The following is a 57671-nucleotide window of genomic DNA, read 5'->3' as shown; positions in this document are numbered from 1 at the left end:
CAGATTCGGCTGATTGCCTGCCAGTATTTCCTTGAGCAGTTCTTTCTTATGGACAAAGCCTAGCGGCTCATCCACGCGTCCTTCCCGGATCAATGGCAAGCGCGAGTAGGAAGAGTGCATCAGCGTCGTACGGATTTGTTCCGCTGCATCGGCCAAGTCGAGGTGGTCGATTTGCGCACGAGGCGTCATCACACTGCGTATCGGTCGCTCGGCCAGTTGCAGCACGCCACTGATCATCACCCGTTCGCGCCGATGGAAAACCTGCTCCGGATCGTCGCCTTCCAACATGTCGGCGATTTCCTCACCGACTTCATCGGCATCCAGCTTTTGACCGCCCAGCAGGCGCAACACCGCATGGGCAGTACGCTCACGCATCGGACGTAGACCTTGCAGGCTTTTCTTGCGACGGGAGCGCGCCAACTGGTTGAACAGTTCGATCAGGATCGAAAAACCAATCGCGGCGTACAAGTAGCCTTTCGGGATGTGGAAGCCCAGGCCTTCAGCCGTGAGACTGAAGCCGATCATCATCAAGAAGCCCAGGCACAGCATGATGACGGTAGGGTGGCCGTTGACGAATTTCGTCAGCGGCTTGCTCGCGATCATCATCAAGCCGATCGAGAACATTACCGCGATCATCATGACCGACAGATGCTCCACCATCCCCACGGCCGTGATCACCGCATCCAGGGAAAAGACCGCGTCCAGCACCACAATCTGCGCAACGATCGGCCAGAACATCGCATAGGCGGCATTGCCGGCACGTTGCGCCACGTGGCCCTCGAGTCGTTCATGCAACTCCATGGTCGCCTTGAACAACAGGAACACACCACCGAACAGCATGATCAAATCCCGGCCCGAGAACGTCTTGTCGAAGACCTCGAACAACGGGTTGGTCAACGTCACCATCCAGGAGATGCTGGCGAGGAGGCCAAGGCGCATCAGCAACGCCAGTGACAGGCCGATGATACGGGCACGGTCGCGCTGCTCGGGCGGAAGTTTGTCAGCCAGGATGGCGATGAATACGAGGTTATCGATGCCGAGCACCAGCTCCAGCACGATCAAGGTCAGCAGGCCGAGCCATGCCGTGGGGTCAACGATCCATTCCATGGATTATTCGCGCCCTCGGACGATCAATGCGAGGGAAGGGGGCTGCAACGCTTGTATGCAGGGCGCTGGGGCGCAGGAGAGAAAACGGTGCTTTGAAAGGCGACTGGGGGGTTCCTGAAGGGTGTTCATACAGACCTGGAAATAGTTGGGGAGGAAATCCTACAACGCTTTCCAACATTTCATACGAGACGATTTATTACAGGATCTGACAGGGCGACGATTGATGGAAACGCTGCTAATCGTATCTGTACATCAAAACGCCCTAACCATTGGTCGCTACTGTCAAAGATGACAGTAGCGACGCAGAAGCCGCCTCTTCTTAATCAAGTTTCATCAAGCTTCATCAGAAAAGGAGAAACAGGCATGGCTACTCAAAGTAAGGCATCGGCTGGTGAGTTGGACCCGAGCTTTGGCAATGGAGGGAAAGTGATAGGCCCCATTCAAGGGGAAACAGCATTACTCGATAATGGAAAAATACTTACGGCAGGAAGGCGGGATGATCGTTCTGAACTCCTGCTAGTCCAACACCTTGATGATGGCACCGTAGACGAATCTTTTGGCGAGCAAGGAAGAAAAAACATCACGTTGAAGGGCTCGGTCAGAAAAGTCTCTGCCTTGAAGTCCCAACCCGGTGGCGGTGCATTGATATTCGGCACTGTTGCAGCGGGAACTGTGAACATTCTCTATGTCGTTAGAATATTGCCTGGGGGCGAATTGGACCTCGATTTTGGCCAAGGAGGAGGTGCCTATGTGAATTCTCCGGTTCCGGGTAAGTCCTACTCTTCCAGTGCGCTGGCTATCCAGTCCGACGAAAAAATCATCCTCGTCGCACAAGCCGAGACACCAGGTGGCCAACCTACTGCAGAGCTCGTTCGCCTTGACAGCATGGGTAACCTGGATCTGAGTTTTGGTGACGCCGGCATGGTGTCTGTAATGGGGTATCAATTTACGTCAGTCGTTGCACTCCCCGACAGCCGGATGCTACTCGGCGGAAGATGGGGTGGTGCCTTGATTGTAGCTTTTCTGAGTGATGGACGACGCGACCTCGACTTTGGCAAGAACGGCACGGTCACAATCGAAATCGGTTCGACTGGCCTGTCGGAAATTACCGCAATAGAAAGACAGGCGGATGGGAAAATCATGGCCATTGGCTGGGCCAGTATCGAATCACAGTTGCGGATAGTTGCAACAAGAATTAATCCCGACGGAACCATGGACGGTACTTTTAACGGAGGAGAACCTGCTGCCATCGAGTTCCCCGGTTACCAGACTCAAGGCAGTGGCATGGCCATACAACCCGACCATAAAATTCTGGCAATAGCGCCTGCGTCGGGAGCTTCCAGCGTCGCTTTCGGATTGACGCGATTGCTTCCCAACGGAGCATTTGATAGTGAGTTCGGCACACAAGGTAGGGTCATAACGGACATGCGAGGAATGGATATGGCTAAGAGAGTTGCCATACAACCCGACGGAAAGATTGTGGTATCCGGTTGGGTTTGGGGAAATGAACAAGGGATAGTGCGTTATATTGCATAGGCATAAAGATTCAATTGCGGAGATTAGCTGATACTCAATTCCTCAGTACGGGGATCTGCCCGAGAAAGGCCTCGCAGGTTGTGTTCTACAGGACGTCGCTACCGAAATCATGGCGGCGGGTTCTACGAGAACGGCTACGGGGCTTTCTCCCGAAATGCTTACCTTGAAGCAGCCTTGGCCCACAGCTTGAATACAACCTGGATCTCAGTACTGCCGAAGCACCAGTGAGTACACATAATGTATATTATGTTAAACAATATGTTTACGTGTCGCCAAACCTCAGTTCCTCATTGATGGCTTAAAGCTATCTGCCGATAATCACCCCCTTCTCAAAAGCACATAAGGATTTGCTGTGAAGAAGCTCTACCTGGCTCTACCGTTCTGCGCGCTGCTGCTACAAGGCTGTGGTGTGACCATGACCCGCTATGAACCCAATTTCCAGAACGTTCAGCAGCTCAAGAAAAATGAGCCCATGCAACACCTGCGCGAAACACAGGTGAATGCTGATTCAGGCCAAGGGTCTTTGATGGTTCGCCTGAACCCGATTTCTTCGCCCGTGGGCAGCGTTCCACTGCACATCCAGGCAGCGATCAACGATGAGCTCCGTCAGGCTGGTTTGCTGGATCCTCGTGCTGACCGGCAACTGCAGATTCAATTGGTCAAGAGCCAGCTCACCGCTGGCATGAGCAACGGCCATGGCGAGCTGGCTGCGCGCTTCACGCTGCGTAAAGGTGACCAGGTTTTATACGAAACCACCAAAGACGTGCAGCGTGATTGGGACAGCAGTTTCTTCGGTCCGATCGCCATTCCGGCTGCGGCGAACAATTACAACCCTATGGTGCAAGACTTGCTCAAGAGCTTGTACAGCGATCCACAGTTCACTCAAGCGTTGAAGTGATCAAAAAAAGAGCCGCGGTTGCGGCTCTTTTTCTTTCGGCTGTCAGCCCCGCGGAATGTGGGTATCGACAGCGGAGTATTTCATGCGGTTGTTGTCGACCCAGTTTTTCAACAGTGCGTTGACCTGCCGGTTGAAGGTGTCGGTGATGGCGGCTTTGGGCGTATTACCTGCCAGGGGCAGGAACCAGATACCCAGCCACGTGTTGACCGCATCGTGGTTGCTGGTCTTGCCCACCGGCTGACCCTGCTCATCCAGGGTTTCCAGGCTCACCGTGTACTGGTCGGTTGCCAGCGCAGGAATGATCGTGAACGTGAAGCCGCTGATGAATGCCAGGACCATTTGCCCACCGCCTGGCGCATGGTTGTAGACCTTCAATCGAAGACTGCAGTCGCCTGGTTGCTTCTGGAACTCGTCGAAGACTACGCGCCCAAAGAGCCCTGATTCATCGAAGGTCCGCTTCAGATCAGGCTTGAGCATGTCCCGAGCCTGCGGCACCTCGGTGGCTTTGGCATTGCCGGGTTCGCCCTGATAGAAATCGAAGTCGACATAGACGTTCGGCTTGTTCGAGTAGCTGGCCATCGATGGCAGATTCACGGGGGCTACTTCATCTTTGGGGAAACTGGCGCATCCACTGAGGCTCAATGCCAAGGCGAGGCCCATGGCTTTTGCAAATTGCATATCGACTTCCTTGCGTAATTTTTACGAATGCCGCTCACAGAGAGTGGGCACGAATTCTAGCGGGACACGGTTAAAAGCAAAAGGCCATCACTGTGGATGGCCATGATCCCCTCGCATTGAATAAGCAGCGCCCCCCTCCTCTCTGACCGACTTATGAATCAGCCATAGCCTCCTCTGCCATTTGCTTAACAGTCGTGACTGACTCACCACCTTTAGCAGGCTTGGCAGGCGCAACCTTCAAATCCTTGGCAAACGTCCCATCCACCTCGCCCTTGAAGAAATTCCTGCCGTAGATCAGCAAGCACAACACGACGCCAATCCCGAAGGCCCAACTCGCGCCTTTGATGGCCAGTACCGCGCCAATCACCCCCGCGATACCCAAGTCGCGCTGGCTACGCGCCTCAAGGATGCCCAAACGCACACTGACATAACCCTGGATCAGCAAGGTCAACGACAGCGCAACACCGAGAATCGGCTGCACCAGGGTCACGACCGGCAACAACAGCAGACCGCTGTTGGTCCCCCAACGGAACGACCCGACACCGCCGATGATCGACTTCATCGCCTTCGGCCCACCTTTGAAACGTTCGATCACCACCACCAGCATCGCCGCCCATTTCGGGCCGCACATGGCGACATCCGGGCCAAAGATGCTCATGAACGCATTACGCGCACCGAAAATCAGGTGAGCACGGTCGGCGTTGTAGTCGACGACTTCATCCGTGCGGACGGTTTCTGCCTCATCGAGGAGCGATTTTGCGCTGAGCACATCGCCGAAGACGATGATGTACGCCGCCAGCATGGTCGGCAGCGCGGAGATGAACATGGACAGTGGCGGCATGCCCAGGCCGAACACGGTGTAGTTGTTCCACAGGCCGGCAAAATCCGGTTTGCTGATACCCCACTGGATCGTTGGCCACGACGCTTCACCAAACAATGGTGCAATCACCACGGCCAGCAGAACGATCGGCAAGATGCCGAGCTTGGCGAAGTTCCACCAGAAGCGGTTGCGCTGCTTGAGCTCGTTGAAGTGCTGGGAGAAGATCAAATAGAAGGCAATGCCGACCGCAATGGAAATGGTCCAGGGCAGTACATTGAATTTACCGCCAACCTGGAACACCGCGATCACCGCACTCAAGCCGGCCCCGACGATAATCCCGGATTTGATCGCCGAGGGCACATATTCCACCACCTTCTTCGCCATTCCGGTCGCCCCCAGGGCTATTGAAAAAATCCCTAGCATCAACTGGAAGGCAATCAAGGCGTGGACACGCTCCGGGCCCATTGGGAATTGAGCGCAGTAAGCCATCAACAGAGGCACCGCCGGGGTAATCCAGCCAGGTACGGTAGGGTCACCGAGTAAATGGTGCGCCAGGTACAGCAAGCCATTGAGCATCACGACGGCAAGTGCGACCTCGAATGGCATGCCGAGCAGTTCGGTCATCAGGGGAATGGCGGCCAGATCCACGGCGCACATCAGCAAGCCCTGGAGGTAATCCGGGAGCTCGATCTTGTAGTGAATAAACGGCAACCGGACCTTGAAAGGACCCAGCGGGATGTACGGGCTTTCGCTCCGCTGCGCAGGAGTGTCAGACATTGAGTTCACCTGTTTTATTGGTTTTGTACGGGCGCACGCTCCGGTACTAGCGGAGTCGTGAGTGACGCAGATCAATAGGCAGCGCGATAGATCTTCTCGATATCGGCGGCGGTCAGCTTGCGCGGGTTGTTACGCATCAAGCGGTCGATCTTGCTGGCCTCCTCGGCCATTGCCGGAATGGCCTCCTCAGGCACGTTGAAACTGCGCAGGCCGGATGGAATATCCACAGCGGCGCATAGATCGGCCATGGCTTTGACGGCCTGATCCGCCGCGTCCTTGTTGCTCAGGTGTTCGACACGCACGCCCATGGCTTCGGCGATATCACGAAAGCGTTCGACGCAGGCCGTCTTGTTCCACTCCATCACGTACGGCAGCAGCAAGGCGTTGCTGACGCCATGGGCAATGTTGAAACGCCCGCCCAATGGGTAAGCCAACGCGTGCACCGCCCCTACTCCGGCGTTACCAAATGCCATGCCGGCCATCAAGCTGCCGGTGGCCATGTCTTCCCGCGCTTGCAGGTTGGATGGATTGGCGTAAGCCTTCGGCAGCGCCTTGGCGATCAGCTTGATAGCGCCTAACGCGATGGCGTCAGTGATGAGCGAAGCGTTGAGCGAAAGATAGGCCTCGACCGCATGTACCAGCGCATCGACGCCACTGGCTGCCGTCACACTGCATGGACAGGTCAATGTCATGGTCGGGCAAACCAAAGCCACATCGGGTAGCAGGTAGTCGCTGACAATGCCTTTCTTCAACTGCGCTTGCTTGTCGGAAAAAATCGCTACGTTGGTGACTTCCGAGCCCGTGCCAGCGGTCGTTGGAATCGCAATCAACGCAGGGCCCTTACGCTTTACCAGATCGACACCGAACAGCTCCGTCAGCGGACCGCCATGCTCGGCATAGGCCGCGACACCCTTGGCAATGTCGATGGCACTGCCGCCACCCACGGCAATCAAGCCGTCATGGCTGCCGTTGCGATAGGCGCGGGTGCAGTCCTCTACGATGGCGATTTCCGGCTCCGGTTTGACCGCATCGAAAACGCCGAAATGGCGGCCACCCAGTTGCGCCAGCGCCAGATCAACGGTGCCGGACTTCAGCAGGATGGCGTCGGTGACGATCAGCGGATTCTGGACATCGAGGCGAGTCAGCTCAGCCGAAAGCTGCTCGATAGCGCCTTGTCCTGTGATCAATTTGTTCGCGATTTTAAAAGCAGAGATATTCATCGGGCTCGTCCAGTTGATGTTGTTTTATTGGAAGACGTGCCATACGAGTTAGCGAAAGACGTGCCAATGCTCGCAAAGCCCCGGTGGCGTGGGCCTTTGCGCGATTCGCACGATAATGGAAGGTTTTTTGCCGGTCAGTCCCGATTAGTTTTCTGATCGATTTGATCGGGGTTGATCAGAATCCTAATCAGAATGTTCCCAGCGCTTCATTTTCTGTACCACGGTCGCCTGACTCACGCCTAACGCCTTGGCTGCAAGGCGCGTGGTCTTGTGCACACGCAGCGCCGCACGAATCGCGCTGCGCTCGGCATTTTCCAATACCTTGCGCAATGGCAAGCCGGTGTCATTGCTATTGCGCGGATTGAGATCGAGGATCTCCTCGGGCATGTCGAGCGCCTCGATAGTCCCGGTCTGATTGGTCACCACCAGCCGTTCGACGATGTTGATCAACTCGCGGATATTGCCGGGCCAGGCGTACTCGCACATCAGGTCGAGGGCTTCGAGACTCCATTGAACCTGGCGTTCATAGCGGGCATTGAAGCTATCGAGGTAGTAGTGCAAAAGCGGCGGGATTTCCTCTCTACGCTCGCGCAATGCCGGAATGTGGATCGGCACCACATTGAGCCGGTAATACAGATCGGCGCGAAAACGACCTTCGGCCACCAGTAGCTTGAGGTTATGGTGGCTGGCGCTAATGATGCGTACATCGACCTCCTTCAGCTCCAGGCCACCGACAGGAATGAAGCGGTTTTCTTCGATGACCTTGAGTAACTTGACCTGCACCGGCAGTGGCAGATCGCCAATTTCATCGAGAAACAATGTTCCGTGATGCGCCAGCTCCAGCAGGCCGCGCTTGCCTTTAGCGCCTGCGCCAGTGAACGCTCCGGGCGCATAGCCAAACAGCTCGGCTTCGATCAGGTTCTCGGGCAGCGCACCGCAGTTGAGTGCGAGAAATGGTTCGCTGGCACGGGGACTGGCGTTATGGATGAATTGCGCCACGAGGGTCTTTCCGACGCCGGTTTCGCCCTGAAGCAAAACCTTCACTGAGCTGTTGGCCACCTGCCGGGCCAGCGAAAAGACGCGTCCGGAAACTTCCTGATCGGCCATGAGCGGAGAATTCAGGAGGTTGTCTCGTTGGCCGGCATGCAATTTGGCAGTGCTGCTGCGCAGTTGCTTGAGTTGTTGCAACTCATCGCGCTCGTGTTTCATGCGCAGCAGTTCAGTCATGTCACGCACGGTACTGACAACATACGAAACCCGGTTCTCAGCGTCGAGAATCGCCGTGGCGCTGACCAGTAATTTCTTGCCCTGACTCAGGCTTTGCATTACCGACACCGGCCGCCCTTCGCGCAATACCCGCAACGTGGCCGACTGCGAGATGACGCCCTCCTCCACCAGTTCCTGCATGGGACGGCCTATGAGATCTGCACCACTGAGTCCAGTCAGGCGTTCATAGGCTTGATTGACTTTCAGCGTCCTGCCGTCGCCATCGGTGATGTAGACGCCATCATGCAAAGCGTTGAGCAGCTCTTCGAAACTGGCGTCGTTGACGTTCACAGGGGACGGTCCTTCGAGGGTTCGGAGCGGTTGAGTTTAAACGTTGTGCCGGGGGATGGAGAGTGACTGTGCGCATCTCCTCACGGGCCTTCTCGATGAAGTAGGTGCCGATAATGTTCCCTACGCCCCCGGGAGCCGGTGTGAAGCATGATCCACACGTGGTCGGTCTCTTTGTACTGCCCGGACTGGCCAACCGGAGGGAAGACATCGAGCCTAACATCGACTTTGAACTGCGGCGCCATGCCCGAGATCAGGGCTACACGGTTCGCTTCAATGTCGAAGCGCGGCGCCGATATGTGTCCTTTGCTACCGGCGGGGACGCGCGTTGGCCAGGTAACTTCCGACAACTCTCTGCGTCGATCACTCGGATGGCATGCGGCACACAATCACTCTCCTGCTAAATAGTCGGTACCCGGCGCAACGAAGCTCGCTGGACAGGCATCTGCTGCCACGCCAGCTGAGCCTGGACAATGGTGACCGCATCCAGCACTTTCTGTGTCCAGCGCTCATCCTCAGGATGCACCACGACCACGCGAAACCCGTGATCATCCCCCTCTATCTGCACGCCCTCGGAATCATCGACGTGCAGGTCGATATCGAACGCTGGTGGATACTTCGAAGGCGAATTGGACAAGCCGTGCACTGTCAGGGCGCGGTTGTGCAGTACGCTGTTGACCACACCGTCAACGCGGATGCCATATAGCAGCAGCCAACGCCGGATATAGGACGGCGTGCGACCAGACGAGGTATAGACCCAGATGCTGCAATCCTGGCGGCGCAGCTCTCGGATCAGGGACCGTGTGCCCCTGCGCAACGGTTCACCCAACCAACGATGGACACTGGCCGGCAGTCTGCTGTGCTCGACTTCGCAGTGATGGAGCTGGCAGGCGAGCGTGTCATCGATATCAAACGAAATGCGTATGCGCTGACGCCTGGATATCTGCGTTGGGATAGCGCAGCGCAGAGCCCGCCCTACCCGGCTGCCGATGGTTTTGCATTTGGAGAGCGCTGGATACCTGCTCATCAATGGCCGCCTTGAGAGAGGGGCAAAGGCTTGCCTTTGAGAAAGAATTTTATCGGGTCAGGCGCTTGTTCTTCCAGAAAGGCTGCGTATTTTTTCTTGATCTTGGGCAATTCGTACAACGCCTTGACGCCATGTTTGGCAGAGTTGCGTATGACCGATGACGGGTTGAAGTAGCCCTCGGCGTTTTCCAGCGTCAACACGAAAGGCGGCAAACCCGCGCGCATGAGCAGGTAGCTGACGATGAGCGACCCGCTGCGGTTGTTTCCTTCGATGAACAACTGTGGCTTGCTGAGAATGCGCACATAGACCCCAGCTGCACGCTTCCAGACGGATTCGCTGCGATACGCGCAATACCAGTTGTACAAGTCCTTGATGCCTCCCTCAACGTTGTTGAAGAAATGCGCCTCGGTCGCGGCCAGGTGCTGGGCGTATTCCAAGCGGCGCGCCGGGTCTCGGCCACAAAGCACCGTGGCGTTGATCTCGAGCATCAGGTTCAGTTGCTGGAGGTCAAACAGATCAACGCCGCGGGCAACATAGTCGTCAATCAACGCGTAGCCTTCAAGCACATTTTGCAGCACTTCGTCAGTCAAGGGATCGCGCGGCTCCGTGAAGTGCCGGCTGAGCTCGGTGAAGCGGTTTTGCACTTCACGCAGTGCACGTTCAATCGCAGGCAAATCAAGGCGATGCGTAGCAGGCATTGGTGCTCCTTGGAAACGCTTGGTAAATGTCTACCGGATGCCCGCCAAATCCATTTGGCTTCTGCAGGTATGCGGCCTTGACCGGAGGTGTGTTAGCTGAACTTGCCGCTGATGTAATCGCCGGTCATCTGCTCACGTGGGTTGTCGAAGATCTGCGTCGTTGGGCCCATCTCAACCAGATAGCCGGTGCGCGTGCCCTGGGAAATATCCACCGAGAAGAACGCCGTTGTGTCAGCGACACGGATGGCTTGCTGCATGTTGTGGGTAACCAGCGCGATGGTGTAGTCCTTCTTCAACTCGACCATCAATTCCTCGACCCGCCGGGTAGCAATCGGGTCGAGTGCCGAACACGGCTCATCCAGCAGCAGGACTTCCGGCTCGGTGGCGATGGCGCGGGCGATGCACAGTCGTTGTTGCTGGCCGCCGGAGAGCGACAGGCCGCTGACCTTGAGCTTGTCCTTGACCTCATCCCACAGGGCGGCGCCTTGCAGCGCGTGCTTGACCCGATCGCCTATATCGCCTTTGTAGCGGTTGAGGCGCAGGCCAAACGCGACGTTGTCGAAGATGCTCATCGAGAACGGGTTCGGCTGTTGAAACACCATGCCGATGTAGCGGCGCACGACCACCGGATCAACGCCCTTGCCATAGACATCTTGTCCAAGGAAATGCACGTGGCCTTCGAAACGGAAACCTTTCACCAGGTCGTTCATTCGGTTGAGGCTGCGCAGCACGGTGCTTTTGCCGCAGCCGGAAGGCCCGATGAAACCGGTGATCTTGTTTTTCTCGATCGGCACATGGCTGTCACGTACCGCCATGAAGTTGCCGTAGAAAATCTTGTCCAGTTTGCAGTCCATGACTACAGGCGCCTGGGTGACAAACGGAGCGGCTATTTGCGCAGTGGATACGTTCAAGATCAGATGCTCCCGTTCTTAATACTTGGGCTTGCCGAAGATACGGCTGATGATATTCACGACCAGCACGATCATCACCAGCACCAGTGAGGCCGCCCATGCGAGCTCGAGCTGGTTGTCGAAAGGCATGCCGGAGAAGTTGTAGATCAGCACTGCAAGCGATGCCGTCGGGTTCATGACCTCGAGGCTGCCTTGGTGGTAGATCCAGTAGTTACTGAACAGCGCGGTAAACAACAGCGGCGCGGTTTCGCCCGCGGCACGTGCCACGGCCAGCATGACGCCGGTCAGGATCGCCGGCATGCCGGTGGGAAGGACGATTTTCCAGATCACCTGCGAGCGGGTGCAGCCCATGCCATAGGCGGCATCCTTCATGATCTTGGGCACCATCCGCATCGACTCTTCCGCTGTCAGCACGACGATAGGCAGCATCAGGACTGCCAGCGCGACGCCACCGGCCGGTGCCGAATAAGTGCCGGTGGTCATCACCACTAGGGCGTAAGCAAACACCCCGGCCAGAATCGAAGGCAGCCCCGTGAGCATCTTGGCCGCAAAACGCGCAGCGTTCGCCAGCTTACTGTCCGGCCCCAGTTCCGCCAGGAAGATCGCCGCCATGATGCCAACCGGCACCGCGATTGCCGCCGCGATACCCACCATCACAAAGGTACCTGCCATTGCGTTGCCGAAGCCCCCGCCCATCTCGAAGCCAGTCGGCGGCAGTTCGGTGAAGACTTCCAGGTTCAGGCGAGCGCCGCCGCGGGTGATCAGCATGTAGAGCACGGAAACCAACGGCACGCTGGCCAGCAGCGCCCCGCCCCAGACCAGGGTGGTCAAGATCAGGCTGCGCAGGGCGCGGCCCTCGAACTTGCGCTGCAGGCTGGGCATCGCGCCTGCTGGAGACGTCAAGTCTGTTGCAGCAGTCAGATCAGTCATCACTTGTTACCCCGCTGGGCGTACATCATGATCAAGGAGCCGAAGACGTTCACGATCAACGTGATCAACATCAGCACCAGTGCGGCATACATCAACACTTCGATCTCGTTCGGCCCGGCTTCGGGGAAGTTCAACGCCAGCAAGGCCGCCAGGGTGTTGGCCGGTGCGAACAGCGAAAGGGAAATGTTATTCGCGTTGCCTACCAGCATGGCCAGGGCCATCGTCTCACCCAACGCACGCCCCAAGCCAAGGACCAAGGAGCCGAAAATACCCGTGGCGGCCGACGGCACCATCACCTTGAGGATCGCTTCCCAGTGGGTGGTCCCCATGCCGTAGGCGGCCTGCTTGGTTTTCATCGGTACGCCCGTGAGCGCATCCTGCGAAACAGCGGCAATGGTCGGAAGAATCATGATGGCAAGCACCAGCGCCGCAGGAAGCAGCCCCGGCCCGCTCAAGGATGTGCCGAAAAATGGCACCCAGCCGAGTTCGCTGTTCAACCAGGTGGTCAGCGGCCGAATCGCCGGGATCACCACGTAGATCCCCCACAGGCCGTAGACGACGCTGGGGATGGCCGCGAGTAATTCGACAATGGTTCGAAAAATGGCGGCGAGCTTGGGAGGCAGGAAGTCCTGGGTCAGGAAAATCGCCATGCTGACGCCGAAAAAGCCCGCAATCAACAACGCAATCAGAGCGCTGTAGAGCGTGCCCCAGATAGCCGGCAGGATGCCGTATTTACCCTGGTTAACGTCCCAGACAGTGCCGAGAAGCACATCAAAGCCGTGCTTTTCCATGCCAGGAAGTGCCTTGCGCCCCACCTCGAACACGAGGGCAAATACCAACGCCAGAACCAGAACCACCCCAATACGCGCAAGCGCACGAAAGGTGCGATCAACCAGGAAGTCCTTCGCGGACGGTGGTTGGCAGGCAGAATCTGGATTAACCGGTACGACAAAGGGTTTGTTCATTGGCTAAGTCCGGAACAGGGGGGAAAGTCTCCCGGCATGCTGACAGCGCACACCGAGAGAGGCCTCAGGCGTTACTGAATGTTGGCGGACGCTTTGCGAACCTGCTCGACAACCGACTGCGGCAACGGGATATACCCCATCGAATCGGCAATTTTCTGCCCTTCGACCAGGCTGTATTCGACCATTTCACGCATGGCTTTGGCCTTGGCCGGATTGCCGTTGTCCTTGCGGAAGATCATCCAGGTGTAGGACGTGATCGGGTAGGACTTGGCGCCGTCCGGATCAGGCAACCAGGACACCAGGTTTTCCGGCATTTTCACTGCAGCCAGGGCCTCGGCACCACTTTCGGCGTTCGGCACTACGTATTGGCCGGCCTTGTTCTGCAACTGGGCAAAGTCAACCTTGGCCAGCTTGGCGAAGCCGTATTCGATGTAGCCAATCGCGCCCGGCGTCTGGCGCACGGTAGCGGTCACACCATCGTTCTTCGGCGACTTGATGAACTTGTCACTGGCCGGCCAATTGACAGTGTTGCCCTCCCCCAGCGCCTGCTTGAAGTCTGGGTTGATCGTCGCCAGGTGCTTGGTGAATACCGCGGTCGTACCGCTGGAATCGGCCCGCACGACAACCGTGATCGGCGTATCGGAGAGTTTCAGGTCCGGGTTGGCGGCAACGATTTGCGGATCGTTCCAGCGGGTAATCTTGCCCAGGAAAATGTTCGAGTACACGTCGCGCGGCAGCTTCAAGCCCTTGGGATTGCCCGGCAGGTTATAGGCCAGCACGATTTCCCCAGCGGTCATCGGCAGCAACTGCACGCCTTCGGCCACCTTGGCGATGTCTTCGTCTTTCATTGCCGAGTCGCTGGCGGCGAAATCAACGGTCTTATTCAGAAAGTCCTGTACACCCGCGCCGCTGCCCTTGGACTGGTAATCCACCGTGACACCCTCGGATTTCTTGCTGAAATCCTTGAACCAGGTCAGGTAGATCGGCGCCGGGAAGCTCGCGCCGGACCCCGTCAAACGGACGCTTTCTGCAGCGAAGGTCGCCGAAGTGGCACAAAGAGAAAGCGTAACGGCGAGCGCAGCAGACTTCATCAAACTTTTCATTGAAAGAAATTCCTTGTGATGACGGGCCGGAGAACTCTGCAACAGTCGTGTTACGTTTTTATGAATATCGAATTGCAAAAGCGAAAACCCCCCTTTTGCACCGCCTGCACCAACCTGCGCAGCAGCAATGGATCGCTGGCAACACCTCAAATCGAGCAGCCACCGCCCACCTAGAAAATCTCACTGATAGTGCCTATCGATAAAACAACATTGATCGCCTACCAACTGGATGGTAGCGTTGTTCGTAGTTTTACACCCACCCCAGATACAGTGAGAACCTCATGCAAGATTGGAAGCAAACCCGCAAAGACATCAACGCGCGCCTGGTAGAGCTCAATGGCTTGTCTCCGGAAACTATGAAAGGCATGGCTTCTTTGGGGGCGGCCGGTGCCAAGACCCACTATCTGGACGCGAAGACGCGTGAGCTGATCTCCCTGGCGGTGGCTGTCACCACCCGCTGCGATGGCTGCATCGCCTTTCACGCCGCCGAAGCCAAGAAAGTCGGGGTGACCAATGAGGAGGTGGCTGAAGCCCTTGGCGTGGCCATCAACATGAATGCCGGCGCCGCACTGGTGTACAGCGCTCACGTATTGGATGCGTTCGACAAAGCGTAATTCGATAATCCTTTTTCTAATTCGAGATCAATCATGAACAAGTTGTTTACGCCTTATGATCTGTCCGGCGTCGAGTTGAAAAACCGTGTGGTCATGGCGCCCATGACGCGCACGCGCACCCTGAACAATGTTCCAAACGAGTTCACGGTCGAGTACTACGCACAACGTGCCTCCGCGGGCCTGCTGATTACCGAAGGCCTGCCGATTTCCGACGAGGCGCGTGGCTACCTCTACACCCCTGGCATCTACGCTGACGAACACCTGCCTGGCTGGCGTCAGGTCACCGATGCGGTGCATGCCAAAGGCGGTCGGATTTTTGCGCAGTTGTGGCACGTCGGCCGCATGTCGCATGTGTCGGTGCATGGCTTGGTGCCGGTTTCTTCGGGCACTCAGCCGGCGGTCGACACCACGGTGTATGCCTGGGCCAAGCCCAACGAGGCCGGCCCCGTGCGACCCAGCGTCCCCCGCGCGCTCGGCACGGATGAAATCAAACGTGTCATTGCTGACTTCGTGACGTCTGCGCGCATGGCTATGGATGCCGGGTTCGACGGCATCGAAATCATGGCAGCCAACGGCTTTCTGTTCGACCAGTTCCTCAGTAGCGCCTTGAACACCCGCACCGATCAGTACGGCGGCTCTATCGTCAATCGCCAGCGCTTCCTGCTGGAAACAATTGACGCGATCGCCGATGAAATCGGTGGTGCGCGGATTGGCGTACGGTTCTCGCCGTTTGGTCGCTTGTATGACTTCGGCGTATACGAGGGCGAAGCAGAAACCTGGATGAGCATGGCGGCCGCGCTCAACGAGCGTGAACTGGCCTACGTTCACCTGAATTACCAACCGACCATCGTCGCCGCTCAAACGCCGCTAGGCTTTGGTGCAGCCTTTCGTGAAGCCTATAAAGGCACCCTGATGGCCGCCGGCGGTTTTACTCAGGCGCTCGCCGAGTCGGAACTGGCCAAGGGCGAACTTGACCTGATTGCGTTCGGCACGGCCTATATCGCCAACCCGGATCTGGTCGAACGCATGCAGAACGGCTGGCCACTGGCAGAGAGCGATCGCGCGACTTACTACGGCGTAGGTAATCGCATCGCCAAGGGCTACACCGACTATCCAAGGTTCCGTACGACTAACGCCTGATCTCTTCCAGCGACTCGAGAATCGCTTTCTTCATTGCGCCCATCGAGCGGGAACCGGGCATTACCCGCAACAGTCGCCCCTCATGAAATACCGCCAAGGAAGGCACCGCGCGAATGCCGTACATTTGCGCAATCGTGGGGGACATTGCGACATCGATCTTTCCAAAGGCAGCTAGCGCGTGAAGTTTTTCTTCAAGCGCATGGAACGCTGGCTTCATCTCCTGACATGGCTTGCACCAAGAAGCGGAAAACAACACCACACTACTGCCCTTGGCCACAAAACGGGCAAACTGCGGAGCGCTCAATTCAACAATACGGTTCATGTGAATCTCACACTTAGAGCCGATGAAAAAATCGCTCATTGCGAACTCCGGATATCTGGATTTGATGGGCGTGGCCTCGGCATGACCTATGTTCATTGATGCCCGCAGGGATTAGAAATGGGCGATCAGTCTTCACGCACTTCGAGGGTCGGCACCATGCGGATGGCCTTGGAGAAGTTGGCGTAATTGACCGACGTTTGGAGCACGGCGTTATGCAACTCCTCAACACGCTCACGCGGCGCATCAGTGTGCAGACGGATCGCCACGCTCACTTCGTCGTAGCCTGGGTTGACGCTCTCGTCGATGCCCAGGAAGCCACGCAGGTCGAGGGTGCCGTTGGTTTCGATTTCCAGGCTGTGAATCTTGATCCCCATCATCGCGGCATTCGCGGCATAACCGACAGACATGCAAGCGTTAAGCGCAGCCATCAGCAGCTCTTGAGGGTTTGGCGCGGAATTCTGGCCCAGCAATTCATTTGGCTCATCAGCGGCAATTTCAAAATCACGCGAATAGGTTTCACCAGCCAAGCTGTAGCGATTGACTTTAGCCACTGTGCGGGCCTGGCCTTTCCACTCGGTCTTGACGTTAAAACTGGCGTGACGCTGGGTAGCATTCTCGGCGACGCCCTGGGCGAACTGCTGGAGCGCGGCGACGTCGATACCGTTCAGGTTGTTGCTCATTTGCGAATTCCTCTTTGGGTGGATCAGGGTTGTGATCGAAAGAGAAATCACTCTACCAAGTAGTAGGTAGCTGTTCAATTATTATTGAGATCACTCATCGGCGCGTCTCCCGCCGCAAAAAAAAACGCCTCGGTAATTCGAGGCGTTTTATAGAAATGGGTGGTGCGGTGCGATTGCCTAATGATGCGGGGGTGCCGCACGAAGTCCTTCCAGGAGAATATCGAACCCGGACGATTGTGCATAAGCGTCGCTCAGTGCCCAAGAAACGAAGCTGTTGCCTTCCAGTGCATTGAGGATAAGCCGGGCGACGTGCACCGCGTTGAGTTCTGCCTTGAGCTCCCCGACGGATTGACCTGATGCAATATTGGCCTGCAGCCACTCGAGGTGGATCTCGAAAAAGTCTCGGGTCAACGCCTGCAGACTGTCGGGCAACGCGAGGAGCTCCGCGGCCAGGGCTCCGCACAACGGCAACATGCCTTCGGTACTGCTCTGGGCGAACATGAGCGCAAACGCTTCGAGACGGTCGATCACACCGGCATTGTCTGCGTTGATCTGCTCCAGTTGATTCTTGAAACGGAACAGATAGCTTTCGACAATCGCGATCGCCATCCCTTCCTTGGTAGGGAAGTGGTGATGAATACTCGCCTTCTTGATGCCAATTTCAGTCGCGAGGTCGGCGTAGCTGAACGCTGCATAGCCTTTGGTCCGCAACAGGATTTCAGCGCTGGTCAGGAGGTCGGAACGTGTACTCATGAAGCAGTATCCAGATTTTATCAATCGGCGATCATAAATGAGTCATGCCGCAGAAGACAGTCCACCGCCTGACTAAGCAACCCCCGCCGTTGCGCGCACGTCGCTGGGAGTGCGGCCGAAGTGCGCCTTGAAAGCCCTGGCAAAATGCGCCTGGCTGCTGAAGCCCTGCTGATAGGCAACTTCGGCAATGTCCAGGCCTCTGCCCTCCCCGCTGCTCAGCACCTGAAACGCGCGCTGCAAGCGCTTCTCCAGAATGAACCGATGGGGCTGGGTGTCTTCCATGGCGAACAGCCGAGCCAAGTGTCGCGTAGAAACGCCGGTTTGTGCCGCTACTCGCTCACAGCTCAGTGTAGGGTCGGCCAGTTGCTCGAGGATGCATTGCTTGGCGGCCAGTAAGTAAGAAGTGCTGAGCGCATTGATTCGGCGATTACCCACCTGGCCAGTAATGATATTGCCCAACAGTTCAAGGACCTCGTCTTGATAGTTGTCTGCCCCCTGGCTGAGGGGCTGCTCGAAAAATACGCCGGTGCGCTCACTCAACGTGCGTAAGAGCAAACGCTGCGTGCCGGTGTGTGCGCTGATCTTCAGTGCGCTATCAAAGCGGCGCAAGCAGTGGGCTGCAAAAACGTCCTGGGGTATATCGAAGATAAATTTATGCATCGAACTGGAGAAGCCAAACAGGTAGGGTTTGTCGGTGCGATACACCATCAGCTCACCAGGCTCCAGCAAATGACAGGTGCCGTTTTGAAAGAAAAACGACTCACTGCCCAAGACCAGCGACACGAATACCGACTCTTTGGGGACCGTGCGAATCATTGAGCCATCGCGCTCGATGACATGCTGGTTGCCGACAATATGGGCGACTCGAAGTCGTTCCAGGCTCAGGTTGTCCTCCCGTGCATTGAACCCGGTTTCGCTGAAGGATGAGCACTTCAGCCCTACCAGTGTCGATGCGTTGTACTGCTCCCAGAATGCCAAGCGCTGATCAGGTGGATAGTCATCGGTACTTGCACGCCGGGTGTCGAGCAACGGGGGGGATTTGACCATTTTATTGTTCTCGTTTTATGGACTGCTCAACCCCGCGCAAGGCGGACCATGGGGGCATGCAGAGCCTCATTAACAACCGCCCCAGGCGCGCTGTCAATCAATGGCCGGAACAAAAGTACGGCGACTGTGCGAGGAAAAGATATCCGTCCGATGCGGACAACAATGACGTCTGTTTCGATCAAACCGCCCCGCGTTCCCCGCCTTAGAGTGGCCTCCGTACTCCAACAATCAGAGGCCCGACATGCCCGAATTAGCCCGCAACGAATTTTGGAAAGACCTGCAGCCCATCGCGAACTGCTTCAAGCCCGACGCCAAGCCCGAGGTTTATCTGCCCAATGCCGCCAGTGATGATTTGCGGCTTTATGTCCCTTTCACTGAGACCGTTTCTTCACGCCCCCTGTGGATCTCTCCCAGCGAAAACCGTTGGTGCGACATCTTGATGTCCAGTCGTGCCGGCCTGGTCAATCGCCACTACCACCCACACGAAGTGTTCGCTTACACGCTTTCGGGCAAGTGGGGGTATCTGGAACACGAATGGACCGCCACCGCTGGCGACTTCGTTTATGAGACGCCGGGTGAGGGGCACACCTTGGTGGCCTACGAGCATGAAGAACCGATGCGTGTGTTCTTTATCGTCAAGGGACCGCTGATCTGGCTCGACGATCAAGGCGAGTCCACCGGTTATTTCGATGTGCACTCCTACATCGCCCTGTGCCGCGAACATTACGAAAAGGTCGGCCTGGGGGCTGACGCTGTGGACCGCCTGTTCCGTTAACCCGTGCTACGGAGAACCACCATGGCTCACAACAATAATAAAGCCAGTTATGAAAATACCCTGCTCTGCGTGCTGTTCCTGACGTTCGGTTTTGTGTTCTTCGACCGTCTGGCCCTGTCATTTCTTTTTCCGTTCATGGCCGATGAACTCCAACTGAGCAACAGCCACCTCGGCATGTTGTCTTCGGTGCTGGCATTGGCCTGGGCGATTTCCGGCACGCTGGTGGGTGCCTGGTCAGACCGTCGGGGTGTGCGCAAACCGCTGCTGATTGTGGCGGTCATCCTGTTTTCCCTGTGCTCAGCCCTTTCCGGGCTGGTTTCAGGTTTCCTCAGTCTGTTGCTGTTTCGCGGCATCATGGGATTGGCCGAAGGGCCCATCCTGCCGTTGTCCCAATCGATGATGGTCGAAGCATCGTCGCCACATCGACGGGGCCTGAACATGGGCTTGCTACAAGGGTCGGCGGCAGGTCTGTTGGGGGCGGTGATTGGCCCTCCGGTCCTGATCGCTTTGGCCGAGGCCTATGGTTGGCGGCATGCCTTCATTGTGTCGCTGCTGCCTGGCCTGCTCATCGCCTGGCTGATCTGGCGTTACGTGCGTCAGGATGAACCACGCCCAGCGCCAGTGAGCAGCGCCAAATCCACGGGGCATCGTCTGGCGTTGCTTAAAAGCCGCAACATCGTGCTGTGTACGTTGATCAGTTGCGTATTTCTGACCTGGTTCGTCATCTTGATCTCTTTCACGCCGACGTTTCTCGTCAGTGTCCGCGGCTATAGCGCGCCGAGCATGGGCACGATCATGAGTTGCCTGGGCGCTGCCTGGGTCATGTGGGGATTTGTCGTGCCGAGCATTTCCGACCGAATCGGTCGACGCCCGACCCTGGTGCTGTTTTCGCTGATCGCCGCGTGTTGCCCGATAGCGCTGTTGTTCGCTCCTTCCCCCATGGTGTTGGGTGTTCTGATGGTGCTCACCTTCACCGGGCTTGGCTGCTTCACACTCTTCATGTCCACCATTCCGGCCGAAACAGTCCCGCGGGAAGTGATGGCCACCGCACTGGGCATGATCATGGGCGTTGGCGAGTTGGTGGGCGGTTTCGTGGCGCCTACCGTCGCCGGATTTGCCGCCGATCAATTCGGTCTGTCGATTGTCATGTGGATCTCCTGCGGCGGTGCCTTGCTCGCGTCGGGCTTGTCCCTGCTGCTCAAGGAAACGGCGCCCGCCGTACTCGAGCGCCGATCACGCGTGCGCTCAGCGGCCCCGGGACATTCGCTGTGAACACTCAACAACGGAAGCTGCGGTGATCGAGGCTCATCACCGACACCACACCGCTGCGTCTGCTCATCACAACAACAATAAAAATGAGTTCCTGATCATGAACCCGATCATTCGTTTGTCCGCGTTTTTGTTCCTGGCGTTTACCTATTCCCATGTTTGGGCACAAGACCGTGAAGGTCCGTTGGCTGAGTTGGGCGAACAATTGGCCGGCTACGGCATCGAGCCCCATCTGCAATTCACCAGTCTGGCCATGAAAAACCTTGATACCGGGCCTCGTCCCTACAGCTTCGGTAACAGCGGTGATCTTTACATCGGGGCGGACATCAATCTGGCCACACTCGGCGGTCTCGACGGTGCAGCCCTGCACTTCGAACAAACCGTCTTCATCCTCGACAAAGGCACCGGCCAACCCACCGCGGGTAACTGGCAAGGCGCCGCCGGCAGTTATTTTGCCGGGGCCCCTTTGCACAACGATATCGCCAGCAACCAGTTGAGTGTCCTGACGTTCGAACAGAAAGCACTCGACGACCAACTCGATATGCACATCGGACGTACGAATGGCCGGCGGTATTTCTACATCTATAACTGTGAAAACACCGTCACCTGCAACGATCCGATCCTGGACGCGTCAAGCGGCATGCTGCCGCCGCCCTTTGGCGCCTGGGGCGGTTACTTGAAGTACCAAGTGAACCCTGGCCTCTATGTGCATGCCGGGGCGTTCGAATCCAACCCGGTGGATTACCTGAAAGAGCGTAAAGGCCTGGACTTCAGCACCAACGATGCGAGCGGCACGAGTTTCCTGATGGGGATTGGCAGCAAGCCCGGCGACGACACCACCCAGTACGAACTCAACGCCTACTTCAACTCGTCCAAGCAGGTCGATCCGTTGACCGGCACCAGCGAGCACGGCACCGCCGGAGGCTTCTTCAAGTTTCGCCAAACGTTGTGGCGCGGTGGGCAACAGGGAATGCAGATATTCGGCTCGCTGTCGACGACTGCAGACGATAAACAACCCTTCAACCACTTCGCTGAAGCCGGGCTCACCTACCTGGCGCCTTTTGATCGAGCCCAGGACAAGCTCAACTTCAAGACCAGCTACCTGCAAGTCAGCTCCCACCAGTTGCAGTTCCAACAACGCCTGCGCGTCGCAGCCGGTGGGGACCCCGAACTGGGCGAACGCAACGTCTACGCACTGGAAGCCAACGGCCATTTCGCCTTGACCCGCCATTTCGCCATCGAGCCCAGCATTCAGTACGTGATTAATCCGGACAACTACTACAACCCGGGCGCGACGCAATTGAGCAACAACGGTTTTGTGGTTGGCCTGCAACTGATGCTGGATGTCGGCTCCGCGCTGGGCCTATGAGCGCATCACGACAGCAACGTTTTTTACTGACTTTAAGAGGCAATGACGACTATGTTCATGAGCAATCTGTTTGAAGGCAAGGTCGCGCTCGTCAGTGGCGGGACCTCGGGGATCGGTCAGGCAACCGCCGAGTATCTGGCCCGGCACGGTGCCAGAGTCGTAGCGATTGGCCTGGGCGCCGATACCACCGTCGTCGCCGACGGGGTCCAGCTTGATCTACGAGAGGTTAACGTCACCGACGATGAATCGCTCAAAAGCGTTATCCAAAGCCTCGACCGCCTCGACATTCTGGTACCTGCCGCTGGGGGAACGCTGGGCGAAAAGGAAATGGAGTGGGAGGCCTTCAACCAAGTGTTGTCGGTTCAGCTCAACGCCGTCTACCGGCTCATCAGCCTCGCGTACCCGCTAATGGCGAAGCAAGGCGGATCGATCATTAACATTGCGTCGATGTTTTCCTATTTCGGCGGCGGCAAGCTCGTGGCCTATTCAGCGGCGAAGGGGGCAATCGTGCAGATTACCAAGTCTCTGGCCGAGGCCTACGCCCCCGATAATATTCGTGTGAATGCCGTGGCGCCGGGGTGGATCACCACCCCGCTGTTGGCGAAAATCGATGATCAACCGAGGATTGACCGCCTGTTGTCCCGCACGCCCATGAAACGTTTTGGCAGTGCTGAAGAGGTCGCCAAGGTGATTGCCTTTCTGGCCTCTGATGCCGCTTCCTTTGTTAACGGTGCAGTGCTGCCGGTCGATGGTGGTTATCTGACCACTGCCATCTGAAATCAAGGCCGATGAGTCATCTTTAAAGCTCTCAATGGCCCGCGGCCACGACGTTTGAGGGTTTGCCGCCATGGACGGCTGTCGCCAAGACGTCTCAGTGACGCAACAACCTGCGCAACGGGACCCCATCCTTGAGCACGGGGGATTTGATGACGATGTAGCTGAAGTACTTGGAAATGCCGATGTTCTTGTCCAGCAACCCTTCGATCACTTCCTGATAATGCTGGATGCTGCAGGTCATGAAACGCACCAGGTAATCGTAACCGCCGCTGATCAAATGGCACTCCAGTACCTCATCGACCAGGCGAATATTGGATTCGAACTTGGCGAAATCTTCCCGCTTGTGGTCGCTGAGCGTGATTTCAGTGAAGACCGTGACCGAGTCAGTGATCTTGGCCAGGTTGAGGTGAGCCCTGTAGCCGGAAATATAACCCGCCGACTCAAGCCGCTTGACTCGCTGCAGGCATGGGCTGGATGACAGCCCCACGGCATCGGCGAGACTGACGTTGGTCATTCGACCGTCCTTTTGAAGTTCAACAAGGATACTGATATCAATTCGGTCTAGTTTTATTAAACCTTCCATCGGGTACCCCTCGGTTGTCTTCAGGTTGACAGTGGTTTTAGCAAATTCAACGGCGCAAAGATAGCTGATGCTGAGCGACGAGGTCGGCCATGCTGGTGATGTAGAAATCGGCGAAAAATTCTTGATTATCAGGCTCATGGCCACGGCGAATCAGGCACAGGCCCGCCGACTTTGGCGGTTGCGCGGGCGGTCTGGACACTTGCATGATGTTTTCAGGCTTGAGCTTGTTCGCCAGCAGCCATGCCTCATCCTCCAATGGATTGTTGGCCCGGGAGTGCAGGTCCTCGGGAGGGATTCCCAAGCGCTCGCAGAGCGGGTCACGATCCTCGGCATCGCGGTCGCAATACACCAGCAACCGGTAGAATTTACGCAGGTACAACATCGCTCCGGGTGCGTCCTCGAACAGCGACCAGTTACCTGCCGAACGGGCAAAGCTCATGCCCTCCTCCCAACTGACCTTGAGTCCCAGGCGCTCTGCCAGTTGACGATGGGCAAAGCACAATAAACCACTGAAGCCCAGTTCGGAAAAACGCGGATAAAGCCCGCGCACCGCCGCGTCGAATTCCACCAACACCGCGTCCCTGCCTGGCATGCCGGGATGGTTGTCGAGCAAAGGTTGCAGGGCCGTCCAGACACCGGAATCCCGATCCACCAGGACTTCGTCGCAATCGATCAGCAGCGCACGATAATCAGTCAGGTGCATGTGTCGCCTCCCATGATGCATTCATCAATCCATATGCGTTAAATGCCCTCGGTCGGCCCATCGTTACAGGTGCCGACCGAGACCTGAGATTAATCCAGCACGCGTAGTAAAGCTGCTTCAAGAATGGCCAGTGCTTCGTCGATCTGGCTTTCTTCGGTGACCAGGGGGGCCAGGAAACGCAGGACATTTCGGTACACCCCGCATTTGATCACCAACAGCCCGCCTACCCTGGCCTGGTCGATCAGTTGCTGGGTAAGTTCGGCGTCGGGGCTGCGGGTCTCATCGTCCTTGATCAGTTCGATGGCCAGCATGAAGCCGGTACCGCGCACGTCACCGATACGCGGGTGACGTGCCTGCAAGCGCAGCAGGCCCTGACGCAGCCGCTCGCCCAATGCCTTGCCACGCTCGAGCAACTGCTCCTGTTCGTAAGCATCGATCACCGCCAACGCCGCCGCACACGCCAAGGCGTTACCGCCGTAGGTGCCGCCGAGACCACCAGGCAAGGGCGCGTCCATGATGTGGGCACGCCCCACTACGCCGGAGATCGGCAAACCACCTGCCAGGCTCTTGGCGACAGTGACCAGGTCCGGCTGAATGCCGGCGTGCTGGAAACCGAACCATTTGCCGGTACGGCCGAAACCGGTCTGGATTTCATCGAGGATGAGCACGATGCCGTGTCGCTCGGTCAGGGCCCGCAGCGCCTGGAGAAATTCCGGCGGCGCGGAAAGAAAGCCACCGTCGCCCTGCACCGGCTCGATGATGATCGCCGCGACGCGATCCGGAGCGACTTGGGTCGCCAGCAACTCATCGAGGGCCTGCAACGCCATCTCGCTGCTGAAACCGCGATAGGCATTCGGGTAGGGGGTATGGAAGACCTCCGGCGCGAGGGGACCGAAATTCTGCTTGTAGGGCTGGCTCATGCCCGTCAGCGTCGTACCCAGCAAGGTACGCCCATGGAAACCGCCACGGAAGGAAATGATGGCGGGACGATTGGTGTGGGCGCGGGCGATCTTTACCGCGTTCTCCACTGCCTCCGCGCCGGACGTAAACAGCGCGGCCTTGTAGGCTTGCTCGCCACCCACCAGTTCGCACAGGCGCTTGACCAGGTCGAGATAGGGTTTGTAGGCCACGACCTGGAAACAAGCATGGCTGACCTTTTGCAGTTGGGCCTGCACTGCCGCGACCACCTTCGGATGATTGTGGCCGATGTTCAAGACGCCAATGCCGCCGACGAAGTCCAGATAGCGCGCCCCGTCCACGTCCCACATTTCAGCCCCCTGGGCCCGGTCGATGACCAGTGGGTGTGCGGTGACCAAACCCCGTGGCACGAATTGATCGCGTTGACGGAGCAAACTTGGGGTTTCTTCGACTTTACTGTTCATGGCATCTCCCACAGTGAACCAGGCAACCGGGAAACGGCTGCGATGTGTTCCACAGGTTAAGCGTTCGACGCAATTGTCTAAGCCGAACTTGGCCTCTGGGAAATTCGGATCGACTGTTTTCACCCCGGCAAACAGCAGAATCCTTCAGCCGCCTCCAGCCCCATGGAATCTGCCGGCAAACGCCCCATACAACGCAGTGTCATGGGATTACACAGGCTCTTTCAATACATCCTGCTTTGCCACTCGGGCATGCTGGATGTTCCCTATCCAGTACGAGAAGTGACCCATGGCCCTGCTCTATAAAGCCGACCCGGTACGCGGTGAACAATGGAAGCGTCTGTTCGCCGAGCACGCGCCGGATATCGAATGGCGTGCCTGGCCGGACATCGGCGATCCGAAGGACATTCGCTACCTCGCCGCTTGGCAGGCGCCGGACGACCTCGAAACGGTGTTGCCCAACCTGGAGGTGTTGTTCGCCTTGTCGGCCGGGGTCGACCAGCTCGACCTTGACCGCCTGCCCATGTCGCTGCCGGTCGTGCGTTTACTCGATCCGGGCATCACCCGGGGCATGTGTGAGTACGCCAGTTTCGCCGTGCTCAGCCTGCACCGGGATATGCTCCGTTATCGCCAGCAACAGCTCGCCCGGTGCTGGCAGGCGCACTTGCTGCAACCGGCGGCTCAGCGTCGGGTCGGTGTCATGGGGCTTGGCCTGCAGGCCCGGCAGATCCTGGCCACGTTGCAGACCTTTGGTTTCGCCTTATCGGGCTGGGCACGCAGCGAACACACTGTCGTTGGAGTGGATTGTTTTGCCGGTGACGAACAACTCCCGGCATTCCTCGGGCAATGCGACATCGTGATCTGTGTCTTGCCATTGACCGAGCAGACCCAAGGGATTCTCAACCGCCAGTTGTTCCGACACCTGCCCCAAGGCGCGGCCCTGGTCAACATGGGCCGCGGTGGCCACCTGATAGAAGAGGACCTGCTTGAGGCGCTCGCCAGCGGCCAACTCAGTGCCGCGGTGCTCGACGTCTTGCAACAGGAGCCGGCCGCGCCGGATCACCCGTTTTGGCAGCATCCGCAAATAATGCTGACACCACATATCGCGGCGATGACCCAACCCGAAAGTGCCTTTGGCGTGCTGCTGGAGAATATCCGTCGGCATCAACGCGGCGAATCGATGCTCGGCCAGATTGACCGCCAGCGACGTTATTGATGTGCGATGCCCGTGCGCCGGCGGAAAGCACCGACGAAAAAATCCGCTGATATTTGCTGCTGAGCCTGTTACCGATTTGAGCAATAACTGCGGCGCGTGAAGCCGCAACTGATGCAATCTACCGAATCAATGCCGGCCTCTTGTCAGGCCTGGCGGCAGGTGAGATACCAACACTTTCAGCGGAGAAATCCGACCGGTCACGCGCCCTTATCTACGGAGATCCGTCATGTCCAACTCGCCACGCCCTGTCTATGCCTATCGCCCCATGACCGCTGCCGATGTGGCAGCCGCCCATGCCTTGTCCGTGCAGTTGAAATGGCCCCACCGCCTGGAAGACTGGGCCATGCTGCAGCGTGTCTCCGAGGGTTTTGTCGCAGAGGACGAAGGTCGTCTGATCGGTACCGCGTTCACTTGTCCGCAGGGTGATTACGCTACGATTGGCCTGGTGATCGTCAGCGATGAGTACCAGGGCCAGGGCATCGGGCGCAGATTGATGGAGCTTGCGCTCCAAGCGTGCGGCTCGCAGACCGCCATGCTCAATGCGACGCTGGCCGGGGCGCCCCTTTATGTCAGCCAGGGATTCGTCGACTTTGGACATATCCAGCAGCATCAGGGAAACGTATTGCCTCCTGCCCCCACGGACCTGCCATCCGGTGAGCGCCTGCGCCGCCTGACCGAAGCCGATCGAAACGACGTGATCGCACTCGCCAACGCCGGCAGCGGCCTGGACCGGCATGCCGTGCTCAACGATCTGTTCGACAGTGTCGACGACGTCGTGGGCATCGAGCGCGAGGGTCAACTGCGCGGGTTCGCCATCCTGCGTCCCTTCGGTCGCGGTCGCTACATCGGCCCGGTCGTGGCAGAAAATCCAGAGCAGGCCAAGCACTTGATCGCCGTGTTGTTGGCGCAAGTGCCGGCGGCTTTCGTGCGCATGGATGTGCTGCCCCATAGCGGCCTCGGTCCGTGGCTGGAAACCGCCGGGCTGAAGCAGGTCGACACCGTCGCCCAAATGGCCCGCGGGACCCCGCCCCAGGCCAGCGGCGGCGTACAGCAATTCGCGCTGGTGACCCAGGCCATCGGCTGACCCCCTTCCCTCTACACCATCCACTTCCGGAGAAACGCCCCCATGCTAGAACCCACTGCCGTGCTGTTGGCCCATGCCAACGGCACTCCCGCGTCCACGGCATTCACCCGCGGCTCATTGAGCGCCAACGATCCTTTCGACCGGCAGATTGCTTATGTCGGGACCGATGATATTGCTGCTGGCGTTGTCCAGGCGAGCGGGCAATTCAACGTCGATGCATACCCCTACAGCGAAACGATTGTGGTCCACGCGGGACGCGTCACCCTGCACAGCCAGGATCAATCGCTCGAACTCAACCCGGGTGGCAGCGCCGTGATTGCCCGCGGGACATCGGTTCGGATTGAGGCGCAACCGGGTTCGCTCTGGGCATTCTGTGCCGATATCCAGCCTGTTGAAACCGGCAACATTGGGTTGACCGCGCTTCCGCCGCATACACTGCTCTCTCCTTCGACGCCACCGCCTGAGGACTTTTTGCTGAGCCCGACACCGCAATGTCGCTCGAACAATTTGTTCGTCGAGGACGCGACCAACCTGCGCATCGGCATCTGGGATTCGACACCTTATATCCGCAAGGCGCGGCCACATACGATGCATGAACTGATGCATTTGCTCGAGGGCAGCGTCGTGCTCCAGCTCGCGGATGGGACGGGCCTGGCGGTGAATACTGGCGATACGGTGTTTGTGGCTAAGGGGGCTCCTTGCGCCTGGAAGAGCGGTGTCTATGTGCGCAAGTTTTATGTCTGTAAGTGATGTCTGATGGCTCACTCACCTGGATGTCGGGCTTGCTGGCCCCATCGCGAGCAAGCTCGCTCCCACAGGGGGCTGAGTTGGATATAAATCTTGTGTTCACTGAAGATTAAAATGTGGGAGCGAGCTTGCTCGCGATAGCGGTGGTTCAATCACCTGGATGTTGGGCTTGATGGCCCCATCGCGAGCAGGCTCGCTCCCACAATTGGATCGGCGTACAAACGTGAGAATCAGCACGGCTATAGGGCTCGGCGCCTCGCTCGGGTACACCGAGCCTAGGCGAGGCGCCGAATGACGCCTCCGATCAAAGCGCCATCGCAATAGCCGTACCAACATCCTGAGTAGAACCCTGCCCACCCAAATCAGGCGTAATCGGCCCCTCGGCAATGACCCGCTCGATAGCCCTGAGAATCCCATCGTGAGCCGCACGATAACGCTCATCGCCATCGCCCAGGAAATCCAACATCAAGGCACCAGACCAGATCATCGCAATCGGGTTGGCAATGTTCCGCCCATAGATATCCGGCGCCGAACCATGAACCGGTTCAAACAGCGAAGGAAAGCGTCGCTCCGGGTCGAGGTTGGCCGAAGGCGCGATGCCGATAGTGCCGGTGCAGGCAGGTCCCAGGTCGGACAGGATGTCGCCAAACAGATTCGACGCCACCACCACATCGAAACGATCAGGCTGGAGCACGAAGCGCGCACACAGGATATCGATGTGCTGCTTGTCCCAGGTGACGTCCGGGTACTGCTGCGCCATGAGCGCCGTGCGTTCGTCCCAGTACGGCATGCTGATGGAGATACCGTTGGACTTGGTCGCCGCGGTCAGACGCTTGCGCGGCCGGGTCTGCGCCAGGTCGAAGGCGAACTTGAGGATCCGGTCCACGCCGCGGCGAGTGAACACCGACTCCTGCAGCACAAACTCCTGTTCGGTGCCTTCGAACATCTTGCCGCCGATCGAGGAATACTCGCCTTCGGTGTTCTCGCGGATCACCACGAAATCGATGTCCCCGGCTTCGCGCCCAGCCAACGGGCACGGCACGCCGGGAAACAGCCGCACCGGACGGATGTTCACGTACTGGTCGAAGTCCCGGCGAAACTTCAGCAGCGAACCCCACAGGGAAATGTGATCCGGCACCTTGTCTGGCCAGCCCACGGCGCCAAAGTAGATGGCGTCGAAGCCCTTGAGTTGTTCAAACCAGTCGCTGGGCATCATCTGCCCATGCTCCAGGTAATAATCACAGTTGGCCCAGTCGAGCACCTCGATGCTCAAGTCCAATTGCCATTTCTTCGCGGCCTGCTCCAATACTCGCAGGCCTTCCGGCAAGACTTCCTTGCCAATACCGTCACCCGCAATCGCGGCGATTCTGAATGGTTTGCTCATCAACAGTACCTCCTCTCTTCAAACGCGGACCGGATCACAGCCCACCCATATGGAAGGCTTTGACTTCAAGGAATTCATCCAGGCCATACTTGCTGCCTTCACGCCCCAGACCAGATTGTTTGATCCCGCCAAAGGGGGCGACGTCCATGGAAATGAGCCCGGTATTGAGACCGATCATGCCGAACTCCAGCGCCTCGCCGAACCGCCATGAGCGGCGCAGGTCCTGGGTGAAGAAATAAGCGGCCAAGCCATAAGGCGTTGCATTGGCCAGGGCCAGCGCTTCTTCTTCAGTGGTGAAACGCATCAATGGCGCGACCGGCCCGAAGGTTTCTTCGTTGGCCAGCAGCATCCCGGCATGGGCGTCACCGAGCACTGTCGGCTGGACGAACTGGCTGTCGCCGTTGGGAATCTCACCACAGAGTAGACGAGCGCCCTGGCTCAATGCCTCGTCGATGTGTCGAGCGACCTTGCTGACCGCCGCCGCGTTGATCAGTGGGCCGATGTTTACGCCGTTCTCCTGGCCATCGCCGACCTTGAGTTTGCCCACCTCCTCCACCAGGCGCTGGGCGAAGCGCTCGTAGATCCCGTCTTGCACCAGAATCCGGTTGGCGCAGACGCAGGTCTGCCCGGCGTTGCGGAATTTACTGAGCATGATGCCAGTCACCGCTTGCTCCAGATCCGCGTCGTCGAACACGATGAATGGCGCGTTACCGCCCAGTTCCAGGCTCAAGCGCTTGATGTGCTCCGAGCTCTGGCGCATCAGCAGCCGACCGATGGCGGTGGAACCGGTGAAGGACAGCTTGCGCACCGTCGGGTTGCCGGTCAGCTCTTCACCGATGCCGGCAGGCATGCCGGTGACGACGTTGAACACCCCGGCCGGAATGCCGACCCGCTCGGCCAGCACGGCCAGGGCCAGGGCCGACAGCGGGGTCAGGTCCGAGGGCTTGACCACGATCGTGCAGCCGGCAGCCAGTGCTGGCGCGCATTTGCGGGTGATCATCGCGTTGGGGAAGTTCCACGGGGTGATCGCAGCGCAGACACCGACCGGTTGCTTGAGGGTCAGCAAGCGGCGATCACCGCTGGGGGCCTGGATGGTTTCGCCATAGACCCGTCGGGCCTCTTCCGCGAACCATTTGACGAAACTGGCACCGTAGCGAATCTCGCCCTGGGCTTCCGTCAGTGGCTTGCCCTGTTCGCAGGTCAGAATCAACGCCAAGTCGTCGAGGTTGTCGATCATGGCCTGATACCAGCGGTCCAGCAATGCCGCCCGTTCTGCCGCCGGACGTGCGCGCCAGGCCGGCCAGGCACGGTCGGCGGCCTCGACGGCGCGCCGGGTTTCGTTGCCTTGTATCGCGGGCACCCTGGCGAGCATTTCGCCGGTGGATGGGTTGATGACGTCCAGGGTCGCGGCGTTGTCGGCACCGACCCACTGACCATCGATGTAAGCGAGTTCTACCAGCAGGCTGGGGTCTTTCAGGCGATTCTTGAGCATGGCGTGGAGTCCTGTTCTGAGACAGTCTCCAGTCTATTGAGTCGCCATGGATGAGGATGCTGAAAACGCCGGCCCTACAGCCGTGAATGCTGAAAATCAGTCTTCGACGGCAGGCTTTACCGTGGCACGACTAACTGCGCATTGAGCCCAATAGCCCCTGCAGAAAACGCTCGCCAGCGTCCATCTGGCTGATCTCGATGAACTCATCAGGCTTGTGTGCCTGTTCTATCGAGCCTGGACCGCAGACCACCACCGGCACGTCCAGGCGTTGCTTGAACAAGCCGCCCTCGGTGCCGAACGAGACTTTGGCGGTGCCGGTATCCGGAGCGGCAAAGTTTTTCAGGAAATGCACCGCTTCGACGCTCGGGTGGGTGTCGAGGCCCGGGTAGACATTCAACGTCTCGATTTCGATGGCGGCCACGCTGGAGAGCTTCTTGGCTTCACGCACGATCAGTTCGGCCCGCTCGCGCATCTGTTCCAGGAACCCGTCCAGGTCGTCCGCCGGCAGGTTACGCACTTCGAAATCCAGGGTGCACAGGTTGGGCACGATGTTCAGTGCCTTGCCGCCGACAATCTGGCCGACATGCACGGTGCTGTAGGGCACATCGTAATCGGTATCCCGTGCCCCTTGCTCTTGCAACTGCTGCTGGCTCTGGCGCAGCGCGGCGATGAAATCGCAGGCCACGTGAATCGCATTGACCGAACGCGGTGCGAGAGAGGAATGGGCCTCCAGACCGCGACAGTAAGTGCGGTAAGAACCCTTGCCCTTGTGCCCGAGCACGAACTGCATGTTGGTCGGCTCGCCGATGACGCACAGGAACGGCCGAACCGGCGCCAGGTGCAGCACATCGAGCAAGCGACGCACCCCCACGCAGCCGATCTCTTCATCATGGGACAGCGCCAGTTGCAACGGTCGGCTCAACGGCCGCTCGGTGGCATCGAGCATCGCGTCGACAGCCAGCGCGATAAATCCCTTCATGTCGCAACTGCCGCGCCCATAAATTCGCCCGCCCTGCATCGTCGCCTCAAACGCCGGGAAGGTCCAGGCCTGCCCCGCCGCCGGCACCACGTCGGTATGCCCGGACAGCAGGATTCCCGGCACGTCCCGTGGCCCGGTGCTGGCAAACAGGTTGGCTTTCTTGCCGCTTTCATCCCGGACGATCAGTGACTCGATGCCCTGGGTCAGCAGCAGATCGCGCACGTACTCGATCAAGGCCATGTTCGATTCCGAGGAGACGGTATCGAAGGCCATCAGTCGTTTGAGAATCTCCAATACACGGGGTTTCATGCATACGCCGCCACGGTCAGGTTGTTGGACTGCTGGGTTTTCAGCAACTCGGCACTGTCGTGGTGGCAGAGGATTTCACTGCCACCAACAATCATCCGTCGCTCCGGCGCGACGCAGTTGCACAAGCCGTCGACCCGCACCGGGCAGCGACTGAGGAAGGTGCACAGCCCGGGCACGTTGGCTTTTGGGCCCATGGGCGGCAGCGTCTGGCAAGTCGTCGCCCCGCAGGTTTCCAGCCAGCCCTGGCGCAGTTCCGGTACGGAATGGATCAACAGGTCGGTATACGGATGGAACGGCGCCTCGGCATAGGCCTGGCGGGTGCCGGCCTGGACTTTGTGGCCGCTGTACATCACCACGATGTCGTCGCACAAGGCGCGCACGGTGGAGATGTCGTGGCTGATGAACAGGTAGGACACCCCCAGTTGCTGGCGCAGATCGCGCAGCAGTTCGAGAATCGCCGCGCCGACCACCGTATCCAGTGCCGAAGTCACCTCATCGCACAGGATAAGGTCAGGCTTGGCCGCCAAGGCGCGGGCCAGGTTGACCCGTTGCTTCTGGCCGCCGGACAGTTCGTTCGGCCGCCGGTCCGCCATCGTGCGCGGCAAACGCACCAGGTCCAGCAATTCGCCGATACGCTCGCGCAACGCCGCGCCCTTGAGGCCGAAATACATCTTCAGCGGACGACTCAGGATCGTGCTGATGCTGTGCATCGGGTTGAGGGCAGTGTCGGCGTTCTGAAAGACCATTTGAATGCGTCGGAATTGCTCATTCGTGCGTGACGACAGGCTGCCGCCCAGGGGTTCGCCATCGAAGGTCAACCCGCCAAGGGCTGGCACCAACAATCCGGCCACGACCCGGGCCAGGGTTGATTTGCCAGAACCCGACTCACCGATGACGCCGATGGCCTGGCCTCGACGAACCGTCAGGTCAATGTCTTCCAACACCCGAATCGCTGGCATGCCCTGGGCATTTTTGTTGCCATAGCCGGCGGTCAGCCCTTGGATAGTCAGCAATGGCGTGTCTTGGGCGATGTCGCTCGGTGGACGGATCGTCGTGTCCGGCCGCGCCGCCGCCAACAGACTGCGGGTGTACTCGTGGGCCGGGCCCTTGAGCAACGGTGCCGTGGCGCTGTGTTCGAAAATTTCGCCACCGTTGAGCACCACGATCTGGTCCGCCATCTGCGCCACCACCGCAAGGTCGTGGGACACATAGACAGCTGTTGCACCCCGTTCCCGGACCACCCGTTTGAAAGCCCGCAGCACATCGATCTGGGTCGTCACGTCCAGGGCCGTGGTCGGCTCGTCGAGCACCACCAGCAACGGATCACTGATCAGCGCCATGGCCGCCATCACCCGTTGCAATTGCCCGCCGGACACCTGATGTGGGTAGCGCTGGCCGATGCGTTCTGGGTCTGGCAGGGCCAGGTCGCGGAACAACTCGATGGCCTTGGCCTCAAGCACGGCCCGGCTACCCAGGTCATGAATCAGCGCGCCCTCCACCACTTGGTCGATCAGTTTTTTCGCTGGGTTGAACGCCGCGGCGGCGCTCTGGGCGATATAGGACACCCGGTTGCCGCGCAACGTCTGCAACTGGCTTTCGCTCAGCGCCAACATGTCATGCTCGCCGATCTGCACCACACCGCCGGCCAGCCGACACCCGCGCCGGGCATAACCGAGCAGCGCCAGGGCAATGGTGGTCTTGCCAGAACCGGACTCGCCGATCAATGCCAACACTTCACCCTTTTGCAGGGAAAAGCTCACACCCTTGACGATGTCCACTTCATCGCGCTCGCCACAGGCGACCACGCGCAGGCCTTGTACTCGAATCAATTCGCTCATTTCAATGACCTCCCGAACGTCGGCTACGTCGCGACGACAACCGGTCGATGAACAGATTCACGCCGATGGTCAGGGTGCCGATGGCCAGCGCCGGAATCACGATGGCCGGCGCCCCTTGATTGAGGCCGCCGATGTTCTCGCGCACCAGCGAACCCAGGTCGGCATCCGGCGGTTGCACGCCCAGCCCCAGGAAACTCATGCCACTGAGCAGCAGCACGATAAAACCAAAGCGCAGGCCCAGGTCCGCCAGTACCGGGTTGAGAATGTTCGGCAGGATTTCCACGCAAGCGATGTACAGCCGGCGCTCGCCACGGGTACGGGCCACTTGCACGTACTCCAGCGCTTCGATGTTCACCGCCATGCTGCGGGCGATGCGGAAAGCGCCGGGGGTGTAGCTCAACACCGCCGTGCAGATCAGCAAGGTGACCGAAGAGCCGAAGGCCGAGACCATGATCAGTGCCAGCATCTTGCTGGGGATCGAGATGAACGCGTCCATCAGGCGACTGATCAGTTCATCCAGCCATTTTGGCGACACCACCGACAACAGTGCCAGACTGGTTCCCAGGGTGCTGGACAGTACCGCGGCCACCAACGCCAGGCCGACGGTAAAGCGTGCGCCGACAAGGATCCGGCTGAGCATGTCGCGGCCCAGGTAATCGGTGCCGAACGGGTACGTCGCGCTGAGGCTGTCGAAGACGTTGTCAGAGACCACCTCCCCCACCGGATGCGGCGCCAGCCACGGGCCGAAGATGGCCACCAGCAACCAGATCACACACATCGCGGCGCCGACCAGGCCAAGCCAGGACTTGGCGTGGGCGTCTTTGCCCAGCCCCAGCGCAACGGCCGCCGTCGGGGACTTCACAATGAGGTTGTTCATTGGTTTCTCAGCCTCGGATTGGAAAGAATCGCGCACAGGTCGGCAATCAACACCAACCCCAGGTACGCCGTACAAAACAACATGGTGCAGGCTTGCACCAGGGCCATGTCGCGGTTGGTCACGGCATCGACCATCAGGCTGGCGATGCCGGGGTAGTTGAAGATCGTTTCCACGATCACCACCCCACCCAACAGGTAGGACAGGCTCAGGGCGATGGCATTGGCGATGGGACCAATGGCATTGGGCAAGGCATGCCGAAGCACGATCCGGATATTGCTTACACCCTTGAGCCGGGCCATTTCCACGTAAGGGCTGTCGAGTTGATCGATCACCGCCGCCCGGGTCATGCGCGACATTTGCGCGACAATCACGCAGCACAGCGTCATCACCGGCAACGCGTAGGTGCGCATGAATTGCCAGGGTGAGGTGATGTCACTGGCGTAGGACAGCGCCGACAGCCAGCCCAGGTTCACCGCGAAGATCAGCACCGCCAAGGTGGCAACCAGGAATTCCGGCACCGCCACCATGGTCAAGGTGAAGAAGCTCAGGAAGCTGTCGATGCGCCCGCCTCGGCCCATCGCCGAACCGATACCCAGGGTCAACGCCACAGGCACCGACACCAACGCCGTGGCAGCCGCCAGCATCAACGTGTTGGGGACCCGGCCGGCCATCAGATCGATGACCGGCATGGCGTTGGACATCGACATGCCCATGTCACCGCTGAGCAGGCTTGTCAGCCAGTGCAGGTAGCGCAACACACCGGGCTGGTCCAAACCCATTTTCATCCGCAGGGCCGCCACTTGTTCCGGCGTGGCGAACTGCCCCAGGGCCTGTTGCGCCGCGTCCCCCGGCAGCACCGCCGTGATGGCGAACACCACCATGGAGACAATCAACAAGGTCACGACCGCCGCCCCCAGGCGGCGGCCGATCAACCAGAGTGTGTTGCTATTCATCATCCGACCCTCATGCAATATGGCCCAGACCCGACGCTCATCAGGCGTCCAGCCAGACTTGCTCGGCAAACATGTAGCCCATGAAACCGCCCAGGGGGTTGGCGCCATAGCCTTTGACGCGCTGATCGGCGCCATCGATGTTGCTGATGAACACCGGTACGCCAATACCGCAGTGCTCGTGCACCAGCACTTGCATGTCGCCGTACATCTTGCCGCGCTTGGCCTCGTCGGTTTCACCGCGAGCCTGTATCAACAGCTGGTCGAACTGTTCGTTTTTCCAACCGGATTCATTCCACGGTGCGCTCGACTGGAAGAACTGCGAGAACAACATATCGGCATTCGGTCGTGGGTTGATGTTGCCAAAGCTCAGTGGGTGCTTGGCCCAGTGGTTGGACCAGTAGCCATCGCTCGGCAAGCGGTTGACGTTGAGCTTGAGCCCGGCCTCTTTGGCGGACTGCTGCAGCAACACCGCGATGTCCACCGAACCGGTCGCCGCTGGCGAGCACATCATCGGCATGCTGATGTCTGCCATGCCGGCCTTCTTGAGCAGGAACTTGGCCTGTTCCGGATCGTAGGCCCGTTGCGGCAACTCGGCGTTGTGGAAGCGCGCCCCGGGTGCGATCGGATGGTCGTTGCCGACCCTGGCGTAGCCACGGAAAATCGCTGACTTGATCTGCTCCCGGTCCAGCAGCAACTTCATGGCCTGGGTGAACTCCGGGCTTTTTCCGGGCATCTGGTCCTGACGAATGATCAAGTCAGTGTAGTTACCCGACGGTGAATCAATGACCCGATGCTTGGCGCTGTCCTTGATGCGAGCCGTCGAGCGTGGGTTGACCTCGTTGACGATGTGCACATCGCCCGACAACAGGGCATTGATCCGTGACGATTCGTCGGCAATGCCGATGAATTCGATCTCGTCCAGGTACGGCAAGCCGGGCTTCCAGTAATTGGTGTTGCGCACACCAACGGAACGCACTCCGGGCTTGAACTCCTTGACCTTGAACGGACCGGTACCGATGCCCTGGCTGAAATCGCTGGTGCCTTCGGGGACGATCAGCATGTGCGAAACGGCAAGCACCGATGGCAGTTCAGCGTTGGGGCCGCTCAACTGTATCTGCACTTCATGAGTGCCGACGGCTTTGACGTCGGCGAACTGCGACGCCAGCGGCAAGACCTTGGAGCCGGTGATCGGGTCCTTGTGCCGCAACAGCGAAAACACCACGTCGGCGGCGGTCAATGCCTTGCCATTGTGGAAGGTCACTTCCTTGCGCAGGCTGATCACCCAGAGCGTGGCATCGGTGGTTTCGATACGCTCGGCCAGTTCCAGTTGCGGCACCATGTGGCTGTCGAAGCGCGTCAGCCCGTTATAGAACATGTAATGGCGCACATAGTCGGTAGACGATGAACCTTTGGCCGGGTCCAGGGTGTCGGCGGTGGAACTGGTCGAGCCTGCGACACGGATACGACCACCCGGCTTGCCTTTGCCAGCGCTTGCCTCCTCATCGGCGAACAACTTGCCAGCAGCGCCGAACAGGCTGCCCGCGCCCGCCACGGCCACCCCGGCCAACCCCAGCATCTGCAATGCATTGCGGCGTGACATGCCGCGATTGAGCCCTTCGAAAACGCGCAGACTTTCCGTACCTGTTATCAGCTGGGTGTCGATACTGTTTTTTTTGTCAGTCATGTCAGTTCTACCTTTCGGAAGTGATAAGGCTCGATGGCTCGCGATTAACGCAATGTGTTGAAACGTGAAGCGTCCCTTGCAACTCAGTGCAAATAGTCTTGAAGGCGGTAATACGCACCTACCAGAGGCAGGAACCAGGGCTTGCCAAAATGTCCGGGGATGGCTGGCCAGTCGAGTTCGCGCCAAGGGTTGGCCTCGACCTTGCCGGCCATGACGTCAGCCATGACCTGCCCCATGTGCACCGACATCTGCACGCCATGGCCGCTGTAGCCCATGGAGTGATAAATGCCGCCGTGCTGGCCGGCCCGGGGCAGCCGATCGGAGGTCATGTCCACCAGTCCACCCCAGCAGTAATCGACCTTCACGTGAGCCAACTGCGGGAACATCTGCACCATCGCTGCGTGCAGGACTTTGCCGCTCTTGGCATCGGACACGCTGTCAGACATCGCAAACCGCGCCCGCCCGCCAAACAGCAAGCGGTTGTCCGGCGTCAGGCGAAAATAGTTGCCGATCATGCGGCTGGTGACATAGGAGCGATGTGCCGGCAGCAAACTGTCGATCAGCGCCTGCGGCAACACCTCGGTGGCAATCACGAAACTGCCCACCGGCACGATCCGCCGCCGATACCAGCCCAACCCACCCTGCTGACAGGTGCCGGTGGCCAGCAGGATTTGCGTGGCCTGGAGCGAACCCTTGGTGGTATTGACCCGATAACCACCGCCACTGGCTTTCCAATCCGTGACGGACACACCCTGGAAAATCAATGCGCCGTGACGGGCCGCGGCTTCGGCCAATCCGACCCCGAAGCGCCCGACATGCATCTGCACGCCGTTGCGCTGCAGCAAGCCACCATGGAACTGGGCCGAGTTGACTTCAGCGCGGGTCTCTTGCGCAGACAGCAACTCGACCTCGGCATCGACCTCCCGCCGAATCAGTTCGCAAGTGCGCGCCAAACCTTCGTAATGCATGGGCTTGGCGGCCAGCTTGAGCTTGCCATTGCGCTTGAGGTTGCAGGCAATCTGTTCCTGCTCCACCAACGAGACGACGCTCTGCACGGCGCTTTCATAGGCCTGGTAATAGGCGCGCGCTTTATCGGCACCGAGGCTGGCACTCAGTGCCGCGTAGTCCTGGGCAACGCCGGTATTGCACTGGCCGCCATTGCGTCCCGACGCTTCGCCAATGATCCGCCCGCCTTCCAGCACCACCACATTGGCGCCCTTCAAGGCCAGGGCGCGCGCCGCGGCCAGGCCAGTGAAACCACCCCCGACGATGGCCACATCGACCTGCCCGGGCAACGCACCGAGCTGGGCACCGGTAAATGCCGGTGCGGTATCGAGCCAGTAAGACTCACTGCCCATGTCTAACCCCTTATGCCTTGAAGAGTGCCGGGAGACTCAGAGACCGACCAAACCGGCCAATCCGCCGATGTCCGGGATCTGGTGGTAGCTGTAGCAGGCGTTTCCAGGCTGCTCATGACCACGGGCCACGAACGCTTTGTTTTTGATCTTCATGTCGTCGGCCGGCATCAAGTCATAACGGAAACTCGAGGACACGTGCAGGACATCCTCGGGCCCGCAGTTGAGGTTATCGAGCATGAACTCGAAGGCGGCCAGGCGTGGTTTGTAGGCTTGGGCTTGTTGAGCCGTGAAGACTTTATGGAAAGGCGCGCCGAGCTTGTCGACGTTGGACATGATCTGCTCGTCCATCGCGTTGGAGAAAATCACCAGGGGGATCTTGTCGGCGATTTTCGACAGGCCGGCCGGGACGTCGGCATGCGGACCCCAGGTCGGTACGGCATCGTAGTAGCGCTGGCCTTCGCCTTTGTACTCGACCCCCCAACGCTTGCAGACCCGGGCCAAGGCAGTCTTGAGGATTTCATCATACGGCCGCCAGTCACCCATCACCTGGTCCAGGCGGTAGGCCGAGAAATCCTTGACGAACTGGTCCATCTGCTCGGCAGGGACCCGATCGGCGAACAGCTCGCGCGTCATGGTCCCCATCTGAAAATTGGTCAACGTGCCGTAGCAGTCAAAGGTAATGAACTTGGGGCGAAGGAAGCTCATGAGTGCAGTCCTGAGTGATGGTTGAGGTCATGAGGGGCAAGCAGTTGCGCCGTTCTAAAGGCCTGGGTGCAACGCTGCATCACGGATTTATTACAGCATCATGAGACCGTGCATAAACGGTTAAAAGTATAGGTCGCTTGGCACAAACCACCGTTTTTCGGGGCCTGCTCAGCAGACTGTGCGGGATGCGCCAAGGGCGGGCATTTGCGCCGTTTTCAAGGCATTTGCGGACATTTATGGTGCGCAGAAAACCACTGGAAACCCCGCCTGCGGCAGAATCTACGCCCGCAAACGAAAACGGGCGCATCCTCTGAGAATGCGCCCGTTCATTGTTTGGCGGGTGAGTTTCCAGTGCCCTCAGAACTCCGCGACCTTGCCCCAAGCCGAAGATTGGAAACGGTCCGGGTGATAGGGGCGCGGATCGACCAGTGGGGTCATGTCAGTGACAATGTCGGCGATCAAGTGGCCCGCACCCGGGCCGATACCAAAGCCGTGACCGCTGAACCCCGCCGCCAGCACCAGGCCAGGCAGGTTCGCCATCTCGCCGATGCCCGGGACGCCGTCAGGCGTGCTGTCCACATAACCTGCCCAGGCTGCGGTGACAGACGACGTTTTCAGCATTGGGATCAGGTCTACCGCGCGCTTGTAAGTCAACTCAACCGTCGAGGCGTCTGCCTTAGGATCCAGAATTCGCATGCGCTCCATCGGCGTCGGCTGGTCCAACCGCCAGCGGCCCAAGCCTTCGTGTCCCGACTGGAAACCCTCCAGGCCACCCGGCGCCAGCTTGCGCCACCGGCGCTGGAACATCGGCAGGAACTGCGGGGCGAAACGCAGCAGTTGCAAGGTCGGGTCCACGCGCCCTCGGCCACTGATGGCCAACGTGATTCCTCCATCCGCGCGACGGGTCATGGAGACTTCATCCGTGTGGAGTGCATCCGGTATCTCTTTGGCGCCCTTGGAAACCGACAGGATCGTCTGGCGAATGGACGCCTGGGGAAAGCGAATGCCGTATTGACGGCAGAACGAGGACGCCCAGGCGCCACCGGCGAGCACTGCGAGCTTGGTGCGAATGGTGCCTTTTTCGGTGACGACCGCGGATAACCGCCCGCCTTCAGTCTCAAGGCCACGTGCGGCGCAACCCTGGTGCACCGTGCCGCCCAGCTTGATGATCGCCCGTGCCACCGCCGGCGCGGCACGGGATGGATCTGCCGTACCGTCGGTCGGTGAAAAGACCCCGCCTTTCCAGGGTTTGCCGGTCACCCGGCCATGCTCGGCGGCCTGCTCCGCCGTCAGCATGTGGGTTTTCACATTGACGGTACGGGCAAACTCCCCCCATTTTGCCCAACCGGCCAGCTCTTTCTCATTGTTGCTCAGGTAGAGCAGGCCACATCGTCTGAATCCTGTGTCCTCACCGGTCTCTGCTGCAAACTGCTCCCAAAGATCCAGGCTCTTGGTCGACAGTGGCAGCTCGCGAGCGTCTCGATTCTGCTGGCGGCACCAGCCCCAGTTTCGACTCGACTGCTCTGCCCCTACGCGCCCCTTTTCCACCAGCGCGACCTTCATGCCGCGCTTGGCCAGGTAATAGGCCGTGAAGGTTCCGATAATACCGCCGCCGATCACGACAACGTCAGCATGTGTCGGAAGTTCAGAATTCGTCTCTACGGAAATTAACGGTGCTGGCATTTTAGGGATGTCCATTGAGGGCCGGGGCGTTTAAGAAGCGTCTTCTTCAGCCGGTCGCGGGTGCATGGGCCTGCACTGAGGGTTGCGACCAGGGCAAGTCGTTACTCCGTTCAGGGAGCATCGGTGCCACGCTGAATCATGGGGTTATTACAACACCATGAAACCGTGCATAAACGGTTAAAAGTATAGGTCTGCTGGTACAAAGCACCGTTTTGCGCGATGTGTTCAGCAGACTTTGCGGGATGCTTCGGTATTTGCTCTTGGAGACTTAGTTTTGTGTGCATATCCGTTACCTAAATAATGGATATACACACCAAACTCTGCCAATCACCCTTTCAACGCCTCTTCCAAAAAAGCCACCAAAACCTGCACCCGCGGGCTACGAAGTTTTCGTGAAGGCACCAACAAGTTGATCGACGCGCTGTCGAATTGCCAATCCGCCAGCACCCGAACCAGACGATTATCGGCAATGGCGTCACTCACATCCCACTGCGAACGCAGCACCAACCCCAAGCCCTGCTCAGCCCAACGTCGAGCCACGCTGCCATCGTTGCTCAACATCGCGGGCTCGATGCGCAGGGTTTTACGCCCCTGCCCCTTACGCAGATGCCACAACGTGACATCTTCATCATTCTCACGAATGCAAATGCAACGGTGCTCGGCGAGTTGCTCGGGCGACGACGGCGTGCCGTGGTGCTCCAGATAAACCGGGCTTGCGCATAACCACCGGTCGTTTGGCGTAAGGAGCCGGGCTACCCACTGGCTGTCGTTGAGATGACCGATGTGAATCACTGCATCGCTGTCGTGACGATCAGGCCAAGGGGTTTCACGCAAATCCAGATGCAAACACAACTGTGGGTGCAGCTTGGCGAAACGGGCCAGCAACGGTGCGATGCGTTGCCGCCCATAGCCGAACGGCGCCGCCAGCCTGAGCGTGCCGACCAGTTGTTCATCTTGTTGCTTGAAGGACTCCGGGAGCGCCTCCAACTGCTCCAGCAAGCGCGCGCTTTCCCGGGAGAAACGCTCGCCATCGGCGGTGAGGCTCAGGCGCCGGGCATCGCGATTGGCCAACGTCAGGCCGAGCCGCACCTCCAGCTTGCGCAGGCGCATGGACAGCGCCGGGGGCGAGACATTCAGGGTTCTGGCGGCAGCACTCAACGACTCGGAGCGCGCCAGCGTCACGGCCAGACGCAGATCCTCGATGGAGATCATTCAATTCTGCTTAATGATTGATGACATTGCATTGAAGCACAGCTTCACGAGCTTTTTGTAGAGTTCGCCCTGTACCTCGCCAGAAGAGCCCTACCATGTCAGCCTCTATTGCCTCCCTCGACACCCCCGCCGCGATCGTGGATGTGCCGCGTATGCAGCACAATATCCGGCGTATGCAACAACGCATGGATGCCCTGGGCGTGCGTTTGCGCCCGCATGTCAAAACCAGCAAATGCCTCCCCGTGATCAAGGCGCAGCTCGCCGCCGGTGCCTGCGGCGTTACGGTCTCTACCTTGAAGGAAGCCCAGTACTGTTTCGCCGAAGGCATCTGTGACGTTTTCTACGCCGTCGCCATCGCGCCCGGCAAACTGACCCAGGCCCTGCAGTTGCGGCGCAAAGGCTGCCAGTTGAGCCTCCTCACCGACAGCCTTGATGCTGCCCGGGCCATCGTCGCCTTCGGCCAGCGACACAATGAACGTTTCGACGTCTGGATCGAGATCGACTGCGATGGTCATCGGTCGGGCCTGGACCTCGAAGACCATTCCCTGCTTGAGGTCGCACGGGTACTCAGCGAGGGAGGCATGCAGCTTCGCGGTGTGATGACCCATGCCGGGTCAAGCTACGAGCTCGACACCCCTGAAGCGCTGCAAGCCCTGGCCGAACAGGAACGCAATCTCTGCGTCAATGCAGCCCAGCGAATCCGCCAGGCCGGTTTTCCATGCCCGGAGGTCAGCATCGGCTCGACGCCTACGGCATTGTCGGCACTGAACCTGGAAGGCGTCACCGAAGTGCGCGCAGGCGTCTATGTGTTCTTCGATCTGGTGATGCACAACGTCGGTATCTGCCAGGCGCACGAGCTGGCGCTGAGCGTGCTGACCACCGTCATCGGTCATCAGAAAGACAAAGGCTGGGTCATCACCGATGCCGGTTGGATGGCGATGAGCCGTGACCGGGGCACGCAGCGCCAGCAGCGAGACTTTGGTTACGGCCAGGTGTGCACCGAAACCGGTGATTGGATCGAGGGAGCGCTGCTCACCGGAGCCAATCAGGAGCACGGGATCGTCGCGCTTGAAACGGCCGGGGGTGTCGACATCACCGCGCGTTTCCCCATCGGTAGCCGCCTGCGCATCCTGCCCAACCATGCCTGTGCCACAGGCGCGCAGTTCCCGGACTATCACGCGGTTGATGCCGAGGGCGGCGTGCAGCTCTGGAGTCGCTTGCATGGCTGGTAATCAAGCAGGCGCGATCAACCTGATCGACACGGCCGACGCCGCAGCGCCGGGTGGACATTATTCCCAGGCGGTCGTGCACCAGGGCGTTCTGTATGTGTCCGGGCAACTGCCCATACGCGCCAATGGCGTCCACAGTGTCGACCAACCATTTGAGGTCCAAGCCTCCATCGCGCTGGATAACCTGGTGGCGATCCTCAGCGCAGCGGGCCGAAGCACAAGCGACCTGCTGAAGGTCACGGTCTACGTCGCAGGCATCGAACACTGGCCTGCCTTCGATCGAATCTACGCCCGTTACCTGGGAGAACATCGACCCGCGCGAGCGGTGGTGCCTGTCCCGGCCTTGCACCACGGTTATCTGATCGAAATCGAAGCGATGGCGCTGAGTACGAAGCGCTCACAAAAAGGGTCTGTTGCGCAGCCCAGCGGGAGCAAGCGCCCTCGCCACAGGGTAATGACAAGTTAGCCCGGCAGATACGGCAGATTCTCCTTTGCGCCCTTGAAGAACGGCATATTTTCCCTGGGTTGCTTTGTTAGCTTATTGAGCAGACTCGACATGCTGCTTTAAAGGACCGCCTGGATGACTACCCACACTTCGAATCGCTACAGCGTTGATCCGCAGACCGCCCACCTGTTCTACATCAATGGCGGTTGGTCGGCGCCGGTCAGTCCGGCCAGTTTGCCGGTGATCAGTCCGGCAACGGAGGAAGTCGTTGCACAGGTGGCCAGCGGTTCTGCCGAGGATGTCGATCGGGCGGTCGCGGCGGCGCGTGCCGCGTTTGCCGATTGGTCTGCCACTTCCACAGCTGCGCGTGCGCGGGTGCTGGGCAAGATCCATGAGCTGATCCTTGAGCGCAAAGAAGCGTTTGCCCAGGCGATCTCCTTGGAAATGGGCGCCGCCATCGGTTCTGCACGGGCGATGCAAGTCCCCCTGGCGGCCGAACACGTTCGGGTCGCCCGCGACCTGCTGTCCACGTATCGTTTCCAGACCGTCGAGAACGGCACCGCGATCCAACGCGAACCTATCGGCGTCTGCGGCCTCATTACTCCCTGGAACTGGCCGCTTTATCAAATCACCGCAAAAGTCGCCGCGGCGCTGGCGGCCGGCTGCACGGTGGTGCTCAAGCCCAGTGAGCTGTCACCCCTGAGCGCCCTTCTGTTTGCCCAAGTGGTCCATGACGCGGGCCTTCCACCGGGCGTCTTCAACCTGGTGAACGGCAGCGGTCATGGGGTCGGCGCGGCGATGGCCGCACACCCGGATATCGACATGATTTCGATTACCGGCTCAAACCGCGCAGGCGCACTGGTGGCCCAGGCGGCCGCGCCGACGGCGAAACGGGTCGGGCAGGAATTGGGTGGTAAATCCCCGAATATCCTGCTGCCCGATGCCGACTTCGCCAAAGCCGTCCCGCTGGGCGTGATGGCGGCGTTCCGCAACGTCGGCCAGTCGTGCAGCGCCCCCACTCGGATGATCGTGCCCAAGGCCCGGCTGGCGGAAGTCGAAGCGCTGGCGGCCGCCACCGCCAACGCAATCATCGTCGGCGATCCGCAATCACCGGAAACGGTACTCGGCCCCATTGCCAATGAGGCTCAGTTCAATCGCGTGCAAGCCATGATCGAGGCTGGCCTGCATGAGGGGGCCAAACTGCTGTGTGGTGGGCTCGGACGTGTGAAGGGTTTTGACAAGGGTTTCTACACCCGCCCGACTGTTTTCTCCGAGGTGGATAACGCCATGCGGATCGCCCAGGAGGAAATCTTCGGGCCGGTGCTGTGCATCATTGCCTACGAAACCATCGATGAAGCGGTCGCGATCGCCAACGATACGATTTATGGTCTCGGCGCCCATGTTCAATCACAGGACCTTGATCTGGCGCGCGCGGTGGCTTCTCGTATCCGCGCGGGGCAAGTGCTCCTGAATTACCCGGCCTGGAATCCCATGGCGCCCTTCGGTGGCTACAAACGCTCGGGGAATGGCCGTGAGTACGGTGTCTTCGGCCTCGAGGAATACCTGGAGACCAAGGCGATCGTCGGGTTTGGCGCACCGGGCCTAGATCGATAGCTTGTTTCTTCCGCCATGCTTGAGGATCGAAGGGTTGATCCCGAACTGCTTGCGAAAGGCGGTGGCGAAGTGGCTGGCATTGGCATAGCCGAGATCCGACGCGATTCGCATCACCGACTCTTCGCCGTTCAACAAGCGACTCCGGGCCTGGATCATCCGCGCTTGCTGGAACACGCCATAGACACTGTTGAAGAACAACTGGCGGAACCCGCGGGTGAGCTTGGGCTGGCTCATGCCCGACTCGCGCGCGAGTTCCGACAGGCTTGGCGCCTTGCCCAGGTCGGCCAGCAGGTGTTCGCGCGCACGCAACAGGCGTTGGCGGTCGATGTGGCTGACCCGGCAGGTGCACTCCACGTTGCGGCGTGCCTCCAGGAACAGGCTGACCAGGGTCACGCTCTGGCCATACAGCCACAGGCCGCTTCGGGGTTGGCCCATTGGCACGTCAGGGCTCGGGTCCATGGCCTTGCACAACAGATGCGCCGTCGCGCTCATTTCGCCACTGCGATGACCATCAAGGAAACAATGGTCACAGGCCAGTGCCTTGTTCAGCAGCGGGTCGAGTTTCAACTCCCACTGTGACAGCACCTCGGGACGAATCATGACCGTGATGTTGTCGATCTCGCCATGCTGGTGATAGAGGCCATCGCGACGACGGCCATAGCTGATGCAGCCCGCCCCTTCGTCAATCACGTAGCGGCGCTGCCGACGACCGTCACGGAAGCTGCAAGCGGCCTTGCCCTTGAGCAGGTTGGTGAAGCTGAAGTGAATGCAGTCGCTGTCATCCTGCAGGGGCAGTTCGATCGGCTGCTCGAACTTGCTTTGCCAGCGCACGATGTCGAGTCCGTCCTGCAGGGCCATGCGCGTGACCCGGCAGTGCGCCCCGGGTCCCAGGTCGCTTCCATATTCTCCCGTAATGATTCGCGAGACCGGCATCGGCTCTCCTGCGCCTCCTTGAACGACTGACATCGTGAATCTCCTGGTTGACCGGATACGGCTCGAATCAGATCACATCGGGGTAGAGTTATGCAATTGATAATTATTAGCATCTGGCGCGTCGCACACGCTGCGCCAATCCGTTACTGCCGACGGTCACGCGCACCGCTCAGAACCCTCAGTCAAGGTCCCCTTATGTCTGCACGACGCAACACGACGACTGCCCCTCGATCTAGCTACAAGTGTAATACTATAACAATAGTGTTGACTTGGACACTGGCCAGTCCGGCCCTTGCCGCCACTGGCGAGGTCTTTGAATTACCCGTCTCTACCGTGACCGCGCGCATGGAGCAGGAGGATCCCAAGAGCCTGCCCATCAGCCTTAGCGTGATCAGCGGCGAGCAACTGCGTACCCAGCGCCTCGACACGCTGGAAAGCGCCCTGCGCAATACGTCCGGGGTCAATGTCAATTCATCTGGCGGCCCCAATGACTTCAACGTGTTGATCCGTGGCGTCGGTTCGCTGTACCAGATGTCGATGGATGACAGCTCGGTGGCGTTCAACATCGATGGTGTGCCGGTAGCATCGCGCAGCCTCGGCTTCGGCACCCTGGATATCGACCGCATCGAAGTGCTCAAGGGGCCCCAGGGCACGATGTCCGGGGCGATTGGCCAAGCGGGCGCGGTGAATATCACCACCCGTCAGCCGACCCGCGAACTGGAAGGCTATGTGCGCGGCGAAGTCGGCCAGGAGGGCCAGTTTCTCAGCGAAGGGGCCATCGGCGGGCCGATCAGCGACAGTCTCAGCGGTCGCCTGGCGGTGCGCCGTGCCGGCTATGACAGCTGGATCGACAACGACCGGACCAACGACCCCATCACCGAACCGCGCAACGAGGCTTATCGCGCCAGCCTGCTCTGGGACCTCAACGATGAGACACAGGTATTGTTCAGTGCCGAACGTCAGAAAACCGAGCGCGCTACCAACTCGCTGGTGCTGCGCCCCTATGGCAGTGACCCCAGCCTGGACCTGACGCCCGGCCTGTTCGACGACAATGACAAGATCACCGAGCGCTATACGGTCAAGGTCGATCATGATTTCGCCAACAGTCGCCTGACCTCGACGACCGCCACGTCCACCGCTGACTTCGAGGGGTTGATCGCCTACGACAGCAAATTGATGGGCGCCCTGTATGGCACGCCCAGCGAGTACTGGGTGGTGGACACATCCTTCGAGCGCAGTTGGAGCCAGGACCTGCACTTGAGCTCCCTGCCCGACGCCGACACGTTCTGGATCGCCGGCCTTGCCGCCAGCCGCAACGAACGCAGCTACGACACCCCGCGCAACACCTATGGTACCGACAGCGCCAGGTTCCGCGATTTCACCACGACCACGTATGCCGGCTACGGCGAAGTCACCTTCCCGCTCACCGAGCGCCTGAAACTCACCACGGGCTATCGCCATTCCTGGGATCGCAAGACCTACGACGGCCAATACATCAATGGCGCCAGCGCCGTAGACGATTCACGCAAGCTGACTGACCATTACGGCACCGGCCGCGTGGCCCTGAGCTACGCGCTCACCCCGCAAACCAACGTCTACGTGCAACTGGCGCGGGGTTATAAATCCGGGGGGTTCAATGACTATGCCTCGCAGGTCAGCGACAGCGAACCCTACAAGGCCGCCGTCAGCCGGGCCGCTGAACTGGGCTTCAAAAGTGAAACAGAGGATCGCCGTGGCAGCTTGAACGGTGCGTTGTTCTACACCCGCGTGCACGACGACCACCTGCTGGGCTACAACGCGGCAACTTTCGCCACCAATGCGTTCAATGCCGATACCCGCACCCGCGGCGCCGAGCTGGAAGGCACCTGGCACTTCGACCATGGCCTGACCCTGGCCGCCAGCGCCACCTACCTCGACGCCAAGATCACCAGCGCCGTCCACGGCATCCAGGCCGGTGACATCGCAGCCGGCAACCGTACCCCGGATGTGCCGCGCTGGAGCGGCAACTTCAACATCAGTTGGCGACACCCGTTGGGCACCTTCGCCAGCATGGGCGAAACCACCCTGAACACCAGCCTCAATTATCGCTTGGTGGGCGAACGCGCCGCCGATCCGCAGAACCATTTCAACCTGGACAACTACGAGAAACTCGACCTGCGCGCAGGCCTGGAAAGTCGCTTTGGGGAGGTCTATGCCTTCGCCGACAATCTGCTGAACCAAACCTACGACACCTATGGTTTCTACAGTGACCCGGTGGCCTACGGTGCGCCGGCACGGCGGCGCACCTTGGGGGTTGGCTACACCTATCAGTTCTAACCTGCCTTTGATTCAAAGGGCATTCAGAACGAATAACTGTACCCCACGCCGGCCGAGCGCCCTCGGCCCGGCATGCCGGTCAGCACCTGATCGTTGGAATACGACCCATACAAGTCATAGCGCGCATCGAGCAGATTGTCGCCCCACAGGTAGACTTCCGAACCGTCACTTTCCAGGCCCAGGTGCAGGTCCAGCTTGGCGTAGCCCTTGAGGTCGTAGTGATTCTGCGGGTCGGCCGGGCGATTTTTCTGCACGCGATAATTGACCAAGGTGTTCAGGCGCGGCGCCGGCAAGCCGAGGAACGCGCCCAGCTCTTTCTGCCAGGCGACGCTGAAGTTGCCGCTCCACAGCGGCACATCCGGCACACGACTTCCCGCCGCGACATCACCGCCAGAAACCCCTGGTGCATCGGAGGTCACCACCGCGTTGGTGTAGCTGATGGCGCTGCCCACTGTCAGCTCATCGGTGACATGCCACGTACTCGACAGCTCGGCGCCCTTGCTGCGGGTGTCGGCATTCACGGCGCTGACCGCCAGGGTATTGAAGTCATACCCCAGCAGGTGATCGTCCTGCACGCGGGTCAGGAACAGCGCCCCCTCCAGGCTCAAGGCCCCCTCGGCGCTTTCATGCTTGAAGCCGACTTCGACGGCGTTCACCTTGGCGGCCTTGTAGGGCTCGCTGTCCTTGACCGAGGTGGCGTAATCGTTGAAACCGGCGGATTTATAGCCTCGCGACAGCACCGCGTACAGGTTCGTCTGCGGCGTCAATGTGTAGCTCAGCGCCACGCGCCCGGTGCTGTAGTTATCCTGCAACCGGCGGTTGTCGCCGACGGTATCGCCGCCGCTGGAATAGTCGGCCCCATAGGTCTTGCGGTCCCAGGTGTGGCGCAGGCCCGTGGTGAGTTTCCAGTCTTCGGCAACCGGGTACGTCACCTCGCCGTAGGCGGCATAGCTGTTGGTGCTGAAATCGCGCGTCTGTTGTGCGCCGTTGGTGAAATTGTCGGAATCGAAGCTGCGCTCGGAGCGCGACAGGTTTACCCCGGTCACCCAGAACACATCGGCGTCCGCCAGCGAGCCCAGGCGCAGGTCCTGGCTCCAGACGCGCTCCTGGGCAGAATCTTCGATCAGGTATTCGAACGGTGAACCGTACAGCGCCTCGGTGATGTTGCGGTCATAACCTTTGACCGCGTTGAAATCGGTGCTGGTGTAAGCGCTGATCGAGGTGATCCGCGCCTGCGCCAGGTCATGATTGAGTTCGAAGGAATAACGCTCGTTGGTCTTCTGGTTGCCATCGAACGTGCCAGGCGTGTAGTCCAGGCTGGGACGGCTGCCAAACGGGCGCAGCATCTCCAGGCCGGCGTAATGATCGGCGCGCTGGCGCTCGGCGGTCAGCAGGCCGGTCGTGCCCTGATCGTTGTCCCACAGCAAGCTGCCGCGCAGGGCCAGGTCGCGCGGCTGGGTCAACGGGTCGCCGTCCTGCTGGTCGTCGACCCAGTTATCGAAGCCGGCGCGGCGCACGGCAATGCGCCCCGCCAGGGAGTCGGTCAATGGCCCGCCGACAGCGCCTTCGGTCATGAACTGGCCGAGGCTGCCAACCTCGCCGCGCACATAACCTTCCAGGTCGCGCGTTGGCTTGCGTGTGGTGACGTTGATCGCGCCCGCCTCGCTGTTACGACCCAACAGCGTACCCTGGGGCCCCTTGAGCACCTCCACCTGTTCAACGTCGAGGGTGGCCATCGCCGCGTTGCGCACCGACATCGGCACCCCGTCCACATTCAACACCACCGAGCCGTCGTCCATGCTCATCTGGTTCAGCGAACCGACACCGCGAATGCGCACATTGGCGTCGTTGGCACCGCCCCAGGAATTCACATCCACGCCCGGCGTGGTCCGCAATGCGTCTTCAAGGGTGCGCAAGCGTCGGGTTTCGAGGGTTTGTCCGTCGATCACGGTAAGCCCGAAGGGAATATCCTTGGCGCTTTCTTCGTTCAATCGGGCATTGACCATCAACGGAGCCAGTTCGATCACCTCCGCGCTGGTGGCAGGTTGATAATCAGCGGCATAGGCCGTGCACATCTGGCTGGACAAGGCCAGCGCCAGGGTTTGGGTCAAGACATTCTCCCGCCAGCCGAAGGGACGGCGCAGCGGTTGGATCGACAGCGGTGCTGACATGGAAAAACTCCAGGCAAAAGGGATGGTTCGAATTCATTGCGCAGGCCCCCAGCGCTTGAGCGCTGCGGTGATCGCCTGATCGGAGGGCGCGCCCAGCAGCTGCTGGATCGCGGTGGGCCATCCCTGGCCGTTTCGGATGCTTGCGGTCATTGCCGTCAGTTGCTCGGCGCTTTGTCCGGCCACCCAATCCAGGCTGGCCAGCGGTGCGTACATCGCGACCCAGCCCTGTTCCCGGGCCGTGGCCAAGGTGCCGACGGGCTCGCCGTCATTGCTCAAGGCGCGGGTCAAGTCATCGGCCATCAATTTCACCAAGACCGAGCGGGCTTCAACGCCGTCGGCGTCACCGACACACAGCAAGCCGATCGCGCCGGCCACGCCCTGGCTCAGCCACAGGTAACCCGGGGCCTGGCGCAGGTCGCTGGCGTCGGTAAGCATTCTGCGTGCTAGCCGTTCGGCGATATGCGCGCGGCGCGTCCAGCGTCCGACACCTGCCTGCGCCACGTCCCAGTCCGGTGTCTGGCTGAGCACAAGATGATGCTGGCTCAAATGACTGGTACCCATGCCGGTCGGCCACTGGCTCAGGGACTCGACGGTCGGGTGACTGCCCAGGCGCCGGGCTACACAGGCGGACATGGCTTCCAGGTCTTCGCGCGCTTCACGGGCGGTTTGCTGGCGACCGGCATCGGCGAGCACTTGCACGCCGTCGAGGTCTTGTGTCGCCGCCGTGTGATAGGCGAAGTCCAGTGGCCCCGCGCTGTGACCATTGAACGCCTGGTCATCGACCTCGATCCGCCATTGCCACGCCCCCGCCGGTGCCACCGCGTCCACGGCGACCGCCGACCCTGCCGGTAGACTCGGCACCTCAGGCGGCAAACCGGCTTCGGCACGTTGTACCGGTGCGCGCAGCAAACGCTCGCTGTCCAGGCCCAGGCGTGGGATCACCCGGCGCGCTTGCAGCCACACGCCTCGCGGCCCCAGCCAGAATGCCTCACCTTCGGATGGCCAGCCGGCGGCATCCAGCGTCCAGTTCAGTTGCACGCTGCAGCCGCTCGCCGCGCACTCCGCCAAAGGCACGCGCAAATGCCCCGCCGCCTGTTCGAAAAGGACCGGCCGCCCCATGACGCTCACCGCCGTGACGTGCAAACCCGGCGGCAGTTCTGCGTCCAGGCGCCCATTGGCGGCGATCACGGTTCCCAGCGTCCACTCACCTTCAACGCGTCGTGCAACGCTGTCGATGCGCAAGTGCAAGCGCCCGTCCGCCACCTGCCAGGCGCCCGCCCCGGCCAGCCATCGCTGTTCCCATTCGGCGCGCTCGGCCCGTTCCTCGGCCACCGACTGGTAATCGCCCTGCTCCACCAGATGCCGATGCAACAGCGCGCCGCTGCCGAGCAAACCCACGCCCCCCAACACCAGCAGTGCACCGGGCAAGCCCAGCAGGCTGTGGCGTACATCGATCAGACGGCGTCGCTCCGGACCACGGGGCAAGGCCAACGCCGCCACCGCGACCATCACCAGGCAGCCGGCCAGTTTCCAGCTGGTCAAGGTGGCGAGATAAGGCATCCAGGGCGCCCAGCCGGTGAGTTGCGACAAGGCCACGTGGGCCGGAATCGCCATGGCGTAGGCGGGATAACTGACCAGCCCCAATTCATGGTTGAGCACCAGGAAAAACGTCAGCAGCATCGATGTCGCATACGCCAGGCCGGAACGACGGATCAACGCATGCACCAGCACCGTGAGCATCGCCAGTTCCAGCAGCGGCGGCGCGAACACCAGCGCCTGATAGATCAACACAAAGCCCGGCGCCAGATTGTCGGGGGCGTCCAGCGCGCTGATCAACAGGCTGGCAACGCCCGGCACCAGTGCCAGAACCAGCGTCGCCACCAGCACGCAGGCCACCCGTCCCAACAAGCGCAGCCACGCCGGTGCCGGGGTAGCCTGCAGCATTGCGCCCAAGCCTTCGACGTCGTCGCGCCGGCACACCAGCCCCACCAGCGCGGCGATAATGAAGGCGATCACCAGGAACGACGCGCTCGATAACAACGGCAAGATCAGATCCGGTCGCGGCACCATCGGTCCGCGCGCATGCCACACGATGTGGACAAACCCACTGAGTATGCCCATGGCCAGCAGCAACCCGAGGGCGACCCAGCCGATGCGCCGGGCAAACAACTGCCGCACCTGCCAGCGAACCTCGCGCCACAAGGCCCGCGACCAGCGGCTGGCGGACAACGGGCCAGGCAAGCGCACGTGGCTGGCCAACAACATCGGTGGCTCGGCCAGCACAGCGCCGCTGCGGCGCCCCATCAAGCCCTGGCGACTGGTGCGGGCCAAAACGACGGCCAGCAGCAGCAAGGGCAACCCACACCACAGCGCCCGGTTAAGCCAGAACCCCGGGGTCAATGCCAACAGCGATTGGGATTTCTGCGCGGCGCTCCAGGTTTCCACCTGGGCCAGGGCAAAGGTAAACAGCGACGGATCGAGGCTGGCGGCCAGCAGCGGGTTGATGTGCCCGCCCTTGAGCACCACCACCGCGAACATCCACAGCAGCATGAGCACCGTCGCCAAGGCAAACGGTGCGGCCAGGCCTCGGCTGCGCAAGGCCAGCAGGTAATACAACGCGCCGATCCCGGTGCTCACCGGCAACAGCAAGGCGACCCAGGCAAACCCCAGCGCCGCCCACATGGGCGCGCCGATGCTCGCCGCCGGCACCCAGTCGAGCCAGCCCAGCACCGGGCTGACGAGAAAACCGACGATCAATGAACTGGCGAGCAAACCACCCACCAATGCCGCACCGATAAAACGTCCCCACAACAGCGCCGGCAGGGACAGCGGCAAGGCCAACAGCACCTCTTCCAATTGCGCCTTGCGGTCCCTCAGGGCCGGTTGGGCAAACACCCAGGCCCAGGCAAAAAACAGGAAAAACATACAGCCGCACGACATCAAGTAAATCAGGCTCGGCGCATTGCGGGCGATATCGCTGGCGCCCATTTTCTGCACATAGTCGGCGTTGGTCAGGGCCATCAGCAGGTAGCCGGTCAGGCCAAGGAACACCAGCAACGGAATGCCGCTGCGCAGACCGGCGCGCACTTCCACCCAGGCCTCGCGCATCAGCAGAGCAAAGGTACTCATGCGTCGAGCGCCTCACCCGCCTGGGCCAGGGCCAGGTAATAGATGTCTTCCAGGCGCGGCGCATGGGGCACGAAGCGTGGATCGGCAGGACGCTCGCCGTGGACGATGACACGGCTGCCCTGCGGGCTGGCGGCCACATGCAAGGCAGCCGGCAGCGACTCGCCACGGTCCAGGGACGCTTCCCACAACCGGCCCTGCTCGGCGCCCAGCAACTGCGCCGGGCTCCCTTCGACAATGATCTGCCCACCGGCCAGCACCGCCAAACGACTGCAGAGGTTTTCGACGTCTTCGACGATATGGGTCGAAAGCAACACGATGGACTCGGCGGCAACATCGGCCAGCACCCGATGGAAACGGTTGCGCTCGGCCGGGTCGAGGCCCGCCGTGGGCTCATCGACGATCAACAAGCGTGGCGAGCCCACCAGCGCCATGGCGATGCCGAACCGCCGCAACATCCCACCCGAATAGGTGGCGAGCGCCCGATGGGCGGCCTGCTGGAGGTTGACCTTGTCCAGCAGGCCCTCGATTTCCTCGCGGCGCTGGCGGTTGTCGGTACGGCCCTTGAGCCAGGCAAAACGATCGAGCAAGTCCCGTGCGCTCACGCCCGGGTACGCGCCCAATTGCTGCGGCAAATAACCCAGGCGGCGGCGTAAATGATCGGAATCGGCCAACACATCCGTCCCGTCCAGGTGAATGCTGCCGGCGTCGGGTTGCTGCAGGGTCGCCAGGGTTCGCATCAAGCTGCTTTTGCCCGCGCCATTGGGCCCCAGCAAGCCATACATCCCTGGGCCGACATTCAGGTCCACGCCGCGCAGCGCTTCGACGCCGTTGTTGTAGCGCTTGCGCAGGCCGCGCACTTGTAAACCCGAATCGACAGACATCCGCAACTCCAATCAGAGGGACACAGGCCCTGCATGAGGGCGGCGAGCGACGGTAGTCAAGGCCATGGGGCGGGCTCTACCCGATTCAAGTCATTTTCCAACCGCATCCTGCGAGCGATCGGCGTTGTGCGTAGCCACCACGGCGCTGCAACCGGTGAGCGAGACGCGGATGCGGGGCAAAAACGATTCGATCCGGGTAGTTGCCAAAATGAGAATGACTAGCATCTTCCCTCAAGCAACTGCCTGCCCCCAGCGCCTGGGCCAACCCCGGTCCGGGCCCTAGCAATGAGAAGACGTTGAGCCATGGCCACTCCCAGCACCTCAACCGCGACACTGCTGCGCCAATCCCTGTCCCAGGCCCTCGACCTGCCCGCCGACCAGATTCCCCTGGAGGCGAACCTGATCGAATGGGGGCTGGATTCCGTCACCCTGATTCGCCTCGCTGGCCAATGGCGCCGCCACGGCCTGGCCGCGCGTTTTGCCGACCTGATCGCCGACCCGCGCCTGTCAGCCTGGCTGGCCCTGCTCGAGGTGGCGCCTCAAACCCCGGTTGCGGTCACCACGTCCGCGGACGACGGCCAGCCTTTCGAACTGGCGCCGATGCAACACGCTTATTGGATCGGACGCGCCCCGGGCCAGCAGTTGGGCGGTGTAGCCGCGCACTTCTATAACGAATTCGATGGCCGCGACGTCGACCCGATCCGCTTGGACGCTGCCGTGCGGGCGCTGCTGGCGCGCCACCCCATGTTGCGCGCGCAGTTTCTCGACGACGGCCGCCAGCGGATCCTCGCCCGCAGCCCTTGGCCGGGGTTAAAGGTGCATGACTTGCGCCAGGCCAGCGCCGAGCAACAGCAGCAGCGGCTGGCGGCGTTGCGCGCGGAGCTGTCCCATCGCCAATTGGCCGTTGAACACGGTCAGGTGCTGGACATCCAGTTGTCATTGCTGCCCGACGGCACGCGCCTGCACTTGAACCTCGACATGCTCGCCGCCGATGCCCTGAGCCTGCGCACCCTGCTCGGCGACCTGGTGCAGCTGTATCGTCAACAGTCCTTGGCCGCGCTGGACTACAGCTTTGCCCGTTACCTGGCCGACCTGCGCCATGAACATGCCAGCCCCGAGCAACGTGCGCTTCATCAGCAAGCCCGGGATTATTGGTTGCAGCGCCTGGATCAGTTGCCCGGCGCCCCGCGCTTGCCCATCAAGCCCCAGGGCGACGATCGCCAAGTGCGGCGCCGTCACCATTGGCTGCCGCCGTCCCAGCGCCAGGCCTTCGAGCGCCACGCCCGGGAGCACGGCCTGACGCCGGCGATGGCCTTGGCGGCGGTGTTCTGTGAAGCCCTCGGTGCCTGGTGCGAGGCGCCCGAGCTGCTGCTCAACCTACCGCTGTTCAACCGCACGCCTCTGCATGCCGATGTCGACCGCCTGGTTGGCGATTTCACCTCATCGATCCTGCTGGCTTGGGACGGTCACGTCAGCGGCACGTTCGCTGCTCGCGCCACGGCACTGCAACGGCGCTTCCACAGCGATGCGGCACACAGCGCGTTTTCCGGCCTGGAGGTGCTGCGCGAACTGTCCCGGCAACGGGGTGAGCAGGTTCTGGCGCCGGTGGTGTACACCAGCGCCCTGGGGCTGGGGGAATTGTTCGCCGAGGGCGTGCAGGCCTGCTTCGGCCAGCCGGCCTGGATCATTTCCCAAGGCCCGCAAGTGTGGCTCGACGCCCAGGTCACCGAGCTGGATGGCGGCATTCTGGTCAATCTCGATGCCCGTGAAGGGTTGTTCGCCGACGGTGTACTGGAT

The 57671-nt window shown here is 60.1% G+C and carries 49 protein-coding genes and 1 pseudogene (2 of these 50 only partly in view); 17 read left to right on the top strand and 33 right to left on the bottom strand.

Features of this window, described 5'->3' with window-relative positions; all coding sequences use genetic code 11:
* Positions 1-1107, bottom strand: the 5' portion of a protein-coding gene (locus tag AD659_RS11525; RefSeq protein ID WP_053121252.1) for a TerC family protein. 441 nt of this gene lie to the left of the window's left edge; 1107 of the gene's 1548 nt are visible here — the first part of the coding sequence; the start codon lies at positions 1105-1107; the stop codon falls past the left edge of the window.
* Between the two features lie 363 nt (positions 1108-1470).
* Here AD659_RS11525 and AD659_RS11520 point away from each other — a divergent pair, with 363 nt between their 5' ends.
* Both AD659_RS11520 and AD659_RS11515 read left to right on the top strand, forming a co-directional pair.
* Positions 1471-2643, top strand: coding sequence for a delta-60 repeat domain-containing protein (locus tag AD659_RS11520; RefSeq protein WP_053121250.1), 1173 nt, complete (start codon positions 1471-1473; stop codon positions 2641-2643).
* A 352-nt stretch (positions 2644-2995) separates the two neighbouring features.
* Positions 2996-3541: a hypothetical protein gene (locus tag AD659_RS11515; protein ID WP_053121248.1), complete on the top strand. Its 546-nt coding sequence runs from the start codon at positions 2996-2998 to the stop codon at positions 3539-3541.
* Positions 3542-3583: 42 nt separating this feature from the next.
* Here the strand turns inward: AD659_RS11515 and AD659_RS11510 are convergent, their stop codons facing one another.
* From AD659_RS11510 to AD659_RS11495, 4 genes are all read right to left on the bottom strand, one after another.
* On the bottom strand, positions 3584-4219 hold the full coding sequence (locus tag AD659_RS11510) for a hypothetical protein (protein ID WP_053121246.1): 636 nt from the start codon (positions 4217-4219) through the stop codon (positions 3584-3586).
* A 151-nt stretch (positions 4220-4370) separates the two neighbouring features.
* Positions 4371-5816 (bottom strand): hypothetical protein, encoded by a 1446-nt coding sequence (locus AD659_RS11505; RefSeq protein WP_053121244.1) that lies wholly within the window; start codon positions 5814-5816, stop codon positions 4371-4373.
* A 71-nt stretch (positions 5817-5887) separates the two neighbouring features.
* Complete coding sequence (locus AD659_RS11500) at positions 5888-7036, bottom strand: iron-containing alcohol dehydrogenase (RefSeq protein WP_053121242.1); 1149 nt, start codon at positions 7034-7036, stop codon at positions 5888-5890.
* Between the two features lie 183 nt (positions 7037-7219).
* Positions 7220-8593 (bottom strand): sigma-54 interaction domain-containing protein, encoded by a 1374-nt coding sequence (locus AD659_RS11495; protein WP_053121240.1) that lies wholly within the window; start codon positions 8591-8593, stop codon positions 7220-7222.
* A 170-nt stretch (positions 8594-8763) separates the two neighbouring features.
* Here AD659_RS11495 and AD659_RS30175 point away from each other — a divergent pair.
* Positions 8764-8967: pseudogene (locus tag AD659_RS30175) on the top strand (sigma 54-dependent transcriptional regulator); the annotation flags it as partial.
* A gap of 23 nt (positions 8968-8990) precedes the next feature.
* On the opposite strand, the gene AD659_RS11490 reads toward AD659_RS30175, so the two are convergent.
* The 6 genes from AD659_RS11490 to pstS form a co-directional block, all read right to left on the bottom strand.
* Positions 8991-9617, bottom strand: coding sequence for a hypothetical protein (locus AD659_RS11490; protein WP_082343540.1), 627 nt, complete (start codon positions 9615-9617; stop codon positions 8991-8993).
* On the bottom strand, positions 9617-10315 hold the full coding sequence (locus AD659_RS11485; RefSeq protein ID WP_053121238.1) for a hypothetical protein: 699 nt from the start codon (positions 10313-10315) through the stop codon (positions 9617-9619). The genes AD659_RS11490 and AD659_RS11485 overlap by 1 nt, the downstream gene beginning before the upstream one ends.
* Positions 10316-10407: 92 nt before the next feature.
* Complete coding sequence (gene pstB / locus AD659_RS11480; RefSeq protein WP_025214260.1) at positions 10408-11169, bottom strand: phosphate ABC transporter ATP-binding protein PstB; 762 nt, start codon at positions 11167-11169, stop codon at positions 10408-10410.
* A gap of 75 nt (positions 11170-11244) precedes the next feature.
* Positions 11245-12156, bottom strand: a complete 912-nt coding sequence (pstA, locus tag AD659_RS11475) for a phosphate ABC transporter permease PstA (RefSeq protein WP_053121236.1) — start codon at positions 12154-12156, stop codon at positions 11245-11247.
* Positions 12156-13121 carry a phosphate ABC transporter permease subunit PstC gene (pstC, locus tag AD659_RS11470; protein WP_053121235.1) on the bottom strand — a complete coding sequence of 322 codons (966 nt, stop codon included), beginning with the start codon at positions 13119-13121 and terminating at the stop codon, positions 12156-12158. Before pstC ends, pstA begins: the two co-directional genes overlap by 1 nt.
* A gap of 71 nt (positions 13122-13192) precedes the next feature.
* Complete coding sequence (gene pstS / locus AD659_RS11465) at positions 13193-14224, bottom strand: phosphate ABC transporter substrate-binding protein PstS (protein WP_053121233.1); 1032 nt, start codon at positions 14222-14224, stop codon at positions 13193-13195.
* 281 nt (positions 14225-14505) lie between these two features.
* Between pstS and AD659_RS11460 the strand changes: the two genes are divergently transcribed.
* Both AD659_RS11460 and AD659_RS11455 read left to right on the top strand, forming a co-directional pair.
* Positions 14506-14838: a carboxymuconolactone decarboxylase family protein gene (locus AD659_RS11460; RefSeq protein WP_053121231.1), complete on the top strand. Its 333-nt coding sequence runs from the start codon at positions 14506-14508 to the stop codon at positions 14836-14838.
* A gap of 33 nt (positions 14839-14871) precedes the next feature.
* Positions 14872-15978: an alkene reductase gene (locus AD659_RS11455; protein WP_053121230.1), complete on the top strand. Its 1107-nt coding sequence runs from the start codon at positions 14872-14874 to the stop codon at positions 15976-15978.
* Here the strand turns inward: AD659_RS11455 and AD659_RS11450 are convergent.
* The 4 genes from AD659_RS11450 to AD659_RS11435 all read right to left on the bottom strand — a co-directional run bounded on the left by AD659_RS11450 (position 15968) and on the right by AD659_RS11435 (position 18780).
* Positions 15968-16300 (bottom strand): thioredoxin family protein, encoded by a 333-nt coding sequence (locus AD659_RS11450; protein WP_053121377.1) that lies wholly within the window; start codon positions 16298-16300, stop codon positions 15968-15970. The genes AD659_RS11455 and AD659_RS11450 overlap by 11 nt on opposite strands.
* A 125-nt stretch (positions 16301-16425) precedes the next feature.
* On the bottom strand, positions 16426-16980 hold the full coding sequence (locus AD659_RS11445; RefSeq protein ID WP_053121227.1) for an OsmC family protein: 555 nt from the start codon (positions 16978-16980) through the stop codon (positions 16426-16428).
* A gap of 177 nt (positions 16981-17157) precedes the next feature.
* The gene (locus tag AD659_RS11440) at positions 17158-17733 is read right to left on the bottom strand and encodes a TetR/AcrR family transcriptional regulator (RefSeq protein ID WP_053121225.1); all 576 of its coding nucleotides are present in this window, start codon (positions 17731-17733) and stop codon (positions 17158-17160) included.
* A gap of 72 nt (positions 17734-17805) precedes the next feature.
* Entirely contained in the window at positions 17806-18780 is a 975-nt protein-coding gene (locus AD659_RS11435; RefSeq protein WP_053121223.1) for a helix-turn-helix domain-containing protein, read from the bottom strand.
* Positions 18781-19021: 241 nt separating this feature from the next.
* Here AD659_RS11435 and AD659_RS11430 point away from each other — a divergent pair, with 241 nt between their 5' ends.
* The 4 genes from AD659_RS11430 to AD659_RS11415 all read left to right on the top strand — a co-directional run bounded on the left by AD659_RS11430 (position 19022) and on the right by AD659_RS11415 (position 22970).
* Positions 19022-19555: a 2,4'-dihydroxyacetophenone dioxygenase family protein gene (locus AD659_RS11430; protein ID WP_053121222.1), complete on the top strand. Its 534-nt coding sequence runs from the start codon at positions 19022-19024 to the stop codon at positions 19553-19555.
* Positions 19556-19576: 21 nt separating this feature from the next.
* On the top strand, positions 19577-20827 hold the full coding sequence (locus AD659_RS11425; protein WP_053121220.1) for an MFS transporter: 1251 nt from the start codon (positions 19577-19579) through the stop codon (positions 20825-20827).
* Positions 20828-20924: 97 nt separating this feature from the next.
* Positions 20925-22193, top strand: a complete 1269-nt coding sequence (locus tag AD659_RS11420; protein WP_053121218.1) for a carbohydrate porin — start codon at positions 20925-20927, stop codon at positions 22191-22193.
* A 57-nt stretch (positions 22194-22250) separates the two neighbouring features.
* Complete coding sequence (locus tag AD659_RS11415; RefSeq protein ID WP_231987683.1) at positions 22251-22970, top strand: SDR family NAD(P)-dependent oxidoreductase; 720 nt, start codon at positions 22251-22253, stop codon at positions 22968-22970.
* Between the two features lie 94 nt (positions 22971-23064).
* On the opposite strand, the gene AD659_RS11410 is transcribed toward AD659_RS11415, so the two are convergent.
* The 3 genes from AD659_RS11410 to gabT all read right to left on the bottom strand — a co-directional run bounded on the left by AD659_RS11410 (position 23065) and on the right by gabT (position 25638).
* Positions 23065-23553 (bottom strand): Lrp/AsnC family transcriptional regulator, encoded by a 489-nt coding sequence (locus tag AD659_RS11410; RefSeq protein ID WP_008146530.1) that lies wholly within the window; start codon positions 23551-23553, stop codon positions 23065-23067.
* A gap of 46 nt (positions 23554-23599) precedes the next feature.
* Positions 23600-24256 carry an HAD family hydrolase gene (locus AD659_RS11405; protein ID WP_053121215.1) on the bottom strand — a complete coding sequence of 219 codons (657 nt, stop codon included), beginning with the start codon at positions 24254-24256 and terminating at the stop codon, positions 23600-23602.
* A gap of 89 nt (positions 24257-24345) precedes the next feature.
* A complete protein-coding gene (gabT, locus tag AD659_RS11400) occupies positions 24346-25638 on the bottom strand; it encodes a 4-aminobutyrate--2-oxoglutarate transaminase (protein WP_053121213.1) in 1293 nt (430 codons plus the stop codon).
* Between the two features lie 286 nt (positions 25639-25924).
* Between gabT and AD659_RS11395 the strand changes: the two genes are divergently transcribed.
* The 3 genes from AD659_RS11395 (at position 25925) to AD659_RS11385 (ending at position 28685) form a co-directional block, all read left to right on the top strand.
* A complete protein-coding gene (locus AD659_RS11395; RefSeq protein ID WP_053121211.1) occupies positions 25925-26851 on the top strand; it encodes a 2-hydroxyacid dehydrogenase in 927 nt (308 codons plus the stop codon).
* 226 nt (positions 26852-27077) lie between these two features.
* On the top strand, positions 27078-27935 hold the full coding sequence (locus AD659_RS11390) for a GNAT family N-acetyltransferase (RefSeq protein WP_053121209.1): 858 nt from the start codon (positions 27078-27080) through the stop codon (positions 27933-27935).
* Positions 27936-27977: 42 nt separating this feature from the next.
* On the top strand, positions 27978-28685 hold the full coding sequence (locus AD659_RS11385) for a cupin domain-containing protein (protein ID WP_053121207.1): 708 nt from the start codon (positions 27978-27980) through the stop codon (positions 28683-28685).
* A 301-nt stretch (positions 28686-28986) separates the two neighbouring features.
* Here AD659_RS11385 and AD659_RS11380 read toward each other — a convergent pair whose 3' ends face one another.
* The 11 genes from AD659_RS11380 to AD659_RS11330 all read right to left on the bottom strand — a co-directional run bounded on the left by AD659_RS11380 (position 28987) and on the right by AD659_RS11330 (position 43156).
* The gene (locus tag AD659_RS11380) at positions 28987-30066 is read right to left on the bottom strand and encodes a tartrate dehydrogenase (protein WP_053121204.1); all 1080 of its coding nucleotides are present in this window, start codon (positions 30064-30066) and stop codon (positions 28987-28989) included.
* 34 nt (positions 30067-30100) lie between these two features.
* Positions 30101-31558, bottom strand: a complete 1458-nt coding sequence (locus AD659_RS11375; protein ID WP_053121202.1) for an NAD-dependent succinate-semialdehyde dehydrogenase — start codon at positions 31556-31558, stop codon at positions 30101-30103.
* A 130-nt stretch (positions 31559-31688) separates the two neighbouring features.
* Complete coding sequence (gene argE, locus AD659_RS11370) at positions 31689-32846, bottom strand: acetylornithine deacetylase (RefSeq protein ID WP_053121200.1); 1158 nt, start codon at positions 32844-32846, stop codon at positions 31689-31691.
* Positions 32843-34684, bottom strand: coding sequence for an ABC transporter ATP-binding protein (locus tag AD659_RS11365; protein ID WP_053121197.1), 1842 nt, complete (start codon positions 34682-34684; stop codon positions 32843-32845). The genes argE and AD659_RS11365 overlap by 4 nt, the downstream gene beginning before the upstream one ends.
* 1 nt (position 34685) lies before the next feature.
* The gene (locus AD659_RS11360; protein ID WP_053121195.1) at positions 34686-35561 is read right to left on the bottom strand and encodes an ABC transporter permease; all 876 of its coding nucleotides are present in this window, start codon (positions 35559-35561) and stop codon (positions 34686-34688) included.
* Positions 35558-36514: an ABC transporter permease gene (locus tag AD659_RS11355; RefSeq protein ID WP_053121373.1), complete on the bottom strand. Its 957-nt coding sequence runs from the start codon at positions 36512-36514 to the stop codon at positions 35558-35560. Before AD659_RS11355 ends, AD659_RS11360 begins: the two co-directional genes overlap by 4 nt.
* Positions 36515-36554: 40 nt before the next feature.
* Entirely contained in the window at positions 36555-38198 is a 1644-nt protein-coding gene (locus AD659_RS11350; protein WP_053121193.1) for an ABC transporter substrate-binding protein, read from the bottom strand.
* 83 nt (positions 38199-38281) lie between these two features.
* Complete coding sequence (locus AD659_RS11345) at positions 38282-39556, bottom strand: NAD(P)/FAD-dependent oxidoreductase (protein WP_053121190.1); 1275 nt, start codon at positions 39554-39556, stop codon at positions 38282-38284.
* A 36-nt stretch (positions 39557-39592) separates the two neighbouring features.
* The gene (locus AD659_RS11340) at positions 39593-40261 is read right to left on the bottom strand and encodes a haloacid dehalogenase type II (RefSeq protein WP_053121188.1); all 669 of its coding nucleotides are present in this window, start codon (positions 40259-40261) and stop codon (positions 39593-39595) included.
* A 357-nt stretch (positions 40262-40618) separates the two neighbouring features.
* Positions 40619-41944 carry an NAD(P)/FAD-dependent oxidoreductase gene (locus AD659_RS11335; protein ID WP_053121185.1) on the bottom strand — a complete coding sequence of 442 codons (1326 nt, stop codon included), beginning with the start codon at positions 41942-41944 and terminating at the stop codon, positions 40619-40621.
* A 327-nt stretch (positions 41945-42271) separates the two neighbouring features.
* Positions 42272-43156, bottom strand: a complete 885-nt coding sequence (locus AD659_RS11330; RefSeq protein ID WP_053121183.1) for a LysR family transcriptional regulator — start codon at positions 43154-43156, stop codon at positions 42272-42274.
* A 95-nt stretch (positions 43157-43251) separates the two neighbouring features.
* Between AD659_RS11330 and AD659_RS11325 the strand changes: the two genes are divergently transcribed.
* The 3 genes from AD659_RS11325 to AD659_RS11315 all read left to right on the top strand — a co-directional run bounded on the left by AD659_RS11325 (position 43252) and on the right by AD659_RS11315 (position 46444).
* Positions 43252-44388, top strand: a complete 1137-nt coding sequence (locus AD659_RS11325) for a DSD1 family PLP-dependent enzyme (protein ID WP_053121181.1) — start codon at positions 43252-43254, stop codon at positions 44386-44388.
* Positions 44378-44851, top strand: coding sequence for a RidA family protein (locus tag AD659_RS11320; RefSeq protein WP_053121179.1), 474 nt, complete (start codon positions 44378-44380; stop codon positions 44849-44851). Before AD659_RS11325 ends, AD659_RS11320 begins: the two co-directional genes overlap by 11 nt.
* Positions 44852-44965: 114 nt before the next feature.
* Positions 44966-46444, top strand: coding sequence for an aldehyde dehydrogenase family protein (locus AD659_RS11315; protein WP_053121177.1), 1479 nt, complete (start codon positions 44966-44968; stop codon positions 46442-46444).
* Here AD659_RS11315 and AD659_RS11310 read toward each other — a convergent pair.
* A complete protein-coding gene (locus tag AD659_RS11310; RefSeq protein WP_063680194.1) occupies positions 46433-47410 on the bottom strand; it encodes a helix-turn-helix transcriptional regulator in 978 nt (325 codons plus the stop codon). The genes AD659_RS11315 and AD659_RS11310 overlap by 12 nt on opposite strands.
* A gap of 228 nt (positions 47411-47638) precedes the next feature.
* Here AD659_RS11310 and AD659_RS11305 point away from each other — a divergent pair, with 228 nt between their 5' ends.
* Positions 47639-49693, top strand: a complete 2055-nt coding sequence (locus AD659_RS11305) for a TonB-dependent receptor (RefSeq protein ID WP_231987685.1) — start codon at positions 47639-47641, stop codon at positions 49691-49693.
* Positions 49694-49716: 23 nt separating this feature from the next.
* Here the strand turns inward: AD659_RS11305 and AD659_RS11300 are convergent, their stop codons facing one another.
* From AD659_RS11300 to AD659_RS11290, 3 genes are read right to left on the bottom strand one after another with little or no spacing between them, the layout of a single operon-like run.
* The gene (locus AD659_RS11300) at positions 49717-51864 is read right to left on the bottom strand and encodes a TonB-dependent receptor (RefSeq protein WP_053121173.1); all 2148 of its coding nucleotides are present in this window, start codon (positions 51862-51864) and stop codon (positions 49717-49719) included.
* A 33-nt stretch (positions 51865-51897) separates the two neighbouring features.
* Positions 51898-54993, bottom strand: coding sequence for a hypothetical protein (locus tag AD659_RS11295; RefSeq protein ID WP_053121171.1), 3096 nt, complete (start codon positions 54991-54993; stop codon positions 51898-51900).
* Positions 54990-55874 (bottom strand): ABC transporter ATP-binding protein, encoded by an 885-nt coding sequence (locus tag AD659_RS11290; protein ID WP_053121169.1) that lies wholly within the window; start codon positions 55872-55874, stop codon positions 54990-54992. Before AD659_RS11290 ends, AD659_RS11295 begins: the two co-directional genes overlap by 4 nt.
* A 303-nt stretch (positions 55875-56177) precedes the next feature.
* On the opposite strand from AD659_RS11290, the gene AD659_RS11285 reads away from it, so the two are divergent.
* Positions 56178-57671, top strand: the 5' portion of a protein-coding gene (locus AD659_RS11285; RefSeq protein WP_053121167.1) for a non-ribosomal peptide synthetase. The gene runs 4944 nt beyond the window's last position; the window shows 1494 of its 6438 coding nt (coding positions 1-1494); it begins with the start codon at positions 56178-56180; its stop codon lies beyond the right edge, outside the window.

This window comes from Pseudomonas thivervalensis, from assembly GCF_001269655.1.
Lineage (GTDB): Bacteria > Pseudomonadota > Gammaproteobacteria > Pseudomonadales > Pseudomonadaceae > Aquipseudomonas > Aquipseudomonas thivervalensis.
The sequence above is the reverse complement of the archived record's forward strand: the minus strand, read 5'-3'. Positions and strand labels throughout refer to the sequence as shown.

Coding starts and splice junctions, on each gene's coding strand:
- AD659_RS11520 (WP_053121250.1), top strand. CDS start 1,471: ATGGCTACTCAAAGTAAGGCATCGGCTGGTGAGTTGGACCCGAGCTTT.
- AD659_RS11510 (WP_053121246.1), bottom strand. CDS start 4,219: ATGCAATTTGCAAAAGCCATGGGCCTCGCCTTGGCATTGAGCCTCAGT.
- AD659_RS11505 (WP_053121244.1), bottom strand. CDS start 5,816: ATGTCTGACACTCCTGCGCAGCGGAGCGAAAGCCCGTACATCCCGCTG.
- AD659_RS11500 (WP_053121242.1), bottom strand. CDS start 7,036: ATGAATATCTCTGCTTTTAAAATCGCGAACAAATTGATCACAGGACAA.
- AD659_RS11490 (WP_082343540.1), bottom strand. CDS start 9,617: ATGAGCAGGTATCCAGCGCTCTCCAAATGCAAAACCATCGGCAGCCGG.
- AD659_RS11485 (WP_053121238.1), bottom strand. CDS start 10,315: ATGCCTGCTACGCATCGCCTTGATTTGCCTGCGATTGAACGTGCACTG.
- pstB (WP_025214260.1), bottom strand. CDS start 11,169: ATGGACTGCAAACTGGACAAGATTTTCTACGGCAACTTCATGGCGGTA.
- pstA (WP_053121236.1), bottom strand. CDS start 12,156: ATGACTGATCTGACTGCTGCAACAGACTTGACGTCTCCAGCAGGCGCG.
- pstC (WP_053121235.1), bottom strand. CDS start 13,121: ATGAACAAACCCTTTGTCGTACCGGTTAATCCAGATTCTGCCTGCCAA.
- pstS (WP_053121233.1), bottom strand. CDS start 14,224: ATGAAAAGTTTGATGAAGTCTGCTGCGCTCGCCGTTACGCTTTCTCTT.
- AD659_RS11460 (WP_053121231.1), top strand. CDS start 14,506: ATGCAAGATTGGAAGCAAACCCGCAAAGACATCAACGCGCGCCTGGTA.
- AD659_RS11455 (WP_053121230.1), top strand. CDS start 14,872: ATGAACAAGTTGTTTACGCCTTATGATCTGTCCGGCGTCGAGTTGAAA.
- AD659_RS11450 (WP_053121377.1), bottom strand. CDS start 16,300: ATGAACCGTATTGTTGAATTGAGCGCTCCGCAGTTTGCCCGTTTTGTG.
- AD659_RS11445 (WP_053121227.1), bottom strand. CDS start 16,980: ATGAGCAACAACCTGAACGGTATCGACGTCGCCGCGCTCCAGCAGTTC.
- AD659_RS11440 (WP_053121225.1), bottom strand. CDS start 17,733: ATGAGTACACGTTCCGACCTCCTGACCAGCGCTGAAATCCTGTTGCGG.
- AD659_RS11435 (WP_053121223.1), bottom strand. CDS start 18,780: ATGGTCAAATCCCCCCCGTTGCTCGACACCCGGCGTGCAAGTACCGAT.
- AD659_RS11430 (WP_053121222.1), top strand. CDS start 19,022: ATGCCCGAATTAGCCCGCAACGAATTTTGGAAAGACCTGCAGCCCATC.
- AD659_RS11425 (WP_053121220.1), top strand. CDS start 19,577: ATGGCTCACAACAATAATAAAGCCAGTTATGAAAATACCCTGCTCTGC.
- AD659_RS11420 (WP_053121218.1), top strand. CDS start 20,925: ATGAACCCGATCATTCGTTTGTCCGCGTTTTTGTTCCTGGCGTTTACC.
- AD659_RS11415 (WP_231987683.1), top strand. CDS start 22,251: ATGAGCAATCTGTTTGAAGGCAAGGTCGCGCTCGTCAGTGGCGGGACC.
- AD659_RS11410 (WP_008146530.1), bottom strand. CDS start 23,553: ATGGAAGGTTTAATAAAACTAGACCGAATTGATATCAGTATCCTTGTT.
- AD659_RS11405 (WP_053121215.1), bottom strand. CDS start 24,256: ATGCACCTGACTGATTATCGTGCGCTGCTGATCGATTGCGACGAAGTC.
- gabT (WP_053121213.1), bottom strand. CDS start 25,638: ATGAACAGTAAAGTCGAAGAAACCCCAAGTTTGCTCCGTCAACGCGAT.
- AD659_RS11395 (WP_053121211.1), top strand. CDS start 25,925: ATGGCCCTGCTCTATAAAGCCGACCCGGTACGCGGTGAACAATGGAAG.
- AD659_RS11390 (WP_053121209.1), top strand. CDS start 27,078: ATGTCCAACTCGCCACGCCCTGTCTATGCCTATCGCCCCATGACCGCT.
- AD659_RS11385 (WP_053121207.1), top strand. CDS start 27,978: ATGCTAGAACCCACTGCCGTGCTGTTGGCCCATGCCAACGGCACTCCC.
- AD659_RS11380 (WP_053121204.1), bottom strand. CDS start 30,066: ATGAGCAAACCATTCAGAATCGCCGCGATTGCGGGTGACGGTATTGGC.
- AD659_RS11375 (WP_053121202.1), bottom strand. CDS start 31,558: ATGCTCAAGAATCGCCTGAAAGACCCCAGCCTGCTGGTAGAACTCGCT.
- argE (WP_053121200.1), bottom strand. CDS start 32,846: ATGAAACCCCGTGTATTGGAGATTCTCAAACGACTGATGGCCTTCGAT.
- AD659_RS11365 (WP_053121197.1), bottom strand. CDS start 34,684: ATGAGCGAATTGATTCGAGTACAAGGCCTGCGCGTGGTCGCCTGTGGC.
- AD659_RS11360 (WP_053121195.1), bottom strand. CDS start 35,561: ATGAACAACCTCATTGTGAAGTCCCCGACGGCGGCCGTTGCGCTGGGG.
- AD659_RS11355 (WP_053121373.1), bottom strand. CDS start 36,514: ATGAATAGCAACACACTCTGGTTGATCGGCCGCCGCCTGGGGGCGGCG.
- AD659_RS11350 (WP_053121193.1), bottom strand. CDS start 38,198: ATGACTGACAAAAAAAACAGTATCGACACCCAGCTGATAACAGGTACG.
- AD659_RS11345 (WP_053121190.1), bottom strand. CDS start 39,556: ATGGGCAGTGAGTCTTACTGGCTCGATACCGCACCGGCATTTACCGGT.
- AD659_RS11340 (WP_053121188.1), bottom strand. CDS start 40,261: ATGAGCTTCCTTCGCCCCAAGTTCATTACCTTTGACTGCTACGGCACG.
- AD659_RS11335 (WP_053121185.1), bottom strand. CDS start 41,944: ATGCCAGCACCGTTAATTTCCGTAGAGACGAATTCTGAACTTCCGACA.
- AD659_RS11330 (WP_053121183.1), bottom strand. CDS start 43,156: ATGATCTCCATCGAGGATCTGCGTCTGGCCGTGACGCTGGCGCGCTCC.
- AD659_RS11325 (WP_053121181.1), top strand. CDS start 43,252: ATGTCAGCCTCTATTGCCTCCCTCGACACCCCCGCCGCGATCGTGGAT.
- AD659_RS11320 (WP_053121179.1), top strand. CDS start 44,378: ATGGCTGGTAATCAAGCAGGCGCGATCAACCTGATCGACACGGCCGAC.
- AD659_RS11315 (WP_053121177.1), top strand. CDS start 44,966: ATGACTACCCACACTTCGAATCGCTACAGCGTTGATCCGCAGACCGCC.
- AD659_RS11310 (WP_063680194.1), bottom strand. CDS start 47,410: ATGTCAGTCGTTCAAGGAGGCGCAGGAGAGCCGATGCCGGTCTCGCGA.
- AD659_RS11300 (WP_053121173.1), bottom strand. CDS start 51,864: ATGTCAGCACCGCTGTCGATCCAACCGCTGCGCCGTCCCTTCGGCTGG.
- AD659_RS11295 (WP_053121171.1), bottom strand. CDS start 54,993: ATGAGTACCTTTGCTCTGCTGATGCGCGAGGCCTGGGTGGAAGTGCGC.
- AD659_RS11290 (WP_053121169.1), bottom strand. CDS start 55,874: ATGTCTGTCGATTCGGGTTTACAAGTGCGCGGCCTGCGCAAGCGCTAC.